This is a genomic window from Streptomyces gossypii (assembly GCF_025165795.1).
Taxonomy (GTDB): Bacteria; Actinomycetota; Actinomycetes; order Streptomycetales; family Streptomycetaceae; genus Streptomyces; species Streptomyces gossypii.
In genome coordinates this window covers 56,705-113,010 of the sequence record NZ_JAJAGO010000010.1, presented here as the reverse complement: position 1 = coordinate 113,010, position 56,306 = coordinate 56,705, and the positions used below count along the sequence as shown (strand labels likewise).

The window sequence follows — 56,306 nt, the reverse complement described above, 5'->3', positions numbered from 1 at the left end:
TCGTCGGCAACCTCCAGCAGCGCCTCGCCCCCACTGACGCGCACCTCCACACGTACGGCGGCCGCCGCGTGCCGCTGGGCGTTGTCCAGCAGGTTGCCGAGCACCCGGGCCAGCTGCCCGCGCGAGCCCACCACCTCGATGTCGGCCAGCTGGTCGCACGTCACCGGCAGCCGGTCGCCCACCCGCTGGTCCAGCTCCTCCCGTACCAGCGCCGACAGCGCCACCGGGGCCTCCCCCGGACGCTCCCCCGCGTCGAGCCGGGCGAGCAGCAGCAGATCGGCCGCGAGTCCCTGGAGCCGTACGGTGTCCTGCACCGCCCCGTCCACATCCAGCAGCTCGGGATGGGCGGCGCCCACCTCCAGCTGGGTGCGCAGGGAGGCGATGGGGCTGCGCAGCTCGTGCGAGGCGTCCGCCACGAAGCGGCGCTGCCGCTCTGTTGACGCCTCCAGCGCGCTGAGCGTCTCATTCGTCGTACGGGCCAGTCGGGCCACCTCGTCGCGAGCCTCCGGTTCCGGCACCCGGCGGGTCAGGTCGGTGCTCGCGGTGATCTCCGCCAGCTCCTGGCGGATGCCCTCCACCGGCCGCAGCGCGCGACGCGTCACCAGCCAGGTGACCCCGGCCACCACCGCCAGCACGGCGGGCAGCCCGATCAGCATGGTGCGGCTGACCGAGCCGACTGCCTCCTCCTGGTCGGCGAGCGAAGACCCGGCGTAGACGGTAACCGGGGTGCCGTCGCGGGTCACGCTCTGGACGCCGACGAGGCGGAAGTCCTGCTCGCCGGTGGCGTCGGCGGCGGAGACGGGCTCCCCGTCGGAGTCGACGGGGAGGGAGAGGGTCTCGTCGTCGCTGTTGCGGTCGACGGCGACCGGCTCCGGAGAGCGGGACTGCGGCGGCGGCGCGGGAGTGTCGTCGTCATCCGCGTCGTCCGCACCCTCGTCGTCATCGGAGTCGTTCTCGGAGTCGTTTTCGGAGTCGTTTTCGGGGCCGTCGTCCGAGTCGTCGTCGGAGTCACCCTCCGTACGGGTGGGCTCCGGCTCCGGCTCCGGCTTTGGCTTCTGCGGCGGGCGGTGGAAGTCCGCCACCGCGGGAGCACCCCGCAGCCCCTCGGACGCGCCGAGCACCGCCCCGTCGGCGTCCACGACCTGCACCGGCTGGTCGCTCTCCAGCCCCTCGATGCCGTCGATCCGCCGCGCGGTGACGTCCGCCGCCTGCGCCGCCACCTCGCGGGCGGCCGACTCCGCCTCCAGCCGCGCGTTGTCGGCCAGCCCGCCCCGCAGCACCGAGATCACCGCCAGCCCGGCGGCCACCAGTGCCACGGCCACGACGACCGTCGCGCCGATCGCGGCCCTGGTACGTACCGAGCCCCTACGCACCCGCGTCCACCAGCCGGTATCCGGCGCCGCGTACGGTGCCGATCCATCCCGCGCCGAGCTTGCGGCGCAGCGCGCTCACATAGACCTCGACGATGTTGACGTCCCCGTCGTACGCGAAATCCCAGGCGTGCTCCAGGATCTCCGCCTTGGAAACCACCTCGCCCGCCCTCGTCGCCAGCTGCTCCAGCACGGCGAACTCCTTGGCGGTCAGGCTCACCTCCCGCTCACCGACCGCGACCCGGCGGGTGGCCGGTTCCACGGTCAGCCGCCCCAGCCGCAGCACGGCGGCGGCGCCGCGGGTGCGGCGGCGCAGCAGGGCCCGTACGCGGGCGACGAGCACCACATAGGAGAAGGGCTTCGTCAGGTAGTCGTCGGCGCCGGTGTCCAGGCCCTCGGCCTCGTCGTACTCGCCGTCCTTGGCCGTGAGCATGAGGATCGGCGTCTCGTGCCCGGCCGCACGCAGGGCGCCGCACACGCGGTAGCCGTTCATGCCCGGCAGCATGATGTCGAGGATGACCAGGTCGTACACGCCTTCGCTCGCGCGGTGCAGACCCTCCAGCCCGTCGTGGACCACATCGACGGCGAAACCCTCGGCGGTGAGTCCTCCGGCGAGCGACAGGGCGAGCCGCCGTTCGTCTTCCACGATCAACAGGCGCATGGGTCCAGCTTGCCCGAAGCTTGCTGAAGGGATCTTCAGGGAGCTTCAGCGGAGCTTCAGCCACGGCTTGCGACGGTAGGGCACATCAACGACCGCCCAGGAAGGCACACACCATGAGCCGTACGTCCTCGAACAAGCGCAGGCTTCTCATCTCCGCCATCGCCGCCGCCGCACTCGCCGTCGGCGGCACCACCGCCGCCGCCTTCACCTCCGACTCGGACGACGGGTCGGGCAGCACGGACTCCGCCGCCACGACGGCCCAGGCCGGCACGCAGTCCGTCGTGACCGACGACCGCGACGACCGGGGCGACGACGGCAAGGACGACCGCGACGACCGGGGCGAGGACGACGCCGACGACAAGGACGGCACGGACGACGACGCCAAGAACCTGACCGAGGCGACTCTCACCGCCAAGCAGGCCGTCGACAAGGCCCTCGCCTCCGTCCCGGGCACCGTGCAGTCCCTCGACCTGGATGACGACGACGACCACAACGGCCTGGTCTGGGAGGCGGACGTCCTCGGCAAGGACGACAAGTGGCACGAGCTCACCATCGACGCGACCAACGGCAAGATCCTGGCCAACCACCTCGACCAGGACGACGACACGAACGACGACAGCTCCGACGACGACTCTGACGACGGCAAGGACGACAGCAAGGACGACAGCGACGACGGCGCGGGCGACGACGACTGACCCGCCCGTCACCCCGCCGGAGGCAACCCGGCGGAGCCCCGGACATCCAAGGTGGCCGTCACCGCATCGCGGTGACGGCCACCGGGTTCGACTGGAGCCCGGCCCCTTCCGCCCCGGGCATGGCAGCCTGTGGGCATGCAGCGCCAGAGGGACGACGCCAGGACCGGCAGCAGGCTCACATGTATGGGCTGTCTCGCCGGTCTGGTCGTCGCGCTCGCCGTCCCGCTGTGGGGCATTGCCTTCTACTTCGTCGCAGCCCTCTTCGGCTGATTCCGCCCCGCACCACGCACCCGAGGAAGCAGTGCCGGGCAGAAGAGCAGCGGCTGCCTACTCGGCGCCGAGCGAATCGCGTGCACAACGGGCACTCCGACAACCTGCCCTGCGGTCACCGAGGCGGAACGCTGCGGGAGCGCTACTCGGTGGCCTTCAGGCCCGCGATCAGTTCGTCGGCGGCCGTGTAGGGGTCGAGGGAGCCGCTGACGATGCGTTCGGCGAGGGCGTCGAGGCGGCGGGGGCCGCCGAGGCCGCCCATGCGTTCGCGCAGGGCGGTGACCGCGATGGTCTCGATCTCGTGTGCGGCCCGGCGGGCGCGGCGCTCGGCGAGGACGCCGCGCTCCTCCATCCACGCCCGGTGCTTCTCCAGGGCCTCGACCACCTCGTCCAGGCCCTCGCTGCGTGCCGCGACCGTCTTGACGATGGGCGGACGCCAGTCGCCGGGCCCGCGGGCCTCACCCAGGCCCAGCATGTGGTTCAGCTCGCGGACGGTGGCGTCCGCGCCGTCCCGGTCGGCCTTGTTCACCACGTAGACGTCGCCGATCTCCAGGATTCCCGCCTTCGCCGCCTGGATGCCGTCCCCCATGCCGGGGGCCAGCAGGACGACGCTGGTGTCGGCCTGCGCGGCGATCTCCACTTCGGACTGCCCGACACCGACCGTCTCGACGATGATCACCTCGCAGCCCGCCGCGTCCAGCACCCGGATCGCCTGCGGTGCCGCCCAGGCCAGGCCGCCGAGGTGCCCGCGGGTGGCCATGGAGCGGATGTAGACGCCGGGGTCGGAGGCGTGCTCGCTCATCCGCACCCGGTCGCCGAGCAGCGCGCCGCCCGAGAAGGGCGAGGAGGGGTCGACGGCCAGCACCGCGACCCGCTTTCCGGCCCGCCGGTACGCCGAGACCAGCGCGGAGGTGGAGGTCGACTTGCCCACTCCGGGGGAACCGGTGAGGCCGACGACGTACGCGTTGCCGCAGCGCGGTGCGAGCGCCGACATCACCTCGCGGAGCTGCGGTGACGCCCCCTCCACCAGGGAGATCAACCGGGCCACGGCGCGCGGCCGTCCCTCCCGCGCCTGTGCCACCAGTGTGGGGACGTCCACCATCGGTTCGAGCTCCTCTGTTCACACGGCCGCCGCGTGGCGTCGCACGCGCCGGACCACTGTTCGTACAAGCCGCGGTTCGTACGGACCGCTACTCGCCCGGGACGCGGACGATCAGCGCGTCGCCCTGCCCGCCGCCCCCGCACAGGCCGGCCGCGCCGGTGCCGCCGCCGCGCCGCCGGAGTTCGAGCGCCAGATGCAGCACGATACGGGCTCCGGACATCCCGATCGGATGGCCCAGGGCGATGGCGCCTCCGTTGACGTTCACCTTCTCGGGGGACACGCCCAGGTCCTTCAGTGACTGCACGCACACGGCCGCAAACGCTTCGTTGATCTCGACGAGGTCGAGGTCGTCGACCGAGAGGCCGTCCTTCTTCAGCGCCTGCTGGATCGCGTTCGACGGCTGCGACTGGAGGGAGTTGTCCGGGCCCGCGACGTTCCCGTGCGCGCCGATCTCGGCAATCCACTCCAGGCCCAGTTCCTCGGCCTTGGCCCGGCTCATCACGACCACCGCGGCGGCGCCGTCCGAGATCTGCGAGGCGGAACCAGCGGTGATCGTCCCGTCCTTGGTGAACGCGGGGCGGAGCTTGCTCAGCGACTCGGCGGTGGTGTCGGCGCGGATGCCCTCGTCCTCGGAGAAGACCACCGGCTCACCGCGCCGCTGCGGGATCTCGACGGGGGTGATCTCGGCGGCGAAGATCCCGTCCCGCTGTGCGGCGGCGGCCTTCTGGTGCGAGGCGGCGGCGATGGCGTCCTGCTCGGGGCGCTTGATGCCGAGCCGGGTGTTGTGCTTCTCGGTCGACTCCCCCATCGCGATGTTCTCGAAGGAGTCGGTGAGCCCGTCGTGCGCCATGGAGTCCAGCACCTCCAGCGCGCCGTACTTGTAGCCCTCCCGGGACTTCGGCAGCAGGTGCGGTGCGTTGGTCATCGATTCCTGGCCGCCCGCGACGATCACGTCGAACTCCCCGGCCCGCACCAGCTGGTCGGCGAGGGCGATGGCGTCGAGGCCGGAGAGGCAGACCTTGTTCACCGTGAGTGCCGGGACGTGCATCGGGATGCCCGCCTTCACCGCGGCCTGCCGGGCCGGGATCTGGCCCGCACCGGCCTGCAGCACCTGGCCCATGATGACGTACTCGACCTGGTCTGAGCTGATTCCCGCGCGCTCCAGGGCCGCCTTGATGGCGAAGCCGCCCAGGTCGGCTCCGGAGAAGGACTTCAGGGACCCGAGCAGGCGGCCCATGGGCGTACGGGCTCCTGCGACGATCACCGAGGTGGTGCCGGGGGGCGTGCCAGTCGTGCCGGTCGTGCCAGACATGAGGTTCCTCTTCCAGCTGGAAGTTAACGAGGGTTATCTCCAAGATACTGAGCGGTACTCCGTCCGGTCACCGGTCAGCCGGTGTGACCGTGCGCACGTTGCGTAATCGGACCGGAAAGGGCTCACTGTTTCCATGCTGAACCCCATGCTGACGCGTATCGACCACATCGGGATCGCCTGCTTCAACCTGGACACGACAGTCGAGTTCTACCGCGCCACCTACGGCTTCGAGGTCTTCCACACCGAGGTCAACGAGGAACAGGGTGTGCGGGAGGCGATGCTGCGGATCAACGGCACGGATGACGGCGGCGCCTCGTACATCCAGCTGCTGGAGCCGGTGCGGCCGGATTCGACAGTCGCCAAGTGGCTGGAGCGGCACGGCGAGGGCGTCCACCACATCGCCTTCGGCACCGCCGACGTCGACGGCGCCGCGGCCACCGTCGCAGAGCGTGGCGTCCGGGTTCTCTACGACGAACCGCGTCGCGGTTCCATGGACTCCCGGATCACCTTCCTGCACCCCAAGGACTGCCATGGTGTCCTCACCGAGTTGGTCACCTCCGCGTCGCCCTCCGCCACAACGGACCACTGACGTCCGCTTCCCTGGCCGGTAGAGTGGCTGCGGGGCGGGCTCTCCAGGACCCGTGGAGGGTTCCGGGCTGCGCTCGGTCCACGTTCCGCCGATGATCTGACACCATTTCCCCTGCACGGCATCGGGAATGGCCAGTTCACTTCAAAACGACCAGGGGACGGATGGGACCGCGCAGTGCCGGGCTACGAGGCTGACGACCACCTCTCGCAGTTCGAGGCCGAGATGGAGCGGCTCAAGAAAGAGCGCGAGAAGGCCGTCGAACACGCCGACGACCTCGGCTACCAGGTCGAAGTGCTGCGCGCCAAACTGCACGAGGCGCGCCGCGCCCTCGCCACGCGCCCCGCCGGTTACGAGAATCTCTCGCACCAGGCCGAACAGCTGCTTCACAACGCCCAGATCCAGGCCGACCAGCTGCGCGCCGACGCCGAGCGGGAACTGCGCGATGTCCGCGCCCAGACGCAGCGGCTGATGCAGGAGCAGGGAGAGGCGCAGTCCCGGCTGGAGTCCGAGCTGCACTCGGAGGCCGTGCGCCGCAGACAGCAGCTGGACCAGGAGCTGTCGGAGCGCCGCGCCACCGTCGAGTCGCACGTCAACGAGAACGTCGCCTGGGCCGAGCAGCTGCGCACCCGCACGGAGCAGCAGGCCCGCCGTCTGATGGAGGAGACCAGGGCCGAGACGGAGCGCTCGCTGGCCACCGCGCGCGCCGAGGCCCAGCGGCTCACCGAGGAGTCGCGGCACCGGCTGAGCAGCGAGGCGGAAAGCGCCCGCTCAGAGGCTGAGGCCATCCTGCGCCGGGCCCGTACGGACGCCGAGCGGCTGCTGGGCGCCGCCTCGGCGCAGGCCCAGGAGGCCACTGACCAGGCCGAGCAGCTGCGCGCCAGCACCAGCACCGAGACGGAGGCCAGCCGGCGCGAGGCCGCCGAGCTGATGCGCCGCGCCGAGGAGCGGATCCAGGAGGCCGAGTCGTCCCTTCGGGAGGCGCGCACCGAGGCCGCCAAGGCGCTCGAGGAGGCCCAGGAGGAGGCGGCCAAGCGGCTGGCTGACTCCGAGTCGGTCAACGAGCAGCGGGTCCGCACGGCAAAGGCCGAGGTCGCCCGGATGGTCGGCGCGGCCACCAAGGAGTCGGAGTCGCTCAAGGCGGAGGCCGAGCAGCTGCGCGCGGACGCCCGTACGGAGGCCGACCGGCTGATCGCGGAGGCCAGGGAGGACGCCCGCACCCGTACGGCCGAGGAGTCGGCGAACCAGCTGGCCGAGGCCGCCCGCACCGCAGAGGAGGTGCTCAACAAGGCGTCCGAGGAGGCGAAGGCCACCACCAAGGCGGCCTCCGAGGAGGCGGAGCGCCTGCGCCGGGAGGCCGAGGAGGAGGCCGACCGGCTGCGTGCCGAGGCGCACGACACGGCCGAGGAGCTCAAGGGCGCCGCCAAGGACGACACGAAGGAGTACCGCGCAAAGACGGTCGCCCTCCAGGAGGAGGCGCGGCGGCTGCGCGGCGAGGCCGAGCAACTGGGCGCCGAGGCCGCGGAGGAGGGCGAGCGGATCCGCGGCGAGGCACGCCGTGAGGCGGTGCAGCAGATCGAGGAGGCCGCGAGCAGCGCCGAGGAGCTGCTGGCCAAGGCCAGGGCGGACGCGGAGGAGGTCCGCGGGGACGCCACGGCGGAGAGCGAGCGGGTCCGTACCGAGGCGGCCGAGCGGGCGACCGCGCTGCGCGAACAGGCAGAGGAGGCGCTGGAGTCGGCGCGCGCCGAAGCCGAGGAAGTGCGCGCCGGCGCCGAGGAGCAGGCCGGGCGCACCCGCGCCGAGGCGGACGCGGCGGGGCAGCGGGTCCGGGAGGACGCCGACCAGGCCGCCGCCGACCGCAAGGCGGAGGCCGCCCAGGAGCTGGAGCGGCTGCGCACGGAGGCCGAGCAGAAGGTCGCCGAGGCCGAGCAGGCGCTCCAGGACGCGCGGTCCGAGGCGGAGCGGCTGCGGGAGGATTCACGGAGCGAGGCGGAGCGGCTGCGCGCGGAGGCCGCCGAGCGCCGTCGCGTCGCCCAGGAGCAGGCGGAGGAGGAAGCGGAGCGGCTGCGCACGGAAGCCGCGGCGGATGCCGCGCAGTCCCGCGCCGAGGGCGAGTCGGTGGCCGTGCAGCTGCGCACCGAGGCCGCCTCGGAGGCCGAGCAGCTGCGCACCGAGGCCCAGGAGACGGCCGACCGGGTGCGGGCCGAGGCGGACGCGGCGGCGGAGCGTACGAACGCGGAGGCGGCCGAGGCCCTCTCCGCCGCCCAGGAGGAGGCCGCGCGCCGCCGCCGGGAGGCGGAGGAGCTGCTCGCGGACGCCCGCGAGGAGGCGCACCGCGAGCGCACCGCGGCCCGCGAGCAGGGCGAGGAGCTGCTCGCCTCGGCGCGGCAGCGCACCGAGGAGGCGCAGGCGGCGGCTGCCACGCTGGTCGAGGAGGCCGAGCGGCGGGCGGCCGGTCTGGTGTCCGCGGGCGAGGAGTCCGCGCGGCAGATCCGGGAGTCGGTGGCCGGGCTGCACGAGCAGGCGGAGCTGGATGTCGCGGCGCTGCGTGCCGCCGCCGAGGAGGACGCGGCGAAGCTGCGCCGGGAGGCGCGGGAGGAGACGGACGCCGCCAAGGCGATGGCGGAGCGTGCGGTCTCGGAGGCGCTCGAGGAGTCCGAGCAGGCCCGCGCGGAGGCCGAGCGGATGCGGGACGAAGCCCGCGATGACGCGGCGCGGAAGCGGGGCGAGGCGGCCGAGCAGGCCGATCAGCTGCTGGCGAAGGCGGAGGAGGAGGCCCGGCGCAGCGCCGCCGCCGCGGAGAAGCAGTCGGACAGCATGGTGGGTGCCGCGCGGAAGGAGTCCGACCGGCTGGTGGCGGACGCCCGTACGGAGGCCCGCGATGTCGTGGAGCAGGCGCGTGGCGACTCCGACACCATGCTGAACGAGGCACGGAACGACGCGGTTGCCGTACGGGACCGCGCCGAGGAGCTGCGGGCGCGTATCGAGGGCGAGGTCGAGCAACTGCACGAGCGGGCGCGGCGGGAGTCGTCCGAGGCGATGCGGTCCGCGGGCGAGCGCTGCGACAAGCTGGTCAAGGCGGCGGAGGAGCAGTTGGCCGAGGCCCAGGAGCAGGCCGCCAAGCTGGTCGCGGATGCCGGTGCCGAGGCGAGCAAGGTGCGTATCGCTGCGGTGAAGAAGGCCGAGGGTCTGCTCAAGGAGGCGGAGCAGAAGAAGGCCACCGTGCTGCGCGAGGCGAAGCAGTTGCGCGAGGAGGCCGAGGCGGAGGCGCGGCAGATGATCGACGAAGGCCGGCGCGAACTCGATGTCCTGGAGCGGCGCCAGCAGGACATCAACGGTGAAATCTCCCGTGTCCAAGAGGTATTGGAGGCACTGGAGTCGTTCGAGACGCCGGGCTCCGGGGCAGGCTCCGGTGGCGGTGGCTCGGGCGGCAGCAAGAAGAGTGGTGCCGTTTCCGGGGCAAATGGTGGTGTCAAGGCAGGTGTTGGTGTAGGCACGACACGAACGGGTAGCAAGCGCTCCGATCGCTAGACCCCAGACATCGGACCCAGACACCACCCCAGACACCGGCCACTCGAACGAGGGCACATTCTCCCTACCAAACGGGCATTAGCTCGATGACACGCCGTTTGTCCCCCTAGGATTCCCCGTATCACTCTCTCCCCGTCTGATAACCCGTCTGACTCGACAGGAACTCCATGAGCGACACTTCCTCCCCCTTCGGCTTCGAGCTCGTGCGGCGTGGCTACGAGCGCGGGCAGGTGGACGACCGCATCACCAAGCTCGTCTCCGACCGTGACAGCGCACTGGCCCGAATCACCTCTCTGGAAAAGCGCATCGAGGAGCTGCACCTCGAAACGCAGAACGCCCAGGCTCAGGTCACCGACTCCGAGCCTTCGTACGCCGGTCTGGGTGCCCGGGTCGAGAAGATCCTCCGCCTCGCCGAGGAGGAGGCGAAGGACCTGCGTGAGGAGGCGCGCCGCGCCGCCGAGCAGCACCGCGAGCTGGCCGAGGCTGCCGCACAGCAGGTCCGCAACGACGCGGAGGCGTTCTCCGCCGAGCGCAAGGCCAAGGCCGAGGACGACGGCGCCCGTGTCGTCGAGAAGGCGAAGAACGAGGCGGCGACGCTTCGCGACGAGGCCGAGAAGGACGCGCAGTCCAAGCGCGAGGAGGCCGACTCCCTCTTCGAGGACACCCGCGCCAAGGCCGCCCAGGCCGCCGCCGACTTCGAGACCAACCTCGCCAAGCGCCGGGAGCAGTCCGAGCGCGACCTCGCCTCGCGGCAGGCGAAGGCCGAGAAGCGGCTCGCGGAGATCGAGCACCGGGCGGAGCAGCTGCGCCTGGAGGCCGAGAAGCTGCGGACGGACGCGGAGCGCCGAGCCCGTCAGACGGTGGAGACCGCGCAGCGTCAGGCGGAGGACATCGTGGCGGACGCCAACGCGAAGGCGGACCGCGTGCGCAGCGAGTCCGAGCGCGAGCTGGCGGCGCTGACGAACCGTCGCGACAGCATCAACGCCCAGCTGACGAACGTCCGCGAGATGCTGGCCACCCTCACGGGTGCGGCGGTCGCCGCCGCCGGTTCGCCGGCCGACGAGGACGCCGTCGAGGACGAGTCGCGTACGCGCGGCGTCCCGGCCCAGCAGTCCCGCTGAGGCCGTACGGCTCCACCCCTCGCGTCGCCTCAGCCGCGGCCGCTGTGCCCCCGTTCGGGTCTACCCGTGCGGGGGCACATCTGTGGACGAACCCCCCCGGTGCCTTTAGCGTCGAGTGCATGATCGAGCTAGAAGGGCTCACGAAGCGGTACGGCGAAAAGGTCGCCGTGGACCACCTCACCTTCTCGGTCCGGCCGGGGGTGGTGACCGGATTCCTCGGGCCGAACGGGGCGGGGAAGTCCACCACCATGCGGTTGTTGCTCGGCCTTGACCGCCCGACGGCCGGGGACATCCGGATCGACGGCCGCCACTACGACCAGCTCCGTGATCCGCTGAACTACATCGGCGCGCTGCTGGAGGCGAAGTCGGTGCACGGCGGCCGCAGCGCCTACAACCATCTTCTCTGCCTGGCCCAGAGCAACGGCATCCCGGAGCGCCGGGTCCCCGAGGTGCTCGACATGGTGGGCCTCACGGCGGTCGCGAAGAAGCGTCCGAAGGGCTTCTCCCTCGGCATGGGCCAGCGCTTGGGCATCGCTCAGGCGCTGCTCGGCGACCCCCGGATCGTGATGTTCGACGAGCCGGTCAACGGGCTCGACCCGGAGGGCATCCACTGGGTGCGGACGCTGATGCAGCAGTTGGCGGCCGAGGGGCGCACGGTCTTCGTCTCCAGCCACCTGATGAGCGAGATGTCGCTGACGGCGGAGCACCTCGTGGTCATCGGGCAGGGAAAGCTGATGGCCGACACCTCGATGGCCGCGTTCATCCACGAGAACTCACGGACGTACGTACGGCTGCGTACGCCGGAGCCGGAGCGGCTGCGGAACGTACTGCACACTGCCGGTATCCCGGCGGTCGCCGTGTCGGACGGTTCGCTGGAGGTCGAGAACGTCGCGGCGGCGCGGCTCGGCGAACTGGCGGCGGAGCACCGGATCGTGCTGCATGAGCTGTCTCCGCAGCAGGCGTCGCTGGAGGAAGCGTTCATGCAGCTCACGGCGGGCTCGGTGGAGTACCACGCGCACACGACGGCGGAGGGGCCCGAGGCCCGCCGGGGCGGCCAGGGCTGGGGCCAGGGCTGGCAGGAGGGTCGCTGAGATGGCACACACCACGCGGGTGCTCCAGTCGGAGTGGACCAAGGTGCGGTCCGTCCGGTCGACGCTGTGGACGCTGTTCGCCGCCTTCATCGTCACGGTGGGTCTGTCGGCCCTGATCTGCGCCTTCACGAACTCGGGGTACGACGACTTCTCCGCCGAGGAGAAGGCGACCTTCGACCCGACCTTCATCAGCTTCGCCGGGATGACGCTGGGGCAGCTGGCGATGATCGCCTTCGGGGTCCTCGTGGTTGCCAACGAGTACAGCACCGGCATGATCCGCAGCTCGCTGAGCGCCGTCCCGCAGCGCGGCACCTTCATGGCGTGCAAGCTCCTGGTGGCCACCGCGCTCGTGCTGGTCGTCGGGATGCTCACCAGCTTCATCACCTTCTTCGTCGGGCAGGCGCTCCTCGGCGACCTCGGCACCTCGCTCGGTGAGCCGGGGGTCACGCGGGCGGTGATCGGCGGCGGGCTCTACATGACGCTCATCACGCTCTTCGCGATGGGCGTCAGCTTCGTCCTGCGCAGTCCGCTGCTGGCGTTCGGCATCCTGATGCCGTTCTTCTTCCTGATCTCCAACATCCTCGGCAGCGTGTCGGCGACCCGGAACGTCGGGCACTATCTGCCGGACCAGGCTGGCTCGATGATCATGTCGGTGGTCGAGGGCGGCATGGAGGGCGGCGACCGCCCGTACGGGCCCTGGGGCGGGCTGCTGATCATGGTCGGGTGGGTGATCGCGGCGCTGATCGCCGGGTACCTCGTCCTGAAGAAACGCGACGCCTGAGAACCTGGATGGGCGGGCTCCGGGGATCCTCCTCAACCTTAACGGCCTCCCCCGCGACAGGGAGTGGGCCTCCGACGCCCTGCGTCGCCTCCCTCCTCCGCCTTGGATTGGAAGCCCCATGACGCCGCTCACTGATCCACCCCCTGCCGCCGGGGAGGCCGTAAGCGGAATACCGGATGCCGCTGTCCTGGAACCAAAACCGGGGTTGTAGCCTCCTAGCCCGTGTCGGGGGGCGACGATGAGCCCCGTTCTGCGTTCAGGGGCAATCTGCATGATCGAGGCGTACGGCCTGACGAAGCGCTACGGCGCCAAGACTGCCGTCTACAACCTGTCTTTCCAGGTACGGCCCGGTGCCGTCACTGGTTTTCTGGGACCGAACGGGTCCGGTAAGTCCACCACCATGCGGATGATCCTGGGCCTCGACGAACCCACCTCGGGCCAGGTGACCGTAGGCGGCTACAACTTCCGCAATCTGCCCAACGCACCGCGCCAGGTCGGCGCGCTGCTGGACGCCAAGGCGGTGCACAGCGGGCGCAACGCGCGCAACCACCTCCTCTCGCTGGCGCAGCTCTCCGGCATCCCGGCCCGCCGGGTGGACGAGGTGCTGGGCGTCGTGGGCCTCCAGGAAGTGGGCAGCAAGCGTTCCAAGGGCTTCTCGCTCGGCATGGGCCAGCGGCTCGGGATCGCCGCGGCGCTGCTCGGCGACCCGCAGGTGCTGCTCTTCGACGAGCCGGTCAACGGGCTCGACCCGGAGGGCATCCTGTGGGTCCGCAATCTGATGAAACGACTGGCGAGCGAGGGCCGCACGGTCTTCGTCTCCAGCCACCTGATGAGCGAGATGGCCCAGACCGCCGACCACCTCATCGTGATCGGGCGCGGCCAGATGATGGCCGACACCTCGGTGGACAACTTCATCGCCCAGAACTCCGTGGGCTTCGCCCGGGTCCGCACCCCTGACGGCGAGCCGGAACAGCGCGAGAAACTCGGCGCGGCCCTGGCGGCGGCGGGCGGCCAGGTGCAGCCGGAGGAGGACGGCGCCCTGCGCGTCACAGGCGTCCCGCTGCCGCAGATCAGCGATCTGGCGCACGGGGCGGACGTACGGCTGTGGGAGCTGTCGCCGCACCAGGCGTCGCTGGAGGAGGCGTACATGCGCATGACGCAGGGCGCGGTGGACTACCGCTCGACGGCCGACCAGCGCACGGGACTGCAGACGCCCGCGGGCCCGCCCGCCGGGTACGGAGCACCGGGCGGGGCACCGCCGTACGGGGCGCCCGGCGGGGCGGGCTATCCGCCCCAGCAGCCTCAGCCGCAGGGCCAGCCGCAGCCGCAGCAGTACGCGCCGCCGCAGGGCTGGCAGGCGCCCCCGGCACAAGCCGCCGCTCCCACCACCACCGCCGCTCCCACCCCCGAGGACCACCGATGACGACGCCGCACCAGCAGCCGCAGGCACAGCCGCCGGGCGGCGGCCCGGCCGCGGAGGCCCCGTCCACGGCACAGGCCGCGACCCAGACGGCGCAGCCGCTCTCCTACACCAAGCCGCCGCAGCAGGCACCGGCCCAGCCCCCGGCACAACCTCCGGCCCAGCCCCCGACCCAGCCCCCGGGCGCCGATCACGCGGCGCAGTATCCGCCTCCGGGCGGCGCGCCCGCTGGTGCGTACGGCGGCGGCTACTCCTCCCCGATCCCCATCACCAGGACACACCTGGGGCACGCCATCGCCTCCGAGTGGACCAAGATCCGCTCCGTGCGTTCCACGATGTGGACGCTAAGCATCATGTTCGTCCTGGTCGTCGGAATCGGCGGGCTCAGCGCGGTGGGCCGCGCGGGCGAGGACAACATCAGCATGCCGATGCTCTCCAGCGGACTGTTCGGCCTGATGCTGGGGCAGATCTGCATCATCACCCTCGGCGTGCTCGTGGTCACCTCCGAGTACGGCACCGGCATGATCCGCACCACCCTCACCGCCTGCCCGCAGCGCGGCCGGGTGCTCCTCGCCAAGTCGCTGATCTTCTTCCTGCTGGCCTTCGTCATGACGACGGTCGCCTGCACGCTCACCGCGCTGATCCACCACTCCGTGCTGTCCGGCCCGGTCGACAGGCTGGACTACGGCTACACCTCGTACGAGGAGTCGGTGAAGGCCGGCGAATTCGTGGTCCAGGACGGCGAGTGGCTGGGCGCGACCGTCGGCGCCGGACTGTACGTCGCGCTGCTGGGGCTGCTCTCGCTCGCCGTCGGCGCGCTGCTGCGGCACTCGGCCGGGGCCATCACGACCATGATGGGCGTGGTGCTGATGCCGCTGGTGATCGCGCTGTTCATGGTCGGCGAGGCCATGGAGACCCTCCGCGAGAAGATGCTGGAGTTCTCCCCGCTCAACGGCCTGGCCTCGCTCTACCTCATCCCGATGCAGGACGACCAGGACGCCTCGGGGTGGCCGCTGCTCGGCCTGCTGGCACTGGTCACGGCGGGGGCACTGATGGCCGCGTACGCCATGCTCACCAAGCGCGACGTCTGACCACACCTCCACCCGCTGCGGCCCCCGGCCCCCTCCACCACCGGGGGCCGGGGGCCGCGGCCGTGGCGGGGTGGTCAGTGCCGGGGCGCGTTGCGGGAGCGTTGGAGGCGTGCGCTGCGGCGGTCTCTCGCGTTCCAGCAGGATTTGTGCCAGTGCCGCCGGTCGTCCACCTGGCCGTCCCGCGCCCACGCCACCACATGCGGCACACCCGAGGGAATCTCCTGGTCGCAGCCCGGGCAGCGGTAGCGCTTGCCGGCCGCGCCGCCGACCATGCGCACCACCCACTCCTCGCCGCGCCAGTCCTCGGTGCGCTCCAGGCCGTAGCGCAACCCCGGGCGGCCGTCGTCCCCGCCCTCGTCACCGGGACTGCCTGCGGGGGGATGGCCGCCGCTGCGCGGACGGTTACGGCGCGGGGACACGGGACACCTCATTCGGCCGGGACGCCCCGCGGGGCACCGCGAGACGTCCCACAAGCCTACTGACCTCGCAAGCCGGGCTCATCGAAGGATTTTCATGCCAGACCGTGCCTTTGGCACGTGTCAGGCGTTAATGCCGGGTGAGGAGTCCCTGGTGGGCCCAAGGAGGCGGATTTCGATGAGGGTTGGAGCTTTCGTACTGGCCGCGCAGTTCCCCGGCCAGGGGCAGGGCGAGGCGCTGCACCGGGCGGTGCGCTCCACCGAGGAAGCTGAGCGGGCCGGGCTCGACTCCGTATGGCTGGCGGAGCACCACTTCGTGCCGTATGGCGTGTGTCCGTCGGCGGTCACGCTGGCCGCGCTGCTGCTCGGCCGTACCCGGCGGATCGGCGTGGGCACGGCCGTCAGCGTGCTGTCCAGTACGCACCCGGTGGCGCTCGGGGAGCAGGCGGCGCTGCTGCACCTCACGGCGGAGGGGCGGTTCACCCTCGGGGTGGGCAGGGGTGGCCCGTGGATGGATCTGGAGGTCTTCGGCGGCGGTCTGGAAGCGTACGAGCAGGGCTTTCCGGAGGCGCTCGACCTGCTGTTGCGCTGGCTCCGGGAGCCCTCGGTGGGGGCGGCCGGTGAGCGGTACCGCTTCCGCGAGGTCCCGGTCGTACCGCGGCCGGGCGAGGCCCTGCGGCTCGGCGCGGACGGCGTACCGGGTACGGCCGGCGTGACCAATGCGCCGGGCGCCGCTCAGGCGCCGCCGGTCCTCGTCGCGTGCACCTCACCGGGCACGGTCCGGCTCGCCGCGCAGCGCGGGCTCCCGATGCTGCTGGGCATGCACTGCGGAGACGAGGAGAAGGCATCGATGACCGGCCTGTGGCGCCGCGAGGCGCGCGCGGCCGGGCACTCGCCGGAGGCCGTCGCGGAGGCCGCCGCGTGCCATGTCTCGGTCGGCGTGGCACAGTTGGGCGACACCGCCGCCGAGGCCACCGAGGCGCTGACCAAGGCGATGCCCGGCTGGCTGCGCGAAGGGCTGGACGCGCACCGGACTGTGGACGGCCGCGCTCGCACCGTCCGCGACCCGCTGGAGTACACGGAGATGCTGTGCCGTCTGCACCCGGTGGGGCCCGCACAGCTGTGCGCGGACCGGCTGGCCCGGACGGCGGAGGTGACCGGAATCAGCCGTTTCGCCCTGCTCGTTGAGGGAACCGGAGACCTCGCGGCCACAGAGGCGAACGTACAGCGGCTGGGCAGCGACGTACTGCCGCTGCTGAGCTGAGCGGCGCTCACCCGGCCGCGCAGCGCGCTGCGCCGCAGCACACGGCTGCGCCCTGGCGGGACGCGGCGGCCGCCCGCCAGGGCGCAGCCGACGCGGCCCGCCGGACTCCCGGGCAGGGCGACTCCCCGCCCCGACGGAAGAGAAAGAGCGGGAAGTGGGTGTCGCCCCCGGGTGCCGCCGCAGGCACCGGCGGCACCAGCGCCGCGTCAGACACTGGGGCGTGTTGGAGAAGTCCCGCCTGTCTCGCGGGGTCCGGCACCCACGCTCGCTGCGTTGTCCGTCGTCGGCGCAGCCCGCCGCGCTCTCCTCCCTCCGCCTTGCGATCGCACGCACCGGACCCCGCGAGACCCGCCCTCCGGGCGGCCGGCACTACTTCCCAAACACGCTCGTGATCAATACACCTAGCAGTCGCGCAGCTCCGGGGACTGGTTGAGCAGCTGGCCGCGTACGGACGTGAAGCGGGTGAGCCGCTCGTCGACCGAGGAGTCCAGCGGGAAGACGGCCAGCCGGTGGCAGTTCTGGAAGGCGAGCCGGACACCGAAGTGGCGTTCCAGTGAGCCGCGTATCGCGTCGCTCGCCAGGGCACGCAGGAGCTGCCCCCGCGCCTGCTCGTCCGGCGGAGGCGTCTGGTTGTCGGCGAACTCACCGCCGTCGACCCGCAGTTGGGCTACCAATGAGCTGACCATTTCCCATGCATAGGGCAGCGAAGTACGGACGCAGTCGACGAAGTCGGCCTCGTCGACCTCGCCTCGCTCGGCCTGTTCCAGGAGGGCCGGTGAGACGTCGAGCGACATGAGTTCTCCTCTCGCGACCCCGGAGGCCGGGGTCTCACGGACGGGACCAGGGACCCCGCCGCGACCGCACAATTTCGGACGGCGACGCCCCCGCTGCGTAGCGTAAGCCTGCTGGTACGGACGCACCAGGCGAATGCGTACACAACAAGCCATTCATCAACCGGCAGATCAGAGGGCGAATCGCGTGCACCAGCCGCCGTCCAGTAGCGTGACCGACCATGCGACTCGTCATCGCCCGCTGCTCTGTCGACTATGCGGGCCGGCTCACCGCCCACCTCCCCTCGGCCCCGCGCCTCATCCTGGTCAAGGCTGACGGCTCGGTGTCCATCCACGCGGACGACCGCGCCTACAAGCCGCTCAACTGGATGTCTCCGCCCTGCACCCTCAAGGAGGAAGCGGCAGACCCGGACGGTGGAGACGCCGTCTGGACGGTGGAGAACAAGGGGGGTGAGAAGCTCATCATCACCATGGAGGAGGTACTGCACGACTCCTCACACGAGTTGGGCACCGACCCCGGACTGATCAAGGACGGGGTGGAGGCTCATCTCCAGGAACTGCTGGCTGACCGGATGGAGACCCTGGGCGAGGGCTGGACACTGATCCGGCGTGAATACCCCACTGCCATCGGCCCGGTGGATATTCTGGGCCGGGACTCCGACGGCACCACCATCGCGATCGAGATCAAGCGGCGCGGCGAGATCGACGGTGTCGAGCAGCTGACCCGCTATCTGGAACTGCTCAACCGCGATCCCCATCTGGCGCCGGTGAAGGGCGTGTTCGCCGCCCAGGAGATCAAGCCGCAGGCTCGCGTACTGGCGACGGACCGGGCGATCTCCTGCGTCACCCTCGACTACAACGCGCTGCGCGGCATCGAGGACGACAAACTCCGCCTGTTCTGAGCCCCCCCCCCAACCCCTCTCCCCGGGGGGGGGGGGGGGGGGGGGCCCGGCCCCCCCCCCCCCCCCCGGCACCCGGTGGCTCAGCCGCCGGTACCACCCACCGCACTGCCGCCGGGCGACGCGTTGCTGACCCTCATGGACTCACCAGCAGTGCTGCCCTCGGTGCTGCCCTCGGTCTCCCCACCGGCCGTGGGGTCACCCCCCGTGGGGTCGCCCGACGGGTCACCCGTCGGTTCACCGGTGGGGTCGCCCGACGGGTCACCCGTGGGCTCACCTGTCGGTTCACCCGTGGGGTCGCCCGACGGGTCGCCGGTCGGGTCGCCGTTGTCGCTGCCGCCGTCGTCCGCTCCGCCGTCGCCCGTACCGCCTGCGTCGGCGGAGCCTTCCGTGGAGCCGTCGTCCGAGGGCGAGGAGGTGTCGTCGTCCGGGGACGACTCCTCCTCGCTGGGTGAGGCGTCGCTGGAGGACTCGGAGGGCTCCGGTGCCGAGCTGGTCGGTCCGGGGGCGGGCGACTCGCTGGGCGGGGACGACGGGGGCGGGGTGGTTTCCGCCTCGGCGCTCGGGCTGCTGCTGGAGGGCGTTTCGCTCTCGGGTTCCTCCTGGGAGGCCGACCGCTCGGGCTTCACCGTGTCCGCAGGCGCGTCTTCGCTGTCGGAGACGCTGCTGACCGCGACCACGGTGCCCAGCACGACGGCCAGGGCGGCGCCCGCACCGGCCGCCATCAGGTTCCGGCGGGCGCTGCGCCCCAGCCGATGGGTGGCTTTCGGGCCGGTACCGCCGCCGCCCGGAGCCACCGTACGGGAGAGCACCGTCTCGTCGCCGTCGCCCGGCTGGGCACCACTGCCCAGCGGCATCACCGGGAGCACCCCGGTCTCGGGCGAGTCCTTGTCGTGGTGAGCCGCGCCGCCACTCAGCGCGGCTCCCGGCTCCGCCGGTGCCGGGAAGGGACCGGTGCCTGCTCGGGCACCAGAAACGGCACCGGAGCCGGAGCCGCCCGGCGGCGTGTCCGCCGTACCCGGGCCGGATCCCGGCCCGGCGCCGGAGGCGGCAACGGCGGGCAGCACGCCCGTCTCCGCCTCCGAGGGTCCCGCGGGTGCGCCAGGCGCCCCGGGAGCGAGGAAAGGAGGCACCGTCCCCGTCGGCCGTCCGCCGCCCCCCGGCGCGCGGCCGGGCAGCGCCGCACTGCTCGCCCCGGGCCGCGTCCCCTTGCCGAATGAGGATCCACCCGCCGGTCCGCCCGAAGCCGTGTCCCGCTCGGCGGCCAGCCGGTCGGTCACCAGCGCCAGCGCGCGCCGTCCGGCCACCGTGCCGCGCCGGTCGGCGAGCACACCGCGCATGCCGATGGAGGTCTCCAGCTCAGCGCGGGCCCGCTCCGGGTTCCCCTCGCAGAGCGCCAGGATGCCCAACTCGTGGTGGAAGTACGCCTCCTCGGCGACCTCCCCGGCCTTCCGCGCGGCCTCCTGGCCGGTGCGCAGCACCCGCTCCCAGGCTTCCCAGCGCAGCGCCGCCGCCAGCGCCGGTGCCGCCGTGCGGGCCAGCAGGACGGCAGCGCTGGGTCTCCCCCCGCGCTGCGCGCCCCGTACGGCGGCGAGCACCGCGTCCGTCTCCGCGCCGACCTGCTCCGCGGTCACCTTGGGGTGGCCGACCCACCATCCGTAGTGCTGTGCGGCGGACTGGACGCGGTCCTCGGCGCCGTCCTCGTGCCCGGCTGCGATGAGTTCGGCGGCGGCACCGGCCGCGAGCCGGTAGTGGCCGCAGACCGCCGTGACCAGGCCGGATCCGGTGAGTTCGGCCAGCGCGTCGTCGGCGTGCGTATCGCCGACGAGCGCGGGCAGGTGGGCGTGGTGCGGGAGTACACCGCCGAGGGCGAGGGCGAAGCGCAGCGCTTCCCGCGCGGGCTGGGAAAGGCCCTCGGCCAGCAGGGCGGCGATGCCTCCGCCGCTGCCCCTGGCTCCCGCTCCGGGCAGACCGCCCGCTGCCCCGTCCCGCTGGTCGCGCTGCCGCAGCAGCGCACCGGCCTGTACGAAGCACAGCGGCTGCCCTTCGCTGGTGAACCACAGGTCCCCGGCCCAGTCGGCCTCCTCGTCCGTCAACGGCCGCCGCACCGCGTGTTCCAGCAGGTCGGAGCAGCTGTTGCGGCTGAGTCCGGAGAGGTGGACCTCCTCCAGTCCGGATTCCGGCAGGGCCGCGGGGGTGTCCGGAGTCGCCGTGATCAGGTAGGCGCACTCGGGGGTGGCGGCGAGGAGTTCGTCCAGCGCGCTGCCGCCGAACTCGATGTCGTCGAGCAGGACGACCGCACCGACGGAGGACAGCGATTCGAGCAACTGCCCCCGGTCGGGCCGGACGTGCGGGGCGTCGAACACGGCGGCGAACAGGTCGCGCAGCACCTGGTCGGGGGTCCGGTGATAGCCGCTCAGCCGCAGCACGCCGTCCGGAGCGAGAGTCGTGGTGTCCTCGGCGACGGCGTCCAGCAGGACGCTGCGGCCGACGCCGCGCTGCGCCGTGAGCCGGACGGAACGGCCGCGTGCCAGCAGCCGGGAGAGGCGTTCGCGCTCCTCCGCCCGGTCCAGCAGCGGGAGCGCCCCGGCGACGTCGGCGGCGCCGCTGAACGAGTGGCCGGGACGGCCGGTCGGGGGCCGCTCCTTCGGTGACCGCTTGCGGGGCGGCCCGGGGAGGCGGCCGGGCGGACACGGCTCGATCTCGCTGCCGTCGACGGGGTTGACCGTCAGCAGATGCTCGCCCGATATCAACTGGGCCATGCGGGCGGGGGCGCCCGCCCGCTCGTGCGACTCCTCGCCGCCGGGCGGCTCGTACCCGGACCGGGCGACGCCGGAAGACTGACCGCCTGCCGCCGGACCGCCCGCCCGGTGGCTTCCCGGCTGCCCTTCGGCGCCGGTCCCTATGTCACCGGACTCCCGACCACCGGAATGGTCACCCTCGTGCTGAACCATGGCCTCCGCCCCCATGAAGCTTTATTCGGCAGCACAGTATCCCTGAGCCGCTCGGCCGCGTCGCGGGCCGGTACGTCACGGCTTGGTGAGGATCTGAACCTGCGTCATCGGCGGGGTGACCGGGTTTTCCGGGGCCCGCACAGCCCCACCGGCCGCCGGGGCGGGGGCATCCTCGATCGCGAGGATACGGTGCAGCCGCGTGGCGACCAACAGCCGCTGCATCTGGGTGGGGACATCGCGCAGTACGAGCCGCCGCCCGCAGCGGCCCGCCCGCCGGTGGGCGCCCATGATGACGCCGAGGCCGGTCGCGTCCCAGGAGTCGAGGCCGGCGAGATCGAGCACGAGATCACCGCGCCCGGAGTCGACGGCGGAGTGCAGGACCGTACGGGCGTCCGCGGCACTGCGGACGTCCAGACGGCCTCCGACGACCAGCTTGTCGTGGTCGCCCCTGATGTGCATAAACGCTCCCCGGGATCGCTGCTGTGCGCGTGCGCCGCTCTGCGCGCGCGTGAACATTTACTCTTCAATGTTTCACCACAACTGACTGCCTGACGGGCAGTGAGTTGCCGTCCGTGCTCGAACCGATACGGAATTCACCCCTGAGGGTGAGCCGTGACGGCTTCAGCGGGGGCATCTGGGCCCGGTACCGAGTTCAGTACCGCGTTCGTCTGTGCGATTGGTGACCGCGATCGGTGACCGATCAGGTGACCGCGGCCGATACCCGCGTTCAGTACCGGTAGAAGCCCTGTCCGCTCTTGCGCCCCAGGTCGCCCGCGTCGACCATGCGACGCATCTGCTCCGGCGGGGCGAACTTCTCGTCCTGTGATTCGGTGTAGATGTTCTCCGCAGCGTGCAGCAGGATGTCGACGCCCGTGAGGTCAGCCGTGGCCAACGGTCCCATTGCGTGGCCGAAGCCGAGCTTGCAGGCGATATCGATGTCCTCGGCCGAGGCGACGCCGGATTCGTGCAGCTTGGCCGCCTCGACGACCAGCGCCGAGATCAGCCGGGTGGTGACGAAGCCCGCGACGTCACGGTTGACGACGATGCAGGTCTTGCCGGTCGACTCGGCGAACTCGCGGGCCACGGCGAGGGTTTCGTCGCTCGTCTTGTGGCCGCGAACCAGCTCGCACAGCCCCATCATCGGCACAGGTGAGAAGAAGTGGGTACCCACCACGCGCTCCGGGCGGCTGGTGGCCGCCGCGATCTTGGTGATCGGGATGGCGGAGGTGTTGGAGGCGAGGATCGCGCCTTCCTTCACCACTCGGTCGAGCGTACTGAAGATCTCGCGCTTGACGTCGATCTTCTCGAAAACCGCCTCGACGACAACGTCCGCGTCGGCCGCGGCCTCCAGGTCGGTGGTGGTGGTGATCCGGGCGAGCGCGGCGTCGGCTGCTTCGGCGTCCAGCTTGCCCTTGCCGACGAACTTGGCGAAGGATGCCTTGATCCCGTCCGTACCGCGGCTGAGAGCCTCGTCGGTCACATCGCGGAGTACCACTTCCCAGCCCGCTTGGGCCGAGACCTGCGCGATTCCGGAACCCATGAGTCCGGCCCCGATGACGGCGAGTTTCTTCGCCACGGCAGTCACCTCTCCTTTGACGTGTTCGGCGACTTTAGCGTCTCGGGCAGCGGCATTGGTCTGCGAAGAGACGCGCATCACGTCTCACATGGCGGACGTCACACGGGACGCGTCCGTTCCGTGAGGCTTGATGCTCATTCCGAACCACCCGGACAGCTCATCGGATCATCCGGCAGGGCGTGTCGCGTAGTTGAGCACTTCGTCGCTGAGCAGTGCGACGAACGCCTCCAGCTTGCGGCGCGCCCGCCGACTGATCTCGTCCGTCCCGACTCCCTCGGCGACGCCCATGGACACCGTCCGGAAGATCGTGTTGTTGACGCCGACCAGCTGGGTCGCGACCACCTCGGGTGCCGGATCGTCGGGCGTGGCGCCCGCCTCCTCGCGCAGCGTCTCGGTGAGCCCCTGCACCACACGCGCCTGCATCACCCACATCCGGGCCAGCAGCGCGGGCGACTCGCGCACGCATTCCATGAAGCGCGCGTACCCCTCGGTCATGCCGACGTGGACGGTCCGCTCGTCCAGGTCCTTCCGCAGCTGCGCCAGCAGGGCGTCGGCCGCGGACTGGCCGGGCTGCCGCTCCCGCACCAGCGCCGAGGACCGGGCGATGAGCTCGGGCTCCCGGTCGAAGAAGAGGTCCTCTTTCGAGGGGAAGTAGTTGTAGACCGTGTTGACCGAGACCTCGGCGGCCTCGGCGATCTCCGCGATCGTCACCCTGTCGAACCCGCGGTCGAGGAAGAGGCCCGTCGCGATGTCCGAGATCAGCTGCCTGGTCTGCCGCTTCTTCCGTTCCCTGAGGCCCGTCATCTGCGCAGTCTACCGTGCCACCGAAAGAAACTTGGGGTCATTGCAAAATTTAAGTGACTCTGCTTTTCTGGCGGCATGCCTCCACTCACTCCGGCCACCCCGGCCATCCCGGTCACGCCTGCCGTCCCGACGCCCCCCGCCATCCGCACCTCCGGCCTCACCCGCAGCTTCCCGGCCACATCCGGCACCGTCGAAGCCGTGCGCGGCATCGACCTGACCGTCACGCGCGGCGAGATACTCGGCTTCCTCGGCCCGAACGGCGCCGGGAAGACCACCACGCTCCGCATGCTCACCACCCTGCTCGCCCCCACCGGCGGCAGCGCGACCGTCGCCGGCTGCGAACTGGCGCACGACCCCGAGGGCGTACGCCGGAAGATCGGTTACGTCGCCCAGTCCGGCGGCGTCGACCCGCATGTGACGGTGTGGGAGGAGCTGACCACCCAGGCGCGGCTCTACCGGCTCTCCCGCGCCGAGGCGGCCGCCCGTACCAGAGAGCTGGCCGCCGAGCTGGACCTCGGCGACCTGCTGGAACGCAAGTGCGCGGCCCTCTCCGGCGGTCAGCGGCGGCGGCTCGACATCGCCATGGGCCTCGCCCACCGGCCCGAGATCCTCTTCCTGGACGAGCCGACCACCGGACTCGACCCGGGCAGCCGCGCCGACCTGTGGGAACTGGTGCGGCGGCTGCGCAGCGAACGGGGCATGACCGTCTTCCTCACCACCCACTACCTGGACGAAGCGGAGGCGCTCGCGGACCGGCTGGTCATCGTCGACAAGGGCCGGATCGTCGCCCAGGGCACGGCGGAGGCGCTCAAGTCGGCATACGGCGGCTCGCCCGGCGCGACCCTGCAGGACGCCTTCATCGCCGCCACGGGGCACGGAGCTGAAACCGACACCAGCGACGCCTCAGCGGCAGCCACCCCCATCGCGGTCTGAAGCACCGAAGCGAGGAGTACGCACGCATGTCCCACCTGCTCACCGACACCGGCATCATCTTCGGCCGCTACCTGCGGCAGACGCTGCGCTCGCGGCTCGCACTGACCTTCGGCATCATCCAGCCGATGCTGTTCCTCATCTTCTTCGGCCCGCTGCTGGAGCGGGTCGACCTGGGCGGCGACGGCAGCGCCTGGCAGGTCCTGATCCCCGGGCTGCTCATCCAGCTCGGCCTCTTCAGCTCGGCGTTCGCCGGGATCAGCATCCTCGTCGAGAAGCAGTACGGGGTCATCGAGCGGATGCGGGTGACACCCGTGAGCCGGCTCGCGCTGCTGCTCGGGCGGGTCCTGCGGGATGTCGTGCAACTCCTGGTCCAGTCCCTGATCCTGGTGCTGACCGGGGTCGCGTTCGGGCTGCGCGCTCCGGTGCTCGGCATCGTCATGGGCTTCGCGTTCGTGGCGGTGGTGGCGATGTCGCTCGCCTCGCTTTCGTACGCGCTGGCGATGCGGGTGGATTCGCCGCAGGCGTTCTCGCCCGTCGTCAACGCGGTCAATCTGCCCGTGATGCTGCTGTCCGGCCTGCTGCTGCCGATGGCGCTGGCACCGGGCTGGCTGGACGCCCTGTCGCACTTCATTCCGCTGCGCTACATCGTGGAGGCCGTCCGGGCGGGCTTCGTCGGCGACTACACGGGCGGCACCGTCATCCTGGGCGCGGGGATGGCCGCCGCCCTGGCCGTCGTCTCGATGACGCTGGGCGCCCGGCTCTTCCGCAGAGCGGGAGCGTAGTCGCCGCCGTCCACCGTCCGCCGTCCCGGTGACGCAGCTGACACTCCTGGCGGCAGGCCCCCGCGCGACGTCGCGGCTACGCTCGGCCCATGGTCAATCTGACGCGCATCTACACCCGCACCGGAGACGACGGCACCACCGCCCTGGGCGACATGAGCCGCACCGCCAAGACGGACGCCCGCATCGCCGCCTATGCCGACGCCAACGAGGCGAACGCCGCGATCGGGGTCGCCGTCGCGACGGGGCAGCTCTCCGAGGACGTGCGGCTGATCCTCGTACGGGTGCAGAACGACCTCTTCGACGTCGGTGCCGACCTCGCCACCCCGGTGACCGAGAACCCCGAATACCCGCCGCTGCGCGTCGAACAGGGCTACATCGACAAGCTGGAGGCGGACTGCGACACCCACCTCGAAGGGCTGGAGAAGCTGCGCAGCTTCATCCTCCCCGGCGGCACCCCGGGCGCGGCGCTGCTGCACCACGCCTGCACCGTCGTACGCCGCGCCGAGCGCTCCACCTGGGCGGCCCTGGAGCAGCACGGCGACGTGATGAACCCGTTGACGGCGACCTATCTGAACCGGCTCTCCGACCTGCTGTTCATCCTGGCCCGCACGGCCAACAAGGCGGTCGGCGACGTCCTGTGGGTGCCGGGCGAGAACCGCTGACCGTCGCGGGTCAGGCGCTCACCGGCGGCGGGTTGGCCGCCAGCCACTCCGCGACGTGCGCGGCGTGCGTGTCCGGCGGGAAGACCGGATAGAAGACATGGGCGATCCGGTCTCCGTCGACGATCATCGTCAGCCGCCGGTGGAGCGTCTTGCCGTGCGCCTCGAACGTCGGCAGCCCCAGCGCACCGGCGAGCGACAGGCCCGGGTCGGAGAGCAGCGGATAGGGCAGGTGCAGCCTGGTCACCAGGCTCTGCTGGTATTCGCCCAGGTCGGAGGAGAGTGCGAGGACCCGCTCGGCGCCCGACGCGCGCAGAGCGGCCAGGTTGTCCCGAAAACCGCACGCCTCCTGGCTGCACCCGCGGGCTCCCGGAATCTCGTCCCAGCCGCGCGGCATGTCCCTGCCCGGTTCGCCGGTCAGGGGGTAGAGGAAGAGCACCCAACGGCCGCTGCTGACCGCTTCCAGCGCGACGTCCTCCCCGTCGGTGGAGGGCAGCGACAGGGCTGGCAGCCGCCTCCCGGGCAGGTGACGGGCCGCGCCGTCGTCCACCGGCGCGGGCAGCGCGTCGGGCAGCGGGTCGGGCTGGGGCGGTGTCTCGGACATCTGGTCTGACTCCTCGGTGGTGGATGGCGACTCGTCGGGGAAAGGGGGCGGGAATCCGCGCCGGGCGGCGCTGCGCATCTGCCCGGCGAGCCGCTCCCGGCTGCGGCTGAGCCCCGCGATCAGCACGTCCAGGCTGTCGATCTTCTGCTGGTACGCGGCCAGCGACTCCGGGCAGTCGTCGGCCGCCTCGTGCCCCTCGCGCAGACAGGCCAGAAACGGGCGGGTCTCCTCGGGTGACATGCCCAGCGAGCGCAGCGCGCGGACCTCCGCGGCGACCCGTACGTCGGCGTCGCTGTAATCCCGGTAGCCGTTGCGCAGCCGGGCGGGCCGGAGCAGCCCGAGCGTCTCGTAGTACCGCAGCGCCTTGACCGTCACACCGGCCGCGGCAGCGGCGTCTCCCGCACGCATCTGATCCCTCCTCCTCGCGAGGTCACGTGCGTGCACGCTAAACCCGTCCCCACGGGGCCGGGTCAACCCGAGGCCGTAGGCTCGCTGCCCACGGGCCGCGCGGGAACCGCCGCGGTGCCGCGCATCCTGCGAGAAGGGGAGGCCACCGCCCATGCCGGAACTGCCGCACCGCCTGCCGGAGGACGACGCCCCGCCGCCTTCCCCGCCCCCGTCGCCCGCGCCGTACGCCCGCTTCGTCGCGCTCGGCGACAGCCAGACCGAGGGGCTGGGCGACGGCGACGAGATACGCGGCTACCGCGGCTGGGCGGACCGCTTCGCCGAGCGGCTCGCCGCGCTGAACCCGGACGTCCAGTACGCCAATCTGGCCGTACGCGGCCGGCTTGCGGCCCGCATCCGCGCCGAACAGCTCCCCGCGGCGCTGGCGCTCAAGCCCGACCTGGCCGCCGTGCTGGCCGGGCTGAACGACCTGATCCGGCCGCGCTACGAGCCGGTGGCGGCAGAGCGCGAACTGGAGGCGATGTACGCGGAGCTCACCGCCGCCGGGGCACGCGTCGTCACCTTCACCTTCCCCGACATCGCCCGGCTCGCCCCGAGCACCCGCGTACTGCGCCCACGCGTGATCGACCTCAACGCACGCATCCGGGCCGCCGCGCGGCGCCACGGGGTGACGGTCGTGGACACCTTCCCGCTCGCCTTCGCGGCCGACCCGCGCATCTGGTGCCTCGACCGCCTGCACGCCAACTCGCTGGGCCACACCCGTATCGCCGCGGCGGCCGCCCACGCGCTGGACCTCCCGGGCAGCGACGACTCCTGGTCGCGCCCGCTGCCTCCACGGCCCGCCCGCCACGCGTGGCAGCAGGCCGCGACGGAGGCCGCCTGGCTGGGCGGCTTCCTGGGCCCGTGGGCCCTCCGCCGCCTCCGCGGCCGCTCCACGGGCGACGGCCGCACCGCCAAGCGACCCGAGCTTGCGCCGGTACGCCGGGCTTGAGGCCGAGGCCGGTCGGCCGGTCGGTCGGCCGGTCGACGCTTCGACCACCATCCCGCCCGGATCGTGGTCGAAGCATCGACGGACGAAGATCCCGGCAGACTTGATCAGCCGGTGTCAGTCGGTATCGTGCATCGTCCCGCGGCTGTTCTGACCCTGGCGGGATACCGAACGGGGGGCGGGACGGTGTTCGCAGAGCTGGAGGCGGGGGACCCGCGTCAGGTGGGCCGGTACCGGATCGTGGCCCGGCTTGGCGCGGGCGGCATGGGCCGGGTCTTTCTGGGGCGCTCGCCCGGCGGCCGGGCCATGGCGGTGAAGGTGGTGCGCGAGGAGCTCGCCGAGGATGCCGGATTCCGGCGGCGGTTCGCCCGGGAAGTGGCGGCGGCTCGCAGGGTCACCGGTGTGTTCACCGCCGCGGTGGTCGACGCCGACCTGGAGGGATCTCCCGCGTGGCTGGCCACCGAGTACGTGCCGGGGATGTCCCTGGGGCAGGCGGTCGTGGAGCACGGGGCGTGGCCCGAAGCGGGTGTGCTGGCGCTGGGCGCGGGGCTGGCCGAGGCGCTGGAGGTCATCCACGCGGCCGGAATCGTCCACCGGGACCTGAAACCGTCGAACGTGCTGCTGGCGCCGGACGGCCCTCGGGTGATCGACTTCGGGATCTCGGTGACGGACGAGGTGAGTGTGCTCACCGGGACGGGCATGGTCATCGGGACCCCCGGATTCATGTCTCCGGAGCAGCTGGCGTCGGGCGGGCAGGTCGGCCCGGCGAGCGATGTGTTCGCACTGGGGGCGGTGCTGGCTTTCGCCGCCACCACCTCGGGGCCGTTCGGGACCGGGGCGCCGCACGCCCTGCACTACCGCATCGTCCACGAAGAGCCCGACCTGAGCGGTCTGCCCCCGGTGCTCGGCTCGGTGGTGGCGAGATGCCTGGCCAAGGAGCCACCGGAGCGGCCCGCGGTGGGCGTGCTGCTGGAGGAGCTGGCCCAGGCCCTCCGGGACGCGGGACACGAGCCGTCCCGGCTGTACTCCGAGCATGGCTGGCTGCCGCAGCCGGTGGCCCTGGCGCTCCACGAGCAGAGCAGCACGGGAGCTGCTCTGGCTCCGCACCGGCCTCTGGAGCAGTCGGCTGAGGAGCCCGGTTCCGCCCCGGGCCCGGCCGTCGCCCATGATGCTCCCACCCGGTCCGGCAGAGCAGCCGGCCCGGACCCGGCCCATCCCCCGACCGCTCTCGGGCTACCGGCTCCCGAGACGACTTCCGTGCCTCCGGTACCGGTGCTGCCGCCCGCGCCACCTCCGGCGGTGCCATCTCCGGCAGTGCCCGGGGCAGGCGGCGGCCCGGGCCGTACCCGTCGGCAGGTGCTGCTCGCGGCGGCCGCCCTGGGCACCGCCGGCATAGGTTTCACCGGCTGGAGACTCCTCGGCGGCACCGGCAGCGAGTCGTCGGGCGACTCGTCCGGCCAGGGCTCCGGCGGCAACGGCGCTCGCGGGCGCAAGGTCAAGGGCGGTACGGAGCGGTGGTCCATCGCGGGATCCACCATGCCGGGCATCTTGTCAGTCGTCGACGACGCCGTCTATCGGATCAGTGCGGACGGACTCTCCGCCTTCGAAACCGCCACCGGACGCAAACGGTGGACTTTCCCCTTCCCCGTCGAGGACGTCTACCCGCCTCCGGCTGTCGTCGACGACACCGTCTATCTCGGCCTCGACGACAAACTGCACATCCTCGACGCCGCTACCGGGCAGGAGCGCCGAGCCCCCCGCATCATGGGTGCGGGCATCTGGAGTCTTTCGGCCGCCGACGGCACCCTGTACGTCAACGTCGGGGAACGAGGGCTCCAAGCCCTCCACCCTGCCACGGGGGAGGAACTCTGGACCTACCCTTTCTCCCCGGACGGTGAGGGCGGAACGCATTCGCTCCCCGTGGCCGCCGACGGCACGGTCTACGTCTTCAGCGGCGGCCGCTCCGACGCCACACTGCACGCTGTCGACACCTCCACCGGGCGGAAGCGCTGGACTCATCCCGCCAACGACGCCTACAACTTCCTCCCGGCCGTCGCGTCCGGGGACGGCACGGTCTACTTCCCCGCCAAGGACGACACCCTTTACGCCGTCGACGCGGTCAGTGGAGAGCAGCGTTGGACCTTCACGACGAAGGGTCTGCCCTACGGGGCTTTCGTCGCCGACGGCATGGTCTATGTGCACGAATCCGAGGGCAGCGTGTACGCCCTCGACGGCACGAGCGGAAAGCAGCGCTGGAGCTTCCCCTTCACAGGCAGGGTGATCCCGGGCGCGGCCGTCGGAGACGGCACGGTCTGCTTCAGCAACAAAGAGGGCACGCTGTACGCCCTCGACGCCGCCACCGGACGCAAGCGCTGGGCCTTCGCCCCCGACAGCGATACGCGGTTCATGACGTCTCCGGCCATCGCCAACGGCACGGCCTACATCGCCAGCGGAAAGACCTCGGGCGAGGTCAGTTACAGCCTGCACGCGGTGGCGCTCTGAACTGAGGGATCAGTCGCCCACTGGAGGGGGCAGGTCCGCGCCCCGTACGGTGCAGACGGTGGCGGCCACCTGGCTTCCGACGGTGAGGGCCGCGCGCAGCCGTTCCGGTGTCAGACCGTCCAGGCGTCCGCCCAGCAGGCCGTCCCGGTGCAGCTTGTGCAGCACGCCGGCCATGAACGCGTCCCCGGCACCGACCGAGTCCACCACCCGGACCCGGGGCGCCGGGACGTGCAGCCGGTGCCCGTCCAGCGAGGCGAACACGCCCTGTCCGCCCAGGGTGATCAGCACCAGCCGGGCGCCGTATCCGTGGAAGGCCTCCGCCGCGTCCTCCACCGCGGTACCGGGCAGCAGATGCCCGAGGTCGTCGTCCGACAGCCGCAGGATGTCCGCGAGCGCGCTCCACCGCGCGATCCGCGCGCGGTAGACGGCCGGGTCCACCAGCGCAGGCCGTACGTTGGGGTCGATCGAGACGGTGGTATGTGGCCGCACGCGGCCGAGCACTTCCTCGACGGCCGCCGCTCCGGGCGGGCGCACCAGCGTCAACGAGCCGGTGTGCAGGCAGGACGGGGTGTCCCGCACGGCCGCGGTCAGTTCGGGCACGGTCCACTGCCAGTCCGCGGCGCCCTCGGCGTGGAAGGAGTAGCGGGCGCCGCCCGCTCCGTCCAGATCCGCCACAGCGAGCGTGCTGGGTCCGTCCGCCGCCACCGCCACGTCCAGTTCCACGCCGGAATCGCGCAGCCGGTCCCGGAACATCCGTCCGAAGACGTCCCGCGAGAGGCGGCCGACGAAGCGCGTGGGGGTGCCCAGCCGGGCGAGCGCCACAGCCGTGTTGGCCGGGCCGCCGCCCGGGAGTACCTCCATTCCGAAGCCCGGCCTGCCCACCGCACGGGGCGTGTCGGAGACGAACGCGTCCGCGACGCACTCCCCCACCACGGCGATCGGGGCGGACGGGGCGGGGTGCGCGGGCACGGGCACGGTCATGTGCGTGGGCCTTTCTCCGAGGAAGGGAAGGGAGGGGGAAGGGAGGAGGAGCCGGGCAGCGCGCCGGTGCCGGGAGGGGTGGCGCGCTGCCCGGGTCCGGGGAGGGTCAGGACGTCCAGCTGGAGCCGAGCGGGGTGCGGCTCGTGCTCCGCAGTCGCAGGTCACCGCCCGTCGTCGTGAACACGATGTCCTGGGACTCCTCGTAGCGCGGGTGGACACGCGCCGTCAGTGCGGCTCCGTCTCCCGCGAAGACCTCCACCGAGGAGCGGTCGAGCAGGATGTCCAGCCGGAGGATGCCGTGCTTGTCGGGCCGCGCCGTGGTGGACCAGGTACGGGCCGTGCCGTAACCCGCGTCCGTGGTGTCGAGGGTGAGGGTGCCGGTGGACTTCTCGTAGCGCAGTTCGGTCCCCTCGGCCGAGGAGGAGTGCAGCCGCAGCGCGAACGTGTCCGCCGTGGAGGCGCCGATGTCCAGCTCGGTCCGCAGCCTGGCCGTACGGGCGCTGCCGAGCTTCCAGGGCTCAGTCACCGTGCGGGGGCCCGTGGTGACCGGGTCACCGGTGGCCAGTTCGGCGACCTCGGCGACGGGGCGCTGCCCGAGTTTTCCCTCGTCCGTCAGGAACAGCTCACGGTGGATGGACTGGGCGCCCGCCCAGCCGTTGACCCGGGTGGGCTCCTTGGCGCTCCAGTCGCTCATCCAGGCGACCATGAGGCGGCGGCCGTCGTCGTCCTGATAGCTCTGCGCGGCGTAGGTGTCTCCGCCGCCGTCGAGCACGCCGTGCCTGTCGGCGTCGAACGTGGTGCCGTCGTAGTCGCCGACCGCGTAGCGCTGGAGTGACTGGCCGCCCTCGTTCGTCGAGTAGAGGAGCACCCACTTGTCGCCGAGCCTGAAGAGGTCGGGGCACTCCCACATCGCGCCCGTCTCCGCGCTCTCCCCTTCGGCGAGCACGCCGGTGTAGCTCCAGTCGCGCAGATCGTCGGAGGCGTAGAGATGCACCTTGCCCCGGCCCTCGTGGCCTGATCCGACCGCCATCTTCCACTTGTCGTCGAGGGGGTCCTTGAAGACCTTCGGGTCACGGAAGCCCGCGTCGGAACCGGGCGGCGGCTGGGGGATCACCGGATTCCCGGATACCGGGGTGAAGTCGGACCCGTTCGTGCTGGTCGCCATCTCCACCGTCTCCGGGGTCGCGCCGGGGTTGGCCGCGGTGTCGGTGAAGCGGGTGTAGGCGACCGTCAGGGTGCCGTCGTCGTCGACGGCGCTGCCGCTGAAGATGCCGGACTGATCCCCGGGGGTGCTGGGCGGTGGCGGGGTGAGGGCGACGGGGCGCTGCTGCCAGTGGACGGCGTCGGGGCTGTCGGCGTGCGTCCAGTGCATCGGGCCCCACTTGGGGGCGCCGGGGTAGTACTGGGCGAACAGGTGGTGTCTGCCCTTCCACTTGATGACGCCGTTGGGATCGTTGATCCAGCCCTGGTAGGGCGTGTAGTGGTACTGGGGGCGCAGCGGGTCCGCCGCGTAGTCGGCGGCTCCGGGCTGGTCGGGCCGGGGCTGGTTGGCCTGGCCGAGGGGCCGGTAGGTGAGTCCGTCCTCGCCTTGGGCCGTGTTCTCGGTCCGTACGTCGTCCAGGTTGATGTGGGCCCAGGCTCCCTCCCCGCTGCCGGACTTGCGGTCGACCACCTTGAGATGGACGGGCTCGCCCTGCCAGGCGGAGGTGTCCCACTGGATGCGGACGTACGCCTCGTCGTCCATGCCGGTCTGGGTGACCAGCTCTTTGCCGTCGCTGTCGCGGACGAGCGCGACATAGAGCCGCTCGGGGTCCCAGCCCCCGGCGACGAGGAAGCTCATCCGGGCGGGCGCCTCGAAGGTGGAGGAGGCGAGTTCGCCCTGCGCCTCGTCACCCGCCGCGGCGTGACCCCACAGGTGGTGGGTGCCCTGCTGGTGGAAGGGGCCGCCCCAGTATGCGTCTTCGCTGGAGACGGCCCGGTCGCTGAAGGCGTCTCCGCCGACGACCTTCCAGCCGGACAGGTCGCCGGTCTCGAAGCCGGGATTGGCGGGGCCGGTGGCACGGTGCTCGGCGCTGTGCGCGGGGGCGCCGCCGCCGAGCAGGGCGGCGACCAGACCGGCGGTGGACAGAAGTGCGGGCGTTCTCGTGCGGCTCATCGAGAGGACCTCGGTTTCCGTTCCGTTACTGCCGTAAGGCATTGACGTGACTCGCCGCGGAGTTCACCATGTTGCCCACTCGATGTCAACGATGACACATGTCAACGTTGACACTCGCTCACGCGCTCCGTTCCAGCCGAAAGGCCCCACAGCCATGCCCAGTTCAGCCATGCCCGCCGCCCGCGTCCGCGCCCGCAGAACGGCTCGCGCCACCACCCGCAGGACGGCCGCCTGCGCGGCGTCGGCAGCCCTCCTCCTCGCCGGGCTGACCGCCTGCGGCGAGGGTGCCCAGGCCGGAGACGACGGCGGCCCGGTCAAGGTCGGCCTCATCACCAAGACCGACACCAACCCCTTCTTCGTGAAGATGAAGGAGGGAGCGAAGAAGTCCGCCGAGAAGCACGACGTCGAACTCTCCACGGCTGCCGGGAAGTTCGACGGCGACAACGAAGGCCAGGTCACCGCCGTCGAGAACATGGTGGCGGCGGGCGTCGACGGCATCATGATCACGCCCAACGACTCGGAGGCCATCGTCCCCGCGCTCGAACAGGCCCGCGACAAGGGCGTGCTGGTGCTGGCGCTCGACAGCCCCACCGAACCGAAGACGGCCACCGACGCGCTCTACGCCACCGACAACCACAAGGCGGGCGAGCTGATCGGCGAGTACGCCAAGGCCCGGATGAAGGGCAAGAAGGCGAAGATCGCCATGCTCGACCTCGCCCCCGGCGTGGCGGTCGGCACGCTGCGCCACGACGGATTCCTCAAGGGATACGGAATCAAGGACTCCGACCCCTCGGTGGTCTGCTCACAGCACACCCAGGGCGACCGGTCCAAGGGCCAGACCGCGATGGAGAACTGCCTGCAGAAAGCACCGGACATCAACGTCGTCTACACGATCAACGAGCCCGTCGCGCTGGGCGCGTACAAGGCGCTCAAGTCCAAAGGGCGTGCCGAGGACACCCTGATCGTGTCCGTGGACGGCGGCTGCACGGGCGTGGAGGCCGTCAAGTCCGGGAAGATCGCTGCCACTTCGCAGCAGTACCCACTGGTGATGGCGGAGCAGGGCGTGGAGGCCGTAGTCCAGCACGTGGAGAAGGACACCGACCTCAAGGGCTACTACGACACGGGCGTCAACCTCATCACCGACGACGCCGTGCAGGGACAGGCCGCCAAGGACAGCACGTTCGGCCTCGACAGGTGCTGGGGCTGAAACGGACGCCCGTCGCCTCGGGAACGCGGCACCACCCGCAGCACCCCGGGCCAAGGACGCCCCGGGTCGTACCGTCCGCTCAGTCCTCAAGGAGCAGCCCGCACCATGAGTACCACCACTGCACCCGCCCCCTCGAAGCCACCGTCACAGGCGGCCCAGGACCCGCCGGCCTGGAAGCGGTTCGTCCACACACCCACCGCGGGACCAGTTCTCGCCCTGCTGGTCGCGAGCACCTTCTTCTCCTTCCAGTCCGACCAGTTCCTCTCGGGTGGCAATCTGGCGCTGGTCATTCAGCAGATCATGGTCGTGGGTACCTTGGCCCTCGGGCAGACGCTCATCATCCTCACCGCGGGAATCGACCTCTCCTGCGGTGCGATCATGGCCTTCGGCAGCATCGTGATGGCGAAACTCGCGGCGGAAGGCGTCCTGCCGCCCCTGGTCGCCATCGCGGCGGGGATCGGTGTCTGCGCCCTGCTCGGCGCGGCGAACGGCGCCCTGGTCACCTTCGTCAAGCTGCCCCCCTTCATCGTGACCCTGGGCATGCTGAACATCGCCTTCGCGCTCACCCACATCTACTCGGACGAGCAGACCGTCACCCAGCTCCCTGGTGAGCTGACCGTGCTGGGCGACACCTTCCCGATGGGCAGCACCGACATCAGCTACGGCTCCGTGCTGACCATCGTGCTGTTCCTCGTCTTCGCGTACGTGCTCGGGCAGACCGCGTGGGGCAAGCATGTCTACGCGCTGGGCAACAGCCCCGAGGTCGCGCGGCTGACCGGCATCCGCACCGCACGGCTGCGAATGACGATCTTCACCGTGGCCGGCGTCATCTACGGCATCGCGGCGCTGCTGCTGGTGGCCCGTACGGGCGTGGGCGACCCCAAGGCCGGACAGACGGACAACCTCGACTCCATCACCGCGGTGGTCCTCGGTGGCACAAGCCTCTTCGGCGGGCGCGGGCTGGTGCTCGGCACCCTGCTGGGGGCGCTCATCGTCGGCGTCTTCCGCAACGGACTCCAGCTCATGGGCGTCGGCTCCATCTACCAGATGCTGATCACCGGCGTACTGGTGATCGCCGCCGTGGCCTTCGACCAGATCTCCCGACGGAAGCAGCGCTCATGAACCCGAAGCCCGCCCCCTCCCCCGTCCTCCGGGCCCGCGGCCTGGTCAAGCGGTACGGCCATGTCACCGCCCTGGACGGTGCCGACTTCGATCTCTACCCGGGCGAGGTCCTCGCCGTGATCGGTGACAACGGCGCCGGCAAGTCCAGCCTGATCAAGGCACTCACGGGTGCGCTCCAGCCGGACGAGGGCGAGATGTGGCTCGACGGCGCGCGCGTCGCCTTCCGCAGCCCGCTCGACGCCCGCGGCCACGGCATCGAGACCGTCTACCAGGACCTGGCCGTCGCCGCCTCGCTCGACATCGCCAGCAACATGTTCCTCGGCCGCGAGCTCCGCCGTCCCGGCGTCCTGGGCAGCGTCTTCCGCAAGCTCGACACCAAGCGGATGCGCACGGAGTCCGCCGCGCACATGTCCGAGCTGAAGATCGGCCTGCGCTCGCTGACTCAGTCCGTCGAGACCCTCTCCGGAGGACAGCGCCAGGGCGTCGCCGTCGCCCGCGCCGTCGCCTGGTCCCGGCACGTGGTGGTCATGGACGAGCCGACCGCGGCGCTCGGCGTCAAGGAGTCCGCGCAGGTCCTGGACATGATCCGGCGGGTACGGGAGCGGGGGCTGCCAGTCGTGCTCATCAGCCACAACATGCCGCATGTCTTCGAGATCGCCGACCGCATCCACGTACAGCGGCTGGGCCGGAGGGTCGCACAGATCCTCCCGCGGGACCATTCCATGGCGGAGGTCGTGTCGATCATGACGGGTGCCCTGGAGGTCTCCTCCGAGCCGGGCAGCGGTACGGTCGTCACGGACACCAACGCGGCGCGGGCCGCGGGCCTGACGCCTCGCCCGACCGACTGACGGGTACGGCCGCCGCGGCTCCGTCTGTACGCAGAAGGGGAGAACGCACATCATGGCAACCTCGCGGCGGCCCACCCTGGCTGATGTGGCGGAACGTGTCGGCGTCAGCGCCAAGACGGTCTCCCGCGTTCTCAACAGCGACGGTCCGGTATCGGCGGCCACCCGTGAGAAGGTCATGGCCGCCGTCACCGAGCTGGGTTTCCGACCCAACCTCATGGCACGCAACATGCGGGTCGGCGCGCGCGACTCCACCATCGGGCTCATCGTCCCCCAGATCGCGAACCCGTTCTTCGGTTCGGTGGCGGACGGCATCGAGGACGCCATACGCGATCGCAATCTGACCCTGCTGCTCGGCTCCTCGGACGAGGACCCGGAGAAGGAGCAGGTGGTGGTCTCCTCGTTCCTGGCCCGGCGGGTCACCGCCCTGATGATCGTGCCGTCTGTCGACGGCGACCACCGCTATCTGCGGCGCGAGCGTTCCAGCGGCCTCCCTCTCATCTTCATCGACCGCCCCGGCTCAGGGGTCACGGCCGACGCGGTCGTCAGTGCCAACACCGAGGGCACGCACGACGGTGTCGCCCACCTCATCGCCCACGGCCACCGCCGCATCGGATTCATCGGCGACGTTCCCAGCTCCCTGTACACGCGCAAACAGCGGCAGCGGGGTTACCGCGCCACACTCCAGGCGGCGGGCATCCCGTACGATCCGGCGCTGGTCGCCGACGCGCACAGCCCGACGGTGGCGGGCGGCGCCGTACGGCGGCTGCTCGCACTCCCGCAGCCGCCGACCGCGCTGTTCACCGCGAACAACTTCGCCTCCCTCGGCGCGCTGACGACGCTCTCCGCCGACCGCCGCAAGGACGTCGCCCTGGTGGGCTTCGACGACCTCCCGCTGGCCGACCTGCTGGAGCCCGGCCTCAGCGTCATCGCGCAGGACCCCGCAATGCTCGGCCGGGAAGCGGCCCTGCTCGCGCTGTCCCGCCTGGACGGCGACCGCACGGCGGCCCGCACGGCCACCGTCCCCACCCGGCTGATCCCCCGCGGCTCCGGCGAACTCCCGCCGCCGCCCGGCTGACGGGGCGGAGTGCAGGAACGGAGTGAGGCCGAGTCGCCACCGCATCACGGACGTCGGAGCGTCGCCCGCTGAAGAGCCGGAGGATCACTGCCACCGGCCGCCCCGGGCGCCCCCGGCTCGGGCAGGATGCGCAGGAGGAGCCAGCCGAGGGCGGGGAGTGCGATCAGCGGGGCGAGGGCCACCCGCAGGGAGGCCGCGTCGGCGAGGGCTCCGATGAGCGGGGTGGCGAGGCCGCCCATGCTGACGGTCAGGCCCAGGGTGACGCCGCTCGCGGTGCCCATGTGCCGGGGCAGATAGTCCTGGCCGAGAGTGATGTGCAGGGAGAAGGGCACGTACAGGCCCGCCGAGGTGAGGGCCACGCAGAGGTAGAGCAGCGGTCCGGGGACGAGGACCACTCCGGCCACCGCGAGCACCGTCAGGGCGTAGGACCACCGGACGACCGGGAGGCGGCCCCAGCGGGTGGCGAGTCTCCCGCCTGCCAGGGTGCCCACCGCGCCGCCGAGGTAGAGCACGAACAGTGCGGCCGTACCGGCGACTTCGCCGCCGCCGGTGCGTTGGCGGGCGTAGAGGGAGATGAACGCGCTCAGCCCGACGAAGACGATCGAGCGGCACACGACGGCGCCCGACAGTTTGAGGAAGGACCGCCAGTCGTCCCGGACGGCGGCCCGGCCCGTGCCGCCGTCCGCCTCCGCTGCCGTCGCCGCAGCCGCTGCCGCCGCCGCGTGGGGAACCCGAAGACTCCGCAGCGCGGCCACGCACAGCGCCGCGCCCGCGAGAGCGGGCACGACCAGCAGCGGGGAGGCGCGCAGGCCACCCGTGGCGACGGCGGCCGAGACCATCAGGGGCGCCGCGGCGAAGCCGAGGTTGCCGCCGAGGGAGAACCAGGCCATCGCGGTGTGGCTGCCCCGGCTGGCCTGGCGTGCCACCCGTGCGGCCTCCGGGTGGTATGCGGCGACGCCGACCCCGGAGACCGCGACGGCCGCCAGCGTGAGGGCGTACGAGCCGCCGACACCGGCGAGGGCGACGCCCGTACCGGCCAGCAGCGTGCTCACCGGCAGCAGCCATGGCAGGGCCCACCTGTCGGTGAGGGCCCCGAACAACGGCTGCACCACGGAGGACAACAGGAAGGCGGCCAGCACGATGCCGGATGCGGCGGCGTAGGTGTAGGCGCGCTCGGCGACGAAGAAGGGCACCAGCGCGGCGACCGCGCCCTGGTAGACGTCCACGCAGGCGTGCCCCAGGGAGAGCAGGGTCAGCGGCCTGGTACGGGAGCTCTGTTTCGTCGGCACCCGCCCATCCTCGCCACGGCAGACATGGCGTGCTTCCGATAAAGTGCCAGATCATGCCGGACATCCGCCACACCCCCGAGGCGCCCACCCGCACCCAGCTGCTGGCCCCCGGGGAGCGCATCGACGCACACCGTCATGACGATCACCAGATCGTCTACGCGGGCTCCGGTGTCCTGGCCGTCACCACGGAGGCGGGCACCTGGTTCGCCCCCGGCACCCGGGCCATCTGGGTCCCCGCCGGATGTGTCCACGCGCACCGCGCCCACGGCCACCTCGCCCTGCACCTGCTCGGGCTGCCGCCGGACACCAACCCGCTGGGCCTCGAAGCGCCCAGCGTCCTCGCCGTCAGCCCCCTGCTGCGCGAACTGATCCTCGCCTGCACGCGCAGCACCCGGGACGACACCCCCGAGCGGCGCCGCCTGCACGCCGTCCTCCTCGACCAGTTGCGCGCCTCACCCCAGCAGCCGGTCCAGCTGCCCGCCCCGTCCGACCCGCGGCTCACGGCCGTCTGCGAACTGCTGCACCGCGACCCGGCGGACGCGCGCACCCTGGCCGAACTCGGGGCGGCGACCGGAGCGGGCGAGCGCACCCTCAGCCGCCTCTTCCGCCGCGAGCTGGGCATGACCTTCCCGCAGTGGCGCACCCAGTTGCGCCTGTACCACGCGCTGCGCATGCTGGCCGACGACCTGCCGGTGACGGCGGTCGCCCACCGCTGCGGCTGGTCCTCCACCAGCGCCTTCATCGATGTCTTCCGCCACTCTTTCGGCTGCACACCGGGCACGCACCAGCGCCGCACGGCGGGGCACGGCTGAGGGCCCGTTACCCCGCGCGCTCGTGCTCGGACCGCGCGCCTGCCGGGGCCTGTTTCGGCCAGATCGTGTAGCCCACGGCGATGATCAGGCTGACGGCGGCGACAATGCCCATCTTCCCCTGCCATGCCTGGAGTGAGGCGGTCTGGCCGGCGTCGCCCACGTACCAGACGGCGCACTGGAGCAGGGCTGCGGCGATGCCCGCCCCGAAGATCGCGCGCAGGGACATCCGCCATTCGTGCAAGGCGCGTGCCATGCCGTATTTCGGCGGCTTGACCGGGGGCGGACCGCCCGCGAAGCGGTGGGCGACGTGGCCGTCCGCCCACTTGATCATGTAGTGGCCGTGGGTGACGGTGAAGCCGATGTAGACGGCGGCGAGGCCGTGTTTCCAGTCCGGTTCGGCGCCGTTTCTCAGATCCACGGCGCTGACGACGAGCAGGACGACTTCGAGGAGCGGCTCACACAGGAGGACCGCCACCCCCGCGCGGGGCCTCTTGGCGAGGTAGCGCAGGGACAGGCCCAGAGCGAGCAGCACCCAGAAGCCGACCTCGCAGACGATGATCAGGGTGACCAGCATGGTGGCGGGCTCCTCTCGTACGGGTCCCCGCCACTGTGGCCGACCACCGCCCCCGCACGCGTCGTCACCAGCGACGATCCCGCGCTGCATCCTTCGATGTACGTCCCTGTGGCGACGCGTCGGGCCCCGCCTCCGTGCTGTCATGGACTCATGCCCCAGCTGCCCCGCCCGCACCGCCACGATGTGCTGATCGCCGTGGCCGGGCTGCTCGGCGGTCTCGTGCTGTGGGCGATCGGGTTGCAGGCCGGTCCGCCGCTGTTCGGGCTGCCCCCGTCGCTCACGCTGGTGTCGCTGGCGGCGATGTCCGCTGCGGAGCTGGTGCGTCGTACGGCGCCGGCGGTGGCGCTGCCCGCCGCGACGGCGGCGCTCGTGCTCGATGTCTGCGCCGGGAGTCTCGTCGCCACCGTGGTGATGTTCACTGACGTGGTGTACGCGGTGGTGGTGTACGGCCCGCCCGCGCTGGCGCGCCGCCTCCCCCGGCTGACCGTGCTGGTGGCGGTGCTGGCCACGCTCGTGCCGCTGGCGGTGTTCCGTACGCCCGAGTCGTTGTTCGTCGGGCTGCTGACGGGGCTGGTGACGTCGGCACCGGCGTTCACGGGTGCGATCGTCCGGTTCCACCGGGAGGAGGCCGCCGCCGAGCGGCTGCGGGCCGAGCAGACCGCGCTGCTGGCCGAGATGGACCGGGTCTCGGCGGTGAACGCGGAGCGCGCGCGGATGGCCAGGGAGCTGCACGACATGGTGGCCAACCATCTCTCCGCCATCGCCATACACTCCACGGCCGCGCTGGCCCTCGAGGATGATCGGGAGGCGAGCCGTGAGGCGTTGGGCGTCATACGCGAGAACAGCGTTCAGGGGCTGACCGAGATGCGCCGTCTGATCGGCATCCTGCGGGACGCGGAGGGGGCGGGCGAGGCCACCGCGTCGCCGACACTGGACGGTCTGGACGCCTTGCTGGAGCGCGCCCGCGCCATGGCGGACCAGGGGTTCACCTTCGTGCTGCACGACGACCGGCAGGAGGGCGCGGGCGGTGCACTGCCCGCGCCGGTGGAGCTGGCGGCGTACCGCGTGGTGCAGGAGTCGGTGACCAACGCGCTCAAGCACGCGCGGCCGGGGACGGTCACGGTCCGCGTCGGACGTGCTGAGCGGGCCGGGGGTGCCGCGGGGTCGCTCGTCGTACGGGTCACCAACCCGCTGGGCGACCCGCAGGGTCCGCGTGCGCCGGGCTCGGGGGCGGGACTGATCGGGATGCGGGAGCGGGTCGAACTGCTGCACGGGCGACTGGAGGCGGGGCCGGTCACCGTGCCGGGCGACGGCCGGACTGGCGCTGGCGCGGGGGTCGTGGGCACAGCGGAGCACAAGATGTGGGAGGTGCGGGCGGAGTTGCCCGTGGAGGAGCTTTGAGGAGACCCCAGGGTGCGTGGCTAAGGGCTGTCCCGTGATCCCTGGTGGGTCAGCGCGCGGCGTCAGATGCGGTGCTTCGCAAGGCGGAGGGGCGTCCTCATACTGGGCGTGTCCGGGCGTTCCGGCAACGCAGCGAGGTGCCGCAGCTGTCGTCGTGCGCCCGCCAGGGATTACGGGACAGCCCTTAGGGAGCCGGTGTGAGGGACGAAGAGTCAGTGATCCGCGTGGTGGTCGCCGAGGACCAGTCGGCGGTGCGGGCGGGGCTGCTGCTGATTCTGCGCAGCGCGCGCGACATCGACGTCGTCGGGGAGGCGGCGGACGGCGAGGAGGCGGTGCGCCGGGCCCGGGAACTGCGGCCCGACGTGGTGCTGATGGACATACAGATGCCCCGGCTCGACGGCGTCTCCGCAACCCGTCAGATCACCGGTGAGGAACTGGCGGACGTGCTGGTGCTGACCACCTTCGACCTGGACGAGTACGTGTTCGGGGCGCTGCGGGCCGGTGCGGCCGGGTTCCTTCTCAAGCACAGCGAGGCGGCGGAGGTCATCGACGCGGTGCGGACCGTGGCGGCGGGCGAGGGCATGATCGCTCCGTCGGTGACCCGGCGGCTGATCGCCGAGTTCGCGCGGTCCGGTGCGCGTCCGGCGCAGCGCGTGCCGCCGGAACTGGAGGGGCTGACTCCGCGCGAGCACGAGGTGCTCGGCTGCCTCGGCGCGGGGATGTCGAACGCGGATGTCGCGGACCGTCTGGAGATGGCGGAGGCGACGGTGAAGACGCACGTCAGCAGGCTGCTGCGGAAGCTGGGCCTGCGCAGCAGGACGCAGGCGGCGGTGCTGGCGCAGGAGTTGGGCGTGACGGATTCGTGAAAATCAAGGTTTGAACATCAGTTGAACGGCAACTGGTCCATACCTATTGACCAGTGGTCCAGACCTCTTTAGTGTCCCGGATGACTGCGGTGAGCGTGCCCCACACGCGTTCGCAAGGCGGCGCAGGTCCCCTTCCCGCCCCCTCCGGGTTTTCCGGACCTTACTCGAGGAGCGCCCTTGAGATCTGGAACCGCACGACGCTTCAAGCGCAGAATCACGGCCTTCGGGATAGCACTCGTGCTGCCCATCGGTCTGCTGGTCGGTCTGGCTTCCCCAGCTCAGGCCGCGGAGCAGGCAACCGCGACGTTCATCAAGACCTCAGACTGGGGCACCGGGTTCGGCGGTCAGTGGACCGTCAAGAACACGGGCGACACCACCATGGACACCTGGAAGCTGGAGTGGGACTTCCCCTCCGGCACCACGGCCGGCTCGCACTGGAACGGCACCATCACGAAGGACGGCAACCACTACACCGCCACGCCTTCGTCCTGGAACGGTTCGCTGACACCCGGCCAGAGCACCACGATCGGCTTCAACGGAACCGGCGGCGGCGAGCCGAGCAACTGCAAGATCAACGGCAAGCCCTGCGACGGCGGCGGCGAGCCCGGCGACGCGGCCCCCACCGCTCCCAGCGGCCTCAAGGCCGGGACGATCACCGACACCAGCATCGACCTGAGCTGGTCGGCGGCCACCGATGACAAGGGCGTCTCCAAGTACCACGTGTTCCGCAACGGGACCGAGGTCGCGGCAGTCACCGGTACCTCCTACAAGGACAGCGGGCTGACCAAGGGCACGCAGTACTCCTACTCCGTCACGGCGGAGGACACCATCGGTCAGACCAGCCCCGCGAGCAACACGGTGCAGGCGACGACCACCGGCGGCGGCGGCAACCCCGACCCGCCCGGACAGTACAAGAAGATGGGCTACTTCACCGAGTGGGGTGTCTACGGCCGGAACTACCACGCGAAGAACATCGACACCTCCGGCTCGGCCGGAAAGCTGACCCACATCAACTACGCCTTCGGTAACGTCCAGGGCGGCAAGTGCACGATCGGCGACTCGTACGCCGCCATCGACAAGGCGTACACCGCCGACCAGAGCGTCGACGGCGTGGCCGACACCTGGGACCAGCCGCTGCGCGGCAACTTCAACCAGCTGCTGAAGCTGAAGAAGAAGAACCCCAACCTCAAGATCCTCTGGTCCTTCGGCGGCTGGACCTGGTCCGGCGGCTTCGGTGACGCGATGAAGAACCCCGCCGCGTTCGCCGAGTCCTGCTACAACCTCGTCAACGACCCGCGCTGGCAGGGCCTGTTCGACGGGATCGACCTGGACTGGGAGTACCCCAACGCCTGCGGCCTCAGCTGTGACACCAGCGGCCCCGGCGTCATGAAGGACATGATGCAGGCGTTCCGCACCAAGTTCGGCGACCAGCTGGTCACCGCCGCCATCACGGCCGACGGCTCGGACGGCGGCAAGATCGACAAAGCCGACTACGCCGGCGGAGCACAATACGCCGACTGGTACAACGTGATGACGTACGACTTCTTCGGAGCCTGGGCGAAGGACGGCCCCACAGCCCCGCACTCCCCGCTGCGTGCCTACAACGGCATCCCGCAGGACGGCTTCAACTCCGACGCGGCGATCCAGAAGCTCAAGGCGAAGGGCGTCTCGGCGGACAAGCTGCTGCTCGGCATCGGCTTCTACGGCCGCGGCTGGACGGGCGTCACCCAGTCGGAGCCGGGCGGCACGGCTACCGGAGCGGCACCGGGCAAGTACGAGGCGGGTATCGACGACTACAAGGAGCTCAAGAACAGGTGCCCGGCCACCGGCACCGTCGGCGGCACCGCCTACGCCCACTGCGGCAACCAGTGGTGGAGTTACGACACCCCCAGCACCATCAACGGCAAGATGGACTATGCGAAGCAGCAGGGCCTGGGAGGCGCGTTCTTCTGGGAGCTGAGCGGTGACACCAGCAACGGCGAGCTGATGACCGCGATCGACAGCGGACTCAAGTAACACCACCGGCAGCACCGGGAGTCCCCACAGACGGAGCGGGGGAGAGGGCACCGCCTGCCTTCTCCCCCGTTCCCCTTTTCATGTTGCGGGCCGGGCCGTCACGTTGCGGGCCGGGCCGCGCGGCTGTGCCAGGGGAAGTCGTCCTCTTCGATCGCGAGCTCATCGAGCTGGGCGGCGGCCGCGGCAGCCCCGCCCGCCGCACGGAAGGCGGTGCGGACGCGCCGCGCCGCCGCCGCGTACCCCGGCTTCTCCAGTACGGCGTCGAGCGCGCTCCCCACGCGTACGGGGTCGGCGCGCCGGAAGCGCACCCGTACGCCCACTCCCGCGGCGGTGACCTGGGCGGCGACGACCGGCTGGTCGTCCCGGACGGGTGCGACGACCAGCGGGACGCCGTGCCACAACGCCTCGGTGACGGTGTGGTGTCCGCCGTGGCAGATCACCGCGCGGGCCCGCTCCAGCAGGGCGAGCTGCGGGACGGAGGCGCGCACCAGCACATCCGGGTCCTCGGCCGCTGCGGCAGCCGCGTCGCCGAGCACCCCGGCGGGATCCACGACGACTGCACGTACCTCTCCCCTCCGGGCGCGTACGGCGGTCACGCACGCCTGGAGAAAGGGCGCGCCCGCCGTGGAGCCGGCGGTGCCGAGGGTCACCAGGGCCAGCCGCTCCCGGCCGTGGCCGCTGCCCCGGTCCAGCCACTCCCACGGGAAGTCCGGGGCGCCGGGGCGCGGGCCGACTGCCGGGCCGAGGAACCGTAGCGGCGTCACCGGCAGCGCGTGTGCGCCGGTGATTTCGGGGGTGGAGAAGACCAGGGTCAGCAGCGGGGAGAAGCGCGGATCGTACCGTGCCGAAGGGTCACCCAGTCGTTGCCGCAGGCCGCCGAGCAGCCGGGCGATGCCGTCCGCGACCTTGGGCACGCCGGTGAGGCTGCCCGCCAGTTCGGCCGAGGTGGTGCAGGAGGTGACGAAGGGCACCCGGAGGCGTTCGGCGACCAGCGCCCCGGCGACGGTCTGCTGGTCGACGACCAGGAAGTCCGGGAAGAACTCCAGGACGGCGGCGGTCACTCCGGGTGCCATCGCCACCGCGAGCGGAGCGAAGAACTCCTCCCACAGGTCCTTGAGGGCGGCAGCTCCGCGCGGTTCGCCGGGCCGGTCGCCTGGGCGGACATCGGGCCGTGCGCCGGTGGGGCCCGCACAGAAGTAGACGCGGGCTCCGGGCCCCAGGCAGCGTGCCAGCGCGGCGGGTTGCCCCGCCCAGGCCACCTGGTGCCCCCGCGCCTCCAGTTCGGCGGCGACCGCCGCGGCCGGATTCACATGACCGGCGAGTGGCGGGACGACGAAGAGGATCCGGCTCACCGTTCACCGCCCTGGGGCGCGTGGACTCGCGGGGAGATCCGCTCCAGAACGATGCTGCCGAGCGAGGCGGGCGGCATGGCACTCCGAATCGTCGTTCGCGCAGGGGTGAATGCGGGGCGCAATGAGTGCAGGAACGGGAGAGGAACTGCCCGAAATGGGGGCGCCAGGTGGAATCCGCAACGTACGTGCCGGTATCTCAGCCGGTCAAGGAGAGGCGCAGGGCCGGGGCCGGCTTTTGTAACCGGCTGACTAAATCACCTGCCCGGATTGTCACTTCGGGAAGGTGTGCCGCCGCGCCGGCAACCTGTGCCTGACCCCGTACCTGAGGGCTGTCCCGTAATCCCTGGCGGATCAGCGCGCGGCGTCAGATGCGGTGCTTCGCAAGGCGGAGGGGCGTCCTCATACTGGGCGTATCCGGGCGTTCCGGCAACGCAGCGAGGTGCCGCAGCTGTCGTCGTGCGCCCGCCAGGGATCACGGGACAGCCGTTAGCCGGGTGTCCGACTGCGTGTCGTCGCGTCCGGCCGCGCGTCCCTGCCCCTGGCCAGTGCCGGGAATACTGCTGGGCGTATGAATCCGGTGGACCCGCTACTCACCCGCTGACTAAAAATGCAATCCGGCCGCAAACAGGCCGCAGCTTCCCTGGTGACGCCCTTGACCGGGTGCCTACTTGTCAGTAATTTACCGATCCAAAACATGGCCGCAGCTGCTGGAAAACACGGCAGACGCGGCCAGGCGCCCCTCGAATTCACCCCCCACGCAACAACGAGCCTTGCCGTTCTGGCGTGGATTACCCTCCCGGGCCGTGGTCTCGTTTCGGCGGGGCGCACCAAGGCGTAAGTGTTCGTGCCCAATTCGCGCAACACGAAAGGTGCCTCATGGGACCCGAGAGAAAACGGGCCAGAGCCAGGATCGGTCTGGCCGCGGCCACGGCCACCGGGCTCGCGGTCGGCATGCTGGGCTTCGTCGGTGCGGGGACCGCATCCGCCGAGACCGCCACGCTCCACCAGGAGTACAGCTGTTCTTTTCCGTTGATCGGCAATCACAAGATCACGATCGACATCAGTGCGGAGCTTCCGGCGCAGGTCGAGGTCGGGGAGACCATTCCGCCCTTCGACATCACCTCGGTCGCCACCGTGCCCAAGGCCGCGGCGGACGGCATGACGCTCGTCGGCGGCAAGACCCTGGAGGGCACGGCGACCGCCGACGTCACCATCGCGACGCCGGCGGGTGGCCTGGACGTCCAGGTGCCCAACGCCATCGAGAAGACCGATCTCCCCAACCCGACAAGGGACTTCGAGACGATCGCGCGCGGCCAGTCCCCGCAGCTGCTCTTCAGTCAGGCGGGCCAGGGCACGATCGACGTCACCGGCCTCGGCATGTCCGACATGGAGGTCAAGGACGCCAACGGGAAGACCATCGTCTTCCCCGGCTTCCCCGACGGTCCGTTCACCTCGGACTGCACCATGACCTCCACCGACACCACCCTGCACACCTTCGACATCGTCGACAACGGCGGCGGCGACCCCGGAACCGACCCGGGCACCGACCCCGGAACGGACCCGGGAACCGACCCCGGAACCGACCCCGGAACCGACCCCGGAACCGACCCCGGAACCGACCCGGGGACCGACCCGGGGACCGACCCCGGAACCGACCCCACGGACGGGAGCCAGAACCTCAACACCTCGGTGCAGGCCGGCGCGGGAACGCTCACCATGTCCCAGGCCGGTGACACCGTGGAGATGTCGCCGGTCAACGAAGGCGAGGGCGGCACCTCCAGCGGCGACCTCCAGACCGTGCAGGTGACGGACGCCCGTAACGGCTCCTCCGGATGGTCGCTCACCGGCAAGGTCACCGAGTTCACCGGTGCCGGTGATCCCATCGGCGCCGACCAGCTGAGCTGGACCCCGGCCTGCGAAGCGGCCGCGGGCGCGGTCAGCAACTGCGTGGCGGGCAGCGCCGGGACGGTGGGCAGCGAGGGCGCGACACTGGCCAACGCACCGGACGCGGAGCAGACCGGCGGTGAGTTCACCGTCAACGCGGGTCTGGACCTGGAGGTCCCGGCGACCGCCGCCGCGGGCGACTACTCGGCGGTGCTCACCCTCACCCTGACCTGATCCATGCCTCCACAGGTGGACCGGCCCAGGGCTGTCGCATAAATCCCTGGGCTGGTCCATCGACCCATTTCCAGGGACCTCTCATGCGCAGAAGACCGTACATCCTCCTGTGTGCGCTGGGGCTGCTGCTGGGCACGTTCACCGTCCCGCCGGCACAGCCCTCGCACGCCGCCGACAACGGACGCTGGGCCGTCTTCCCGGCCAAACCCGAGGACGGGGACAAGCAAGAGGACGGGGACAAGCAAGGGGAGAAGAAGGACGGCAGGAGCGAGAAGAAGGCAGCCATCCGGACCAACTTCCGCGTACAGGCGGACCCTGGCGGGACGCTGCGCGACAAGGTGACCGTCTCCAACCGCTCCCGCGAGACGATGACCTTCGTGCTGTACGCGGCGGACGCCTACAACACCCCGCGCGACGGCGGCTTCGCGGTGCGCAGCCGGAACGAGAAGCAGAAGGACGTCGGTTCCTGGACGCGGCTGGAGAAGCGGGAGATCACCCTCCCCGCCCGTGGCGAGAAAACCGTCGCCTTCACCCTCCGCGTCCCCGACGACGCCGAACCAGGGGACCACGTGGGTGCCGTCCTCGCGGTCGACAAGCGCGTGGCCAAGGCGAAGGGCAAGGTCGGGGTGGGTGTGCAGCAGGCCGTCGGCACCCGGATCTACCTCCAGGTGAACGGGGAGCGGTCGCCCGGACTCAGCATCGAGAACGTGCGCTTCGCGTACGACTCCCCGTGGGTCCCCGGCACCGGCGAGGACGCGACCGTCACCTACACCCTCGTCAACAGCGGCAACACCATGCTGGAGCCCCAGGTCGACCTGAAGGCGAAGGGCATTCTGGGGCGGACCTCGCTCAGCTCCACCGGCAAGCTGCTACCCGCCGAACTGCTGCCCGGACAACGGGTGCTGGTCACACACAAGTGGCCGGGGCCGCCCATGCTGGACTGGGGCGAGATCGAGGTGACCGCCAGCGACAAGGACGGTCAGCTGGTCGAGAGCGGAAGCACCTCGTTCCGCAGTGTGAGCTGGGGGCTGCTCCTCATTCCGGTGGTACTGCTGGCCGGGTTCGCGGGCTGGCTCCTCCACCGTCGACGGCAACGGGCGGCGCCGTAGCGGCCGTCGAAGTGCAGCCGGAAGGGCCCGGGGCATCGGAGGTGCCCCGGGCCCGCGCCGGTCGCCGCGCCGGACGGTGGTCAGGCAGCGGTGCCGTCGCCCCGGATGCGCCGCGGCAGATAGTGGCAGGCCGCGATGCCGCCGCCTCCGAGCGCTCCCGCACCGGTGAGCAGCAGGCCCACCGCCGAAGTCCCGGTGGTGGCGAGGACGCCGTCGTCATCATCACCGGGCTTGACCGACGTGCTCAGCTGCGTCCCGTCCGAGGCGGCGTCGCCGTCCGGCGCTCCGCCGGAACCGGTGGAGCCGCTGGAGCCGGCAGAACCCGTGGAGTCCGTGTCCCCGGAGCCGCCGCCGGTGGACTGGGGGGAGGCTCCCGAGCCTCCGTCGCCGCCCGGGGAGCCGCCGGATCCGGTGTCGTTACCGCTCGTCGAGCCGGTGGGCCCGGCAGTGGTGGGTCCCGCGGTGGTGGGCGAGCCCGTGGTACCGGCCGTCGGATCGCCCGAGCCCTCCTCGGTGACCGTGAAGGTGTGCAGGGTCTTGTTCTGGTCCGCCGGGTCCAGCGTGCACTTCGCTTCGAAGACGTCCCCGTACGGAGGAAGTTGAACGGGCTTGCCGGCGGCGTCCCGCGCCGTCAGCTTCAGGGTGAGCGCGTTGACGTCGATGGACGCCTTACCCGTCTGGTCGAAGCCGATCGACGGCGCCTCGCCCTTCGCGGTGACGTCGAAGGCGGCTGCCGGGTTGGGGAGCTGGGTCTTCGCCACCGTGTTGTCGACCTCCACATGCAGCCTGCCGCCGCCCGGCAGGTTCACGCTGGCCTCGGCCGTCGCGACGCCCTCCAGGGTCTTCACGCCCACCAGGGTCAGGGCCTGCGCGGCCTTCTTGCTCACTCCCGTCACTGAGTTGATCTTCAGCTTGCCGCTGAAGTCCCCGACCGCCACCGTCGCGGGGATGTCCGAGGTGATCTCGATGTCGATCGGGTCCGCGCCGATCAACGGGAATGCGCACGCGTACTTCTGCGTCAGCGAGGCGGGCTCCGCCGAGGCGGTGCCCGCACCCAGCAGGACGGTAGCGGCTCCCGTGGTTCCCAGTACGGTCGCGACGCCCAATGCCGTCCTGGCCGCCCGGGTCTTTCTCCGGTGAACTCCCATGCCCTCCCTTTCACAGAATACGAGCTTCGTGGCTCAGCAAAATACTGACGAGTAGTCGGGTGGTCAAGGAGAGGACCACGGGAAGAACCGCCCACCGCATCACATCGCGAGAACTACTCGCCCGATGAGTACAGCAGCAGAGTTTTTTGTCACTGGAGCCGCAGAGCTGCGGCAGCAGATCCATTTCCGCCCGTATCCGCTAGCCGAGCCCCTGATCTCAGCTTGTTGCACGCCGCGATGATGAAGCGATCACCTGCGATGCTCACCGGAATCACAAAGAAGAAGTCTGATTCCGAATTCCCGGACCAGTCCTGGAAATGAGCCTTGACCCCCGCCCTACCCGTGAGTAGTTTACCGATTCGAAACGTGGCCGTATCTGCGCTCGGTAATGGAGATCACGTTCCCCGCCCACCCCCACGCAGTTTTCCCGGTCCTGATCTGGAGATGGCCCGTTTCGGCGGGGAAGCCGTAAGTGTTGGTGCCCACTTCACGCAACACGAGAGGTTCGTCAATGACAGTCCATGGCAAGAGGGCCAGAGCGAGGATCAGTCTGGCCGCCGCGACGGCCACCGGTCTCGCCGTCGGCATGCTGGGCTTTATCGGTGCGGGGACCGCATCCGCCGAGACGGCCACGCTCCACCAGGAGTACAGCTGTTCGTTCCCGTTGATCGGCGACCAGCCGATCCAGATCAACATCAGTGCGGAGCTTCCGGCTCAGGTCGAGGTCGGGGAGACCATTCCGCCCTTCGACATCACCTCGGTCGCCACCGTGCCCAAGGCCGCTGCCGACGGCATGACGCTCGTCGGCGGCAAGACGATGGAAGGCACGGCGACCGCCGACGTCAAGATCACGACGCCGGCGGGCGAGGTGCCGGTCCAGGTGCCGAACAGCATCGCGAAGACCGACCTTCCCAGCCCCACGGCTGACTTCGACGTCATCGCCTCCGGTCAGTCCCCGCAACTGCAGTTCAACCAGGCGGGCCAGGGCACCATCGACGTCACCGACCTCGGCATGTCCGACATGGAGGTCAAGGACGCCGACGGCAACACCATCGTCTTCCCCGGCTTCCCCGACGGTCCGTTCACCTCGGACTGCACCATGACCTCGACCGACACCACCCTGCACACCTTCGAGATCGTCGAGAGCACCGGAACCAGCCCGGAAACGGAGCCCACGGAGCCGGGCACCGAGACCGGCACCAACCCCGGCACTGAGCCCACGGCACCCGGCACTGAGCCTGCGGACCCGGCCACGGAGCCCACGGCACCGGGAACGGCCCCGGACGAGGAGCCCGCGGCACCCGGACCCGAGCCCGGTACGAACGGTGTGCTGATCAACTTCGACCTCGCCGGTAACTCGCACATCAAGGCGGCCAAGGGAGACGTGGCCCTCAACGGCGGCATCGAGGCCGACTACGACCTCGCACAAGGCACCTTCGACGCCGACCTCACCCTCGACCCCAGCAGCGGCGACTTCACCGTACTCGGCTTCCTGCCCGCCACCGCCAGCGTCGAATTCGAGCAGGACGGCATCACCACCGGCACCCTCAACGCCGCCGGAGACCTCAAGACCAGCTCCAAGATGTACGTGAAGCTCCCCAAGGTCTCCATCCTCGGCCTCCCCGTCGGCGGCGGCCAGGAATGCAAGACCGCCGAAACCGCCAGCATCGAGCTCGCCTCCGAGGGACGCTTCAACCCCCTCAGCGGTGGCAAGGTGAAGGGCGAATACACCCTCCCCGAACTCGCTGACTGCGGCTTCCTGAACGATGTCCTCGGCGCCTTCATGGCCGGACCCGGCAACACCATCGACATGGATCTCACCAGCCGCGTCTGACCACCCCGGCGAAGTGCCGGCCCCGGCCACCGGCCGGGGCCGGCTCTGCCGCTTCACTCCACCCGCGCCGCGGTCGGAGGCGGGGCGCGCAGCAGGCGGACGAGGGCGGCGGCGCGGAGCCAGAACGTGTCGGGGAGCAGCACCAGGTCCCCGACGATCGATACCGCCGAGAACATCGGCAGCGCCATCAGGACGCCGATTCCCAGGTGAGTGCCCATCATCACCACGACCACGCAGTATTTGAGCCTCCGGTTGAAGACCAGCGCCGGGAAGAGCACCTGGGAGAAGACGGTGACATAGGCCAGCACGGCCATGAGGGTGCCGTGGCCCGCGAACCAGGAGGAGAGCTCCGGCCAGGTCGAGAAGTCGTCGGAGAGCAGCGCGTAGTACAGCGCCGTGCCCTCGCGCCAGGTCTCGCCCTGGATCTTGTACATCGCGGCCGACCCGTAGACGACCATGACCTGGAAAGCGATCACGGCCATGCCCGCGTTGTGCAGCACGGTGACCAGCCGGCGCCGGAGTTCCTCGGTCTCGCTGATCCCCGCCGGACTCATCCTCCCCCCCGACGCCTCGCGTTCCCGGCGGGCCCGGCGTCGGGCGTCGAGCGACCAGCGGCGGCCGGAGGCACAGAACACCAGGTAGTTGGCGAACAGCATGCTCAGCATCGCCCACCCGCTGTTGGCCAGGAAGCCGCGCATGTAGAAGGCGACGACGAAGAAGCAGAACACGAACGCCAGCGCCCGGGTGTGCCAGCCGAGCAGGTAGAGGGCGCTGACGACGATCGCCGTCACGTACAGCGTCCAGAACACCAGCGGTTCGTCCGTGGCGAGGAAGGTGAACCACCATCCGAGGAAGCCGTCCCAGCCGTTCGCCTGGACGGTCTCCTGGAGCAGCGCCGGGGTGAACGGCGAACCGGGCCCCCACAGCCGGTCGGCGTGCGGCAGCTCCCGCAGCAGGAACAGCAGGAACAGCCCGGCGAGTCCGATGCGGACGACGGCTGCGCTGTAGAGGGCGAAGGGCTGGAGTGTCACCTGCCGGAGGTGCCGTCTGAGCTGTGTGTCCAGCCTGTCGACGGCTCCCCCGCCGAGCCGCAGCACCGCGCGCATCGTCATCCGGGCGTCCTCAGGTAGCCGAGCGGGAGGTAGCTGGAGGCCGGGGCCGGACCGTTGGACCCCGGCGGCGGTATGGGTGTCGTCCGCAGCCGCAGTTCGATGCCCTCGCCACGGTCCTGCCCCATGTCCGCCAGCCGGATCAGGACGACGTCACGGAGCAGCCGCGCCGCCCTGTTCGTCTCCGGCGGCGCCTTCCCCTCCCGCACCCAGCGCCGGTACTGGCCGGTGGCGCGGCGCAGGGTCAGCTGGTCCTCCTTGCTGGGCAGCAACTGACGGCGGTAGGCCGCGTTGTCGTGGGCGGTGACGTCCGTCCAGGCGCCGAAGCGCTCCCCGCGTTTCACCCGCACCTCCAGATGCTGGTTGTGCCGGGGCGGATCGGGGGCGAAGATCTTCCAGTCCTGGATGAAGAGCGGGTTCATCCAGCTGTCCACCCGTTCGGCGTTCTTCTCCGAGACGGGGAAGTCCCCGGCGACGTCGAGCAGCATCATCCCCGCGTGCGCGACGGCGAGGGCGGCCACCAGCGCGGCGCACAGCCGTAGCACCGCGCGGCGGGGAGCGCTCAGCTCGGTGCCCTGCGGGGCCAGGCCCGGAACAGGCCCAGGAGCGGGCGGCTCGGCGGAGTTCACCGGGTCAGTTTCCCGCCGTGGCGGGCTTGGCGGAGCTGACGGGGATCCCGGCGCAGTCCTCGGCCTCGTCGAAGGCGCTCTTCAGGGCGGGATCGGCGCGGAGTTCCTGGGCCGGTCCCTGATACCTGCCGGCCTTGCGGAATCCCTCACCCGCCTTGGCCAGCGCGGCGTTCAGCGATTTCTCGTCGTCGACCTTCGACTCGCGCACGCTGGTCACCGCCCCGTCGACCTCCTGCTTCGCCTGGCTGAGCCCTTCCATGGCCTTGGTGAAGGACTGCTTGCCGTCTTCGACCGGGGGCGCGCCCTCCTTCTTCATGTCCTTCTCCAGCGAGCCGAGTTGTGTGGCCAGGCCGTCGAGGAAAGCGACGACGCGCTTCTTGGCCTGCTGCGGCTTCTTCTGGTCTATTGCGGGGAGCCTCAGCTGTGACCCGTTCCTGCTCAGGTGTTCGCAGACGTTCCCGGCCCATGTCACCTCCGGTGCTTCCCCCGGTGAGCCGGCGGAACTGCAGCCGACCACGGCGAGGGAGACGGCGGCGGACAGCGCGACTCCGGTGACCACACGACGGAACATTCTCTTCACTCCTTCACTCCTTCGCTTCCTTAACGGTTGAAGGTGTCGATGTCCGAGATCCGCCAACTGCCGTCGCTGTGCACCGCTTCCACGGCGAACATGGCGGCGGCGTGCGTCGTGTCGCCGCCCTTTCCGGTGCGGGTGTTGCGCTGGTCGGCGAAGACCAGCAGCCGGGCCCGGTTGCCGTCCAGCATCTCCACACCGCTGTCGGTGACGGTCGTGGTCAGTACCAGCTGCTGCTTCTCCCCCTGCGCGACGACCTGGGCGAGCATCTCCCGGTGCTGTTCGACGGCCTTGCCGACCAGCACCTCTCCGGCTGCGTCCTCGGTCGCCTCCGGCGAGGTGTGGTCGTACGAGAAGACGGCGTTGACGGCCTCGGTCACGCTGCCCTTCACCTCGCTCGTACGCGCCGCCTCGGTGAGCGCGGTATTGCGGGTGGCCGGACCGTCGTGCAGGGCGTCCGCCCGTGCGCCCGCCCACACGGCGAACCCGCCCAGCAGCACGGCCAGTACACCGAGCAGCGGCACCCAGGGGATCGCCCGGCGGCTCTGGCGCAGAGCCCTGGGCGGCGGGGGCTTGCGCAGCGGAGGCTTGCGCGGATCCTGGTCCGGATCCAGCCGTTGCCGTTCGTCACGGTCGGGCCGTGTCGCGGCCAACCGCCGTCTGCGGTTGATGAGATGACGTGTCGTCGACATGCGGCGTGGCCTCTCGTCTCATTCACCGGCGGAAGGGCCGGTGTCCCCCACGGGCGCCTGTCCCAGGTCGCTCAGCTTCCAGCCGTCGTCCGTGCGGGTGAGGGCGCCCAGCATCCGGCTCTCCTTGGTGACCGCCTTCTCCTTCGGCGCGTCCACTGTGATCCGCAGGGCGACCATGACCCGTGCCCTGCCCGCCCGTTCGTCGAGTTCGGTCACCGCCCCGGAGAGCACCTTCGCCTTCGTCACCGTCCGGGCGTTCCGCACCTGCTTCTCGAATTCGGGACGTCCCTCGCGCAGTTGGTCGCGGAGGTCGCCGGTGGTGGACTTCTCCCAGGTCTCCATCCCCCGTCGCAGCTCGCGATGGTCGAGGGTGTTGAGGTTCTGCACGCCCTGCTCTCCGGCGGCCAGCACCTCGTCGCGGGTCTTGGCGAAGGCGAGCGATTCGTCGTCCGCCGCCGCATACCAGGTCCAGCCGGACCAGGCAGCGAAGCCTGCCGTCAGGACGGCCAGGGTCAGCGCCACCGCGAGCAGCGGGTTGATCCTCTTCACACGGGCCATGAACATCCGTCCCTCCACCGCCTACCGGGCCTTGAGCTTGGTGATCCGCCAGTGCCCGCCGTCCAGTTCGGCGGTCACGGAGAGCTGTGCGGGCACGGCGGTGGCCTTCTCGCCGTCGCGCCGGGTCGTCTGGTCGAGGAAGGCCAGCAGCCGCGCGGTGTCACCGCTCAGGTGACTCACCCCGATCCGGACGACCTGCGTGGTGAGGGTCAGCCCCTGGTCGGTCACG

At 71.1% G+C, this 56,306-nt stretch carries 50 protein-coding genes (2 of these 50 running past the window's edge); 27 read left to right on the top strand and 23 right to left on the bottom strand.

Going from position 1 to position 56,306, the window contains the following annotated elements:
* Both LHJ74_RS21580 and LHJ74_RS21575 read right to left on the bottom strand, forming a co-directional pair.
* On the bottom strand, positions 1-1,373 hold the 5' portion of the coding sequence (locus LHJ74_RS21580) for a sensor histidine kinase (RefSeq protein ID WP_260219780.1). The gene continues 253 nt to the left of window position 1, outside the view; the window shows 1,373 of its 1,626 coding nt (coding positions 1-1,373); its start codon is at positions 1,371-1,373; its stop codon lies off the left edge, out of view.
* Positions 1,366-2,031, bottom strand: a complete 666-nt coding sequence (locus LHJ74_RS21575; RefSeq protein WP_260219779.1) for a response regulator transcription factor — start codon at positions 2,029-2,031, stop codon at positions 1,366-1,368. Before LHJ74_RS21575 ends, LHJ74_RS21580 begins: the two co-directional genes overlap by 8 nt.
* 113 nt (positions 2,032-2,144) lie before the next feature.
* Here LHJ74_RS21575 and LHJ74_RS21570 point away from each other — a divergent pair, with 113 nt between their 5' ends.
* Positions 2,145-2,726 (top strand): PepSY domain-containing protein, encoded by a 582-nt coding sequence (locus tag LHJ74_RS21570; protein WP_260219778.1) that lies wholly within the window; start codon positions 2,145-2,147, stop codon positions 2,724-2,726.
* A gap of 135 nt (positions 2,727-2,861) precedes the next feature.
* A complete protein-coding gene (locus LHJ74_RS21565) occupies positions 2,862-2,996 on the top strand; it encodes a hypothetical protein (RefSeq protein WP_260219777.1) in 135 nt (44 codons plus the stop codon).
* Between the two features lie 142 nt (positions 2,997-3,138).
* Here the strand turns inward: LHJ74_RS21565 and meaB are convergent, their stop codons facing one another.
* On the bottom strand, positions 3,139-4,098 hold the full coding sequence (meaB, locus tag LHJ74_RS21560; RefSeq protein WP_260219776.1) for a methylmalonyl Co-A mutase-associated GTPase MeaB: 960 nt from the start codon (positions 4,096-4,098) through the stop codon (positions 3,139-3,141).
* An 88-nt stretch (positions 4,099-4,186) separates the two neighbouring features.
* Positions 4,187-5,410 (bottom strand): acetyl-CoA C-acetyltransferase, encoded by a 1,224-nt coding sequence (locus tag LHJ74_RS21555; RefSeq protein WP_260219775.1) that lies wholly within the window; start codon positions 5,408-5,410, stop codon positions 4,187-4,189.
* A gap of 145 nt (positions 5,411-5,555) precedes the next feature.
* Here LHJ74_RS21555 and mce point away from each other — a divergent pair, with 145 nt between their 5' ends.
* From mce to LHJ74_RS21520, 7 genes are all read left to right on the top strand, one after another.
* Positions 5,556-5,999 (top strand): methylmalonyl-CoA epimerase, encoded by a 444-nt coding sequence (gene mce / locus LHJ74_RS21550; protein WP_260219774.1) that lies wholly within the window; start codon positions 5,556-5,558, stop codon positions 5,997-5,999.
* A gap of 222 nt (positions 6,000-6,221) precedes the next feature.
* Complete coding sequence (scy, locus tag LHJ74_RS21545; RefSeq protein ID WP_260219952.1) at positions 6,222-9,527, top strand: polarized growth protein Scy; 3,306 nt, start codon at positions 6,222-6,224, stop codon at positions 9,525-9,527.
* A 167-nt stretch (positions 9,528-9,694) separates the two neighbouring features.
* On the top strand, positions 9,695-10,648 hold the full coding sequence (locus LHJ74_RS21540; protein WP_260219773.1) for a coiled-coil domain-containing protein: 954 nt from the start codon (positions 9,695-9,697) through the stop codon (positions 10,646-10,648).
* Positions 10,649-10,767: 119 nt separating this feature from the next.
* Entirely contained in the window at positions 10,768-11,739 is a 972-nt protein-coding gene (locus LHJ74_RS21535) for an ABC transporter ATP-binding protein (RefSeq protein ID WP_260219772.1), read from the top strand.
* A 1-nt stretch (position 11,740) separates the two neighbouring features.
* A complete protein-coding gene (locus LHJ74_RS21530; RefSeq protein WP_260219771.1) occupies positions 11,741-12,520 on the top strand; it encodes an ABC transporter permease in 780 nt (259 codons plus the stop codon).
* Between the two features lie 271 nt (positions 12,521-12,791).
* A complete protein-coding gene (locus LHJ74_RS21525; RefSeq protein ID WP_260219770.1) occupies positions 12,792-13,943 on the top strand; it encodes an ABC transporter ATP-binding protein in 1,152 nt (383 codons plus the stop codon).
* Positions 13,940-15,031 (top strand): ABC transporter permease, encoded by a 1,092-nt coding sequence (locus LHJ74_RS21520; RefSeq protein WP_260219769.1) that lies wholly within the window; start codon positions 13,940-13,942, stop codon positions 15,029-15,031. The genes LHJ74_RS21525 and LHJ74_RS21520 overlap by 4 nt, the downstream gene beginning before the upstream one ends.
* Positions 15,032-15,105: 74 nt before the next feature.
* Here LHJ74_RS21520 and LHJ74_RS21515 read toward each other — a convergent pair whose 3' ends face one another.
* Entirely contained in the window at positions 15,106-15,450 is a 345-nt protein-coding gene (locus LHJ74_RS21515) for an Rv1322 family protein (RefSeq protein WP_260219768.1), read from the bottom strand.
* A gap of 175 nt (positions 15,451-15,625) precedes the next feature.
* Between LHJ74_RS21515 and LHJ74_RS21510 the strand changes: the two genes are divergently transcribed.
* Positions 15,626-16,711, top strand: coding sequence for an LLM class flavin-dependent oxidoreductase (locus LHJ74_RS21510; RefSeq protein ID WP_260219767.1), 1,086 nt, complete (start codon positions 15,626-15,628; stop codon positions 16,709-16,711).
* A 401-nt stretch (positions 16,712-17,112) separates the two neighbouring features.
* On the opposite strand, the gene LHJ74_RS21505 is transcribed toward LHJ74_RS21510, so the two are convergent.
* Positions 17,113-17,505, bottom strand: coding sequence for an SCO5389 family protein (locus tag LHJ74_RS21505; RefSeq protein WP_260219766.1), 393 nt, complete (start codon positions 17,503-17,505; stop codon positions 17,113-17,115).
* Between the two features lie 218 nt (positions 17,506-17,723).
* On the opposite strand from LHJ74_RS21505, the gene nucS reads away from it, so the two are divergent.
* Positions 17,724-18,404: an endonuclease NucS gene (gene nucS, locus LHJ74_RS21500; protein WP_260219765.1), complete on the top strand. Its 681-nt coding sequence runs from the start codon at positions 17,724-17,726 to the stop codon at positions 18,402-18,404.
* Between the two features lie 80 nt (positions 18,405-18,484).
* On the opposite strand, the gene LHJ74_RS21495 is transcribed toward nucS, so the two are convergent.
* The 4 genes from LHJ74_RS21495 to LHJ74_RS21480 form a co-directional block, all read right to left on the bottom strand.
* A complete protein-coding gene (locus LHJ74_RS21495) occupies positions 18,485-21,355 on the bottom strand; it encodes a PT domain-containing protein (protein WP_260219764.1) in 2,871 nt (956 codons plus the stop codon).
* A 75-nt stretch (positions 21,356-21,430) separates the two neighbouring features.
* Positions 21,431-21,814, bottom strand: coding sequence for an STAS domain-containing protein (locus LHJ74_RS21490; RefSeq protein WP_260219763.1), 384 nt, complete (start codon positions 21,812-21,814; stop codon positions 21,431-21,433).
* A 268-nt stretch (positions 21,815-22,082) separates the two neighbouring features.
* Complete coding sequence (locus LHJ74_RS21485) at positions 22,083-22,931, bottom strand: 3-hydroxyacyl-CoA dehydrogenase family protein (protein WP_260219762.1); 849 nt, start codon at positions 22,929-22,931, stop codon at positions 22,083-22,085.
* A gap of 165 nt (positions 22,932-23,096) precedes the next feature.
* Positions 23,097-23,735, bottom strand: coding sequence for a TetR/AcrR family transcriptional regulator (locus LHJ74_RS21480; protein WP_260219761.1), 639 nt, complete (start codon positions 23,733-23,735; stop codon positions 23,097-23,099).
* A 75-nt stretch (positions 23,736-23,810) separates the two neighbouring features.
* On the opposite strand from LHJ74_RS21480, the gene LHJ74_RS21475 reads away from it, so the two are divergent.
* From LHJ74_RS21475 to LHJ74_RS21465, 3 genes are all read left to right on the top strand, one after another.
* A complete protein-coding gene (locus LHJ74_RS21475) occupies positions 23,811-24,668 on the top strand; it encodes an ABC transporter ATP-binding protein (RefSeq protein ID WP_260219760.1) in 858 nt (285 codons plus the stop codon).
* 26 nt (positions 24,669-24,694) lie between these two features.
* Positions 24,695-25,450 (top strand): ABC transporter permease, encoded by a 756-nt coding sequence (locus LHJ74_RS21470; RefSeq protein WP_260219758.1) that lies wholly within the window; start codon positions 24,695-24,697, stop codon positions 25,448-25,450.
* A gap of 89 nt (positions 25,451-25,539) precedes the next feature.
* Positions 25,540-26,112, top strand: a complete 573-nt coding sequence (locus LHJ74_RS21465) for a cob(I)yrinic acid a,c-diamide adenosyltransferase (protein ID WP_260219757.1) — start codon at positions 25,540-25,542, stop codon at positions 26,110-26,112.
* A gap of 10 nt (positions 26,113-26,122) precedes the next feature.
* On the opposite strand, the gene LHJ74_RS21460 is transcribed toward LHJ74_RS21465, so the two are convergent.
* Entirely contained in the window at positions 26,123-27,121 is a 999-nt protein-coding gene (locus LHJ74_RS21460; RefSeq protein WP_260219756.1) for a MerR family transcriptional regulator, read from the bottom strand.
* Positions 27,122-27,272: 151 nt separating this feature from the next.
* On the opposite strand from LHJ74_RS21460, the gene LHJ74_RS21455 reads away from it, so the two are divergent.
* Together LHJ74_RS21455 and LHJ74_RS21450 are read left to right on the top strand one after the other, a co-directional pair.
* Positions 27,273-28,109, top strand: coding sequence for an SGNH/GDSL hydrolase family protein (locus LHJ74_RS21455; RefSeq protein ID WP_260219755.1), 837 nt, complete (start codon positions 27,273-27,275; stop codon positions 28,107-28,109).
* A 183-nt stretch (positions 28,110-28,292) separates the two neighbouring features.
* Positions 28,293-30,608, top strand: a complete 2,316-nt coding sequence (locus LHJ74_RS21450) for an outer membrane protein assembly factor BamB family protein (RefSeq protein ID WP_260219754.1) — start codon at positions 28,293-28,295, stop codon at positions 30,606-30,608.
* Positions 30,609-30,617: 9 nt separating this feature from the next.
* On the opposite strand, the gene LHJ74_RS21445 is transcribed toward LHJ74_RS21450, so the two are convergent.
* Both LHJ74_RS21445 and LHJ74_RS21440 read right to left on the bottom strand, forming a co-directional pair.
* Positions 30,618-31,589, bottom strand: a complete 972-nt coding sequence (locus tag LHJ74_RS21445) for a carbohydrate kinase family protein (protein ID WP_260219753.1) — start codon at positions 31,587-31,589, stop codon at positions 30,618-30,620.
* A 106-nt stretch (positions 31,590-31,695) separates the two neighbouring features.
* Positions 31,696-33,744 carry a glycoside hydrolase family 32 protein gene (locus LHJ74_RS21440; protein ID WP_260219752.1) on the bottom strand — a complete coding sequence of 683 codons (2,049 nt, stop codon included), beginning with the start codon at positions 33,742-33,744 and terminating at the stop codon, positions 31,696-31,698.
* Positions 33,745-33,913: 169 nt separating this feature from the next.
* Between LHJ74_RS21440 and LHJ74_RS21435 the strand changes: the two genes are divergently transcribed.
* From LHJ74_RS21435 to LHJ74_RS21420, 4 genes are all read left to right on the top strand, one after another.
* The gene (locus LHJ74_RS21435; protein ID WP_375546802.1) at positions 33,914-34,951 is read left to right on the top strand and encodes a substrate-binding domain-containing protein; all 1,038 of its coding nucleotides are present in this window, start codon (positions 33,914-33,916) and stop codon (positions 34,949-34,951) included.
* 105 nt (positions 34,952-35,056) lie between these two features.
* On the top strand, positions 35,057-36,073 hold the full coding sequence (locus LHJ74_RS21430) for an ABC transporter permease (protein ID WP_260219749.1): 1,017 nt from the start codon (positions 35,057-35,059) through the stop codon (positions 36,071-36,073).
* Positions 36,070-36,921, top strand: coding sequence for an ATP-binding cassette domain-containing protein (locus tag LHJ74_RS21425; protein WP_260219748.1), 852 nt, complete (start codon positions 36,070-36,072; stop codon positions 36,919-36,921). The genes LHJ74_RS21430 and LHJ74_RS21425 overlap by 4 nt, the downstream gene beginning before the upstream one ends.
* A gap of 52 nt (positions 36,922-36,973) precedes the next feature.
* A complete protein-coding gene (locus tag LHJ74_RS21420) occupies positions 36,974-37,996 on the top strand; it encodes a LacI family DNA-binding transcriptional regulator (RefSeq protein ID WP_260219747.1) in 1,023 nt (340 codons plus the stop codon).
* Positions 37,997-38,040: 44 nt separating this feature from the next.
* Here the strand turns inward: LHJ74_RS21420 and LHJ74_RS21415 are convergent, their stop codons facing one another.
* Complete coding sequence (locus LHJ74_RS21415; RefSeq protein ID WP_260219746.1) at positions 38,041-39,285, bottom strand: MFS transporter; 1,245 nt, start codon at positions 39,283-39,285, stop codon at positions 38,041-38,043.
* A gap of 53 nt (positions 39,286-39,338) precedes the next feature.
* On the opposite strand from LHJ74_RS21415, the gene LHJ74_RS21410 reads away from it, so the two are divergent.
* Positions 39,339-40,097 carry an AraC family transcriptional regulator gene (locus LHJ74_RS21410; protein WP_260219745.1) on the top strand — a complete coding sequence of 253 codons (759 nt, stop codon included), beginning with the start codon at positions 39,339-39,341 and terminating at the stop codon, positions 40,095-40,097.
* A gap of 7 nt (positions 40,098-40,104) precedes the next feature.
* Here the strand turns inward: LHJ74_RS21410 and LHJ74_RS21405 are convergent, their stop codons facing one another.
* The gene (locus tag LHJ74_RS21405) at positions 40,105-40,671 is read right to left on the bottom strand and encodes a hypothetical protein (protein WP_260219744.1); all 567 of its coding nucleotides are present in this window, start codon (positions 40,669-40,671) and stop codon (positions 40,105-40,107) included.
* Between the two features lie 150 nt (positions 40,672-40,821).
* Between LHJ74_RS21405 and LHJ74_RS21400 the strand changes: the two genes are divergently transcribed.
* The 3 genes from LHJ74_RS21400 to LHJ74_RS21390 all read left to right on the top strand — a co-directional run bounded on the left by LHJ74_RS21400 (position 40,822) and on the right by LHJ74_RS21390 (position 44,954).
* Positions 40,822-42,072 (top strand): sensor histidine kinase, encoded by a 1,251-nt coding sequence (locus LHJ74_RS21400; protein WP_260219743.1) that lies wholly within the window; start codon positions 40,822-40,824, stop codon positions 42,070-42,072.
* A 197-nt stretch (positions 42,073-42,269) separates the two neighbouring features.
* Positions 42,270-42,938 (top strand): response regulator, encoded by a 669-nt coding sequence (locus LHJ74_RS21395; protein ID WP_260219742.1) that lies wholly within the window; start codon positions 42,270-42,272, stop codon positions 42,936-42,938.
* Between the two features lie 177 nt (positions 42,939-43,115).
* The gene (locus tag LHJ74_RS21390; protein WP_260219741.1) at positions 43,116-44,954 is read left to right on the top strand and encodes a glycoside hydrolase family 18 chitinase; all 1,839 of its coding nucleotides are present in this window, start codon (positions 43,116-43,118) and stop codon (positions 44,952-44,954) included.
* Positions 44,955-45,052: 98 nt separating this feature from the next.
* Here LHJ74_RS21390 and LHJ74_RS21385 read toward each other — a convergent pair whose 3' ends face one another.
* Entirely contained in the window at positions 45,053-46,306 is a 1,254-nt protein-coding gene (locus LHJ74_RS21385) for a glycosyltransferase (RefSeq protein WP_260219740.1), read from the bottom strand.
* An 876-nt stretch (positions 46,307-47,182) separates the two neighbouring features.
* Here LHJ74_RS21385 and LHJ74_RS21380 point away from each other — a divergent pair.
* Positions 47,183-48,424 (top strand): DUF6801 domain-containing protein, encoded by a 1,242-nt coding sequence (locus LHJ74_RS21380; protein WP_260219739.1) that lies wholly within the window; start codon positions 47,183-47,185, stop codon positions 48,422-48,424.
* Positions 48,425-48,507: 83 nt separating this feature from the next.
* Positions 48,508-49,533 carry a COG1470 family protein gene (locus LHJ74_RS21375; protein WP_260219738.1) on the top strand — a complete coding sequence of 342 codons (1,026 nt, stop codon included), beginning with the start codon at positions 48,508-48,510 and terminating at the stop codon, positions 49,531-49,533.
* 80 nt (positions 49,534-49,613) lie between these two features.
* On the opposite strand, the gene LHJ74_RS21370 is transcribed toward LHJ74_RS21375, so the two are convergent.
* Positions 49,614-50,639, bottom strand: a complete 1,026-nt coding sequence (locus LHJ74_RS21370; protein ID WP_260219737.1) for a DUF6801 domain-containing protein — start codon at positions 50,637-50,639, stop codon at positions 49,614-49,616.
* A 553-nt stretch (positions 50,640-51,192) separates the two neighbouring features.
* Here LHJ74_RS21370 and LHJ74_RS21365 point away from each other — a divergent pair.
* Entirely contained in the window at positions 51,193-52,515 is a 1,323-nt protein-coding gene (locus LHJ74_RS21365) for a DUF6801 domain-containing protein (RefSeq protein ID WP_260219736.1), read from the top strand.
* Between the two features lie 53 nt (positions 52,516-52,568).
* Here LHJ74_RS21365 and LHJ74_RS21360 read toward each other — a convergent pair whose 3' ends face one another.
* The 6 genes in view from LHJ74_RS21360 to LHJ74_RS21335 are tightly spaced (at most 29 nt apart) and all read right to left on the bottom strand, a layout consistent with a single transcriptional unit that may run on beyond the window.
* Positions 52,569-53,627: an HTTM domain-containing protein gene (locus LHJ74_RS21360; protein WP_260219735.1), complete on the bottom strand. Its 1,059-nt coding sequence runs from the start codon at positions 53,625-53,627 to the stop codon at positions 52,569-52,571.
* On the bottom strand, positions 53,624-54,253 hold the full coding sequence (locus LHJ74_RS21355; RefSeq protein ID WP_260219734.1) for a DUF5819 family protein: 630 nt from the start codon (positions 54,251-54,253) through the stop codon (positions 53,624-53,626). The genes LHJ74_RS21360 and LHJ74_RS21355 overlap by 4 nt, the downstream gene beginning before the upstream one ends.
* Positions 54,254-54,257: 4 nt before the next feature.
* Positions 54,258-54,824, bottom strand: a complete 567-nt coding sequence (locus tag LHJ74_RS21350) for a hypothetical protein (protein ID WP_260219732.1) — start codon at positions 54,822-54,824, stop codon at positions 54,258-54,260.
* A gap of 29 nt (positions 54,825-54,853) precedes the next feature.
* Positions 54,854-55,519 (bottom strand): hypothetical protein, encoded by a 666-nt coding sequence (locus LHJ74_RS21345; RefSeq protein ID WP_260219731.1) that lies wholly within the window; start codon positions 55,517-55,519, stop codon positions 54,854-54,856.
* Positions 55,520-55,537: 18 nt separating this feature from the next.
* Entirely contained in the window at positions 55,538-56,077 is a 540-nt protein-coding gene (locus LHJ74_RS21340; RefSeq protein WP_260219730.1) for an Rv1363c family protein, read from the bottom strand.
* Between the two features lie 21 nt (positions 56,078-56,098).
* Positions 56,099-56,306 carry the 3' portion of a hypothetical protein gene (locus tag LHJ74_RS21335; RefSeq protein ID WP_260219729.1) on the bottom strand. 383 nt of this gene lie beyond the right edge of the window, so only the last 208 of its 591 coding nucleotides appear in the window; its start codon lies off the right edge, out of view; it ends in the stop codon at positions 56,099-56,101.

Coding starts and splice junctions, on each gene's coding strand:
- LHJ74_RS21575 (WP_260219779.1), bottom strand. CDS start 2,031: ATGCGCCTGTTGATCGTGGAAGACGAACGGCGGCTCGCCCTGTCGCTC.
- LHJ74_RS21570 (WP_260219778.1), top strand. CDS start 2,145: ATGAGCCGTACGTCCTCGAACAAGCGCAGGCTTCTCATCTCCGCCATC.
- LHJ74_RS21565 (WP_260219777.1), top strand. CDS start 2,862: ATGCAGCGCCAGAGGGACGACGCCAGGACCGGCAGCAGGCTCACATGT.
- meaB (WP_260219776.1), bottom strand. CDS start 4,098: ATGGTGGACGTCCCCACACTGGTGGCACAGGCGCGGGAGGGACGGCCG.
- LHJ74_RS21555 (WP_260219775.1), bottom strand. CDS start 5,410: ATGTCTGGCACGACCGGCACGACTGGCACGCCCCCCGGCACCACCTCG.
- mce (WP_260219774.1), top strand. CDS start 5,556: ATGCTGACGCGTATCGACCACATCGGGATCGCCTGCTTCAACCTGGAC.
- scy (WP_260219952.1), top strand. CDS start 6,222: ATGGAGCGGCTCAAGAAAGAGCGCGAGAAGGCCGTCGAACACGCCGAC.
- LHJ74_RS21540 (WP_260219773.1), top strand. CDS start 9,695: ATGAGCGACACTTCCTCCCCCTTCGGCTTCGAGCTCGTGCGGCGTGGC.
- LHJ74_RS21535 (WP_260219772.1), top strand. CDS start 10,768: ATGATCGAGCTAGAAGGGCTCACGAAGCGGTACGGCGAAAAGGTCGCC.
- LHJ74_RS21530 (WP_260219771.1), top strand. CDS start 11,741: ATGGCACACACCACGCGGGTGCTCCAGTCGGAGTGGACCAAGGTGCGG.
- LHJ74_RS21525 (WP_260219770.1), top strand. CDS start 12,792: ATGATCGAGGCGTACGGCCTGACGAAGCGCTACGGCGCCAAGACTGCC.
- LHJ74_RS21520 (WP_260219769.1), top strand. CDS start 13,940: ATGACGACGCCGCACCAGCAGCCGCAGGCACAGCCGCCGGGCGGCGGC.
- LHJ74_RS21510 (WP_260219767.1), top strand. CDS start 15,626: ATGAGGGTTGGAGCTTTCGTACTGGCCGCGCAGTTCCCCGGCCAGGGG.
- LHJ74_RS21505 (WP_260219766.1), bottom strand. CDS start 17,505: ATGTCGCTCGACGTCTCACCGGCCCTCCTGGAACAGGCCGAGCGAGGC.
- nucS (WP_260219765.1), top strand. CDS start 17,724: ATGCGACTCGTCATCGCCCGCTGCTCTGTCGACTATGCGGGCCGGCTC.
- LHJ74_RS21495 (WP_260219764.1), bottom strand. CDS start 21,355: ATGGTTCAGCACGAGGGTGACCATTCCGGTGGTCGGGAGTCCGGTGAC.
- LHJ74_RS21490 (WP_260219763.1), bottom strand. CDS start 21,814: ATGCACATCAGGGGCGACCACGACAAGCTGGTCGTCGGAGGCCGTCTG.
- LHJ74_RS21480 (WP_260219761.1), bottom strand. CDS start 23,735: ATGACGGGCCTCAGGGAACGGAAGAAGCGGCAGACCAGGCAGCTGATC.
- LHJ74_RS21475 (WP_260219760.1), top strand. CDS start 23,811: ATGCCTCCACTCACTCCGGCCACCCCGGCCATCCCGGTCACGCCTGCC.
- LHJ74_RS21470 (WP_260219758.1), top strand. CDS start 24,695: ATGTCCCACCTGCTCACCGACACCGGCATCATCTTCGGCCGCTACCTG.
- LHJ74_RS21465 (WP_260219757.1), top strand. CDS start 25,540: ATGGTCAATCTGACGCGCATCTACACCCGCACCGGAGACGACGGCACC.
- LHJ74_RS21460 (WP_260219756.1), bottom strand. CDS start 27,121: ATGCGTGCGGGAGACGCCGCTGCCGCGGCCGGTGTGACGGTCAAGGCG.
- LHJ74_RS21455 (WP_260219755.1), top strand. CDS start 27,273: ATGCCGGAACTGCCGCACCGCCTGCCGGAGGACGACGCCCCGCCGCCT.
- LHJ74_RS21445 (WP_260219753.1), bottom strand. CDS start 31,589: ATGACCGTGCCCGTGCCCGCGCACCCCGCCCCGTCCGCCCCGATCGCC.
- LHJ74_RS21440 (WP_260219752.1), bottom strand. CDS start 33,744: ATGAGCCGCACGAGAACGCCCGCACTTCTGTCCACCGCCGGTCTGGTC.
- LHJ74_RS21435 (WP_375546802.1), top strand. CDS start 33,914: ATGCCCGCCGCCCGCGTCCGCGCCCGCAGAACGGCTCGCGCCACCACC.
- LHJ74_RS21430 (WP_260219749.1), top strand. CDS start 35,057: ATGAGTACCACCACTGCACCCGCCCCCTCGAAGCCACCGTCACAGGCG.
- LHJ74_RS21425 (WP_260219748.1), top strand. CDS start 36,070: ATGAACCCGAAGCCCGCCCCCTCCCCCGTCCTCCGGGCCCGCGGCCTG.
- LHJ74_RS21420 (WP_260219747.1), top strand. CDS start 36,974: ATGGCAACCTCGCGGCGGCCCACCCTGGCTGATGTGGCGGAACGTGTC.
- LHJ74_RS21410 (WP_260219745.1), top strand. CDS start 39,339: ATGCCGGACATCCGCCACACCCCCGAGGCGCCCACCCGCACCCAGCTG.
- LHJ74_RS21405 (WP_260219744.1), bottom strand. CDS start 40,671: ATGCTGGTCACCCTGATCATCGTCTGCGAGGTCGGCTTCTGGGTGCTG.
- LHJ74_RS21400 (WP_260219743.1), top strand. CDS start 40,822: ATGCCCCAGCTGCCCCGCCCGCACCGCCACGATGTGCTGATCGCCGTG.
- LHJ74_RS21380 (WP_260219739.1), top strand. CDS start 47,183: ATGGGACCCGAGAGAAAACGGGCCAGAGCCAGGATCGGTCTGGCCGCG.
- LHJ74_RS21375 (WP_260219738.1), top strand. CDS start 48,508: ATGCGCAGAAGACCGTACATCCTCCTGTGTGCGCTGGGGCTGCTGCTG.
- LHJ74_RS21365 (WP_260219736.1), top strand. CDS start 51,193: ATGACAGTCCATGGCAAGAGGGCCAGAGCGAGGATCAGTCTGGCCGCC.
- LHJ74_RS21360 (WP_260219735.1), bottom strand. CDS start 53,627: ATGACGATGCGCGCGGTGCTGCGGCTCGGCGGGGGAGCCGTCGACAGG.
- LHJ74_RS21350 (WP_260219732.1), bottom strand. CDS start 54,824: ATGTTCCGTCGTGTGGTCACCGGAGTCGCGCTGTCCGCCGCCGTCTCC.
- LHJ74_RS21345 (WP_260219731.1), bottom strand. CDS start 55,519: ATGTCGACGACACGTCATCTCATCAACCGCAGACGGCGGTTGGCCGCG.
- LHJ74_RS21340 (WP_260219730.1), bottom strand. CDS start 56,077: ATGGCCCGTGTGAAGAGGATCAACCCGCTGCTCGCGGTGGCGCTGACC.